Raw genomic sequence first — 56468 nt, 5'->3', positions numbered from 1 at the left:
TCGCCGGCGGCCGCCTCGACGAATGCGCGCGCCTCGCCGACCGGCACACGCCGGTGCTGCATCAGCGCGACAAGTTCGGCCGCGACATGCAGTCGATCGAATATCATCCCGCCTATCGCGAGCTGGAGAATGCCGCGTTCGGCGAGTTCGGCATCCACGCGCAGTCGATTCGCAAGGGCATCATGGGCTGGCCGGACAAATATCCCGTAGCCGCCAAGCACGCTTTCACCTTCCTGTTCAACCAGACCGAATTCGGCATGGGCTGCCCGATCAACGTCACCGACGGCTGCGCCAAGCTGCTGGCAAATTTCGGCAGCGAGGCGCTGAAGGCCAGATATCTCGACGGCCTGACCTCGACCGACATGAGCAAGCTGACGCAAGGCGGCCAGTTCATGACCGAGAAGGAAGGCGGCTCCGATGTCGGCACGCTCACCACGCGCGCCGTGCAGGAGGGCGACCATTGGCGCCTCTATGGCGAAAAATGGTTCTGCTCGAACGCCGACGCCAAGGTGGTGATGCTGCTGGCGCGCCCCGAAGGCGCCGGCCCCGGCACGCGCGGCGTCGGCTTGTTCCTGATGCCGCGCTTCCTCGACGACGGTTCGCAGAACCACTACCGGATCGTGCGCTTGAAGGACAAGCTCGGCACCCGCTCGATGGCCTCGGGCGAAATCAAGCTGGAAGGCGCCATCGCCTATGCCGTCGGCAAGCTCGACCGCGGCTTCGTGCAGATGGCCGAGATGGTGAACTCGTCGCGGCTCTCCAACGGCGTCAAATCCACCGCGTTGATGCGCCGCGCCTATCATGACGCCATGACGGTTGCGAAGAACCGCGTGGTGTTCGGCAGTCGCATCATCGACCTACCGCTCGGCCGCCGCCAGATGCTGAAGATCATGCTGCCGGTCGAGCAAGCGCTGTCGATGAGCTTCCTCACTGCGGATGCACTCGACCGCGCCGAAGCCGGCAGCCAGGATGCCGCGGCGTTGTTGCGCATCCTCACGCCGACCCTGAAATTCCGCGCCACGCGCGATGCGCGCAAGGTCTGCGGCGATGCGCTCGAGATGCGTGGCGGCATCGGCTATATCGAGGAATTCGCCACGCCGCGCCTGCTGCGCGATGCGCATCTCGGCTCGGTCTGGGAGGGCACCGGCAACATCGTCGCCATCGATGCGCTGCGGCGCGCGGTCGGGCGCCATGGCGCGGAATCCGCGCTGGCCGCGGATCTTCACGCGCGGCTCGACGACAGTGCCTCGGTACCGCAGGCCTGGCGCGACCATTTGCGCGGCCTCGTCGATCGCGCCGTCGGCTTTGCGCGCGAGGTCGCGGGCAAGTCCGAGAACGAAGCCGATGCGCGCCGCGCCACCAGCCTGCTCTATCATGTCGCCAGCGCGGTCGCGCTGGCCTGGGAGGCGCAGCGCATCCACGACAGGCGCGGCGATGCCCGCCGGCTGCTGTTGTCGCGGCTCGTGATCGATCATCGGGTGTTGCCGAGCGATCCGTTCCGGCTGACGGAAAATGCGACGCAGGCCAGGATCGCCGCGCTGCTGCTGGGGGATCGCGACGCCGGCATGAGCGAGGTTGGCGAACTGGTTCTGGCAGCGTAGGCTGCGCGCCACGCTGAACCAAGAAACGCGATAGGGAGTGCTCGATGAAGGCCGCCGTCCTCTATGAAGTCAACAAGCCCCTGGTCATCGAGGATGTCAGCCTGCCGAAGCCCGGCCCGCGCGAGGTGCTGATCCGCACCTCGGTCGCCGGCCTCTGCCACTCGGACCTGCACTTCATGGAAGGCCTCTACCCGCATCCGTTGCCTGCGGTGCTTGGGCATGAATCCGCTGGTGTCGTCGAGCAGGTCGGCTCCGACGTCACCTATGTGAAGCCGGGCGATCACGTCGTCACCTGCCTGTCCGTGTTTTGCGGCACTTGCGACAATTGCACCACCGGCCGCACGGTGCTCTGCACCGACACCACGGTGAAGCTGCTGCCGGGCGCGTCGAACCGGATGCAGTGGAACAGGCAGGAGAAGCTGCACCAGTTCCTCAACCTGTCCTCCTTCGCCGAGCAGATGCTGGTGCACGAGAACGCCATCGTCAAAATCCGGAAAGAGATGCCGCTCGACCTCGCCGCGCTGATCGGCTGCGGCGTCATCACCGGTTATGGCGCGGTGGTGAACACGGCAAAGGTGACAGCGGGCGAAACCGTCGCCGTGATCGGCTGCGGCGGCGTCGGCATGGCCGCGATCAACGGCGCGCAGATTGCCGGCGCCGGGCGCATCATCGCCATCGACACCAATCCGGCAAAGCTCCAGCTCGCCACCAAGCTAGGCGCCACCGACATCATCAATCCCGCCGATGGCGACGTCGTGAAGCAGGTGCGCGATCTCACCAATGGCGGCGTGCATCATTCCTTCGAGGTGCTCGGCCGCAAGGAGACCGCCGAGCAGGCCTTCGGCATGCTCGCCTCCGGCGGCACCGCCACCATCGTCGGCATGATCCCGTTCGGCCAGAAGATCGAGCTGCACGGCTTCGACTTCCTCCGCGAGCGCCGGATCCAAGGCTCCTCGATGGGCTCGAACCATTTTCGCGTCGACATGCCGCGCCTCGTCGATTTCTACCTGCGGGGCCGGCTGCATCTTGAGGACTGGATCTCGGCCAAGCTGAAGCTCTCGGAGATCAACGAGGGCTTTGCCAACATGAAAGCCGGCAAGACGCTGCGCAGCGTGATCGTGTTCGACAGCTGAGCGCTGGCGTCGGTGCTTGCGGACGTCATTGCCGCTCCAAAACAGGTGTCATCGCCTGGCTTGGCCGGGGCATGACAGCGGAGGGTGGATAGCAACGTGCGCGCCTCACTGCCTCACGATCGCGCGGCCGCCATGACTCACCTCACCGCGACACGTGCGCGGACACCGCCAACCACGTCCCGTTCTTCTTCGCCCAGCAATCGGTATATCGCCCGGTCGCCTGCTGTCCGTCCGCAGTGGTGTAGCTCGTCGCGGCATGGATGATGGCGAAATCGCCCATGATGCGGATGATGACGTCATACGCATGCAGCTTGCGGATCGCGATCGGCCGCGCCGTCTGCTCCAGGAAGGCGGCGCGGTCGACCAGTGTCTTGTCGGGATTGGAGCAATAGAACTCCGGCGCGAGGATCTCGTCGAAGCGCTTGACGTCGCAGTTCTGCACCGAGGCGACGTAGTCGCGGTTGAGCGCGGTGAGCTGCTCGAGGTCCTGGCTCATGGTGTTTCCTCCAAGTCACTCCGGGCGCAAAGACGGAAGCGCTAGTCGTTGAACAATGGCGGCGGCACGAACCCGCCGAACTCGCGTTCGATCAGCTCGCCGAGCTTGAGCGGCGTGCGATCCTCGAGGAACGGCCCGATGATCTGGATGCCGACCGGCAGGCCGTCCTTCGACAGGCCGAGCGGGATCGCCGTGGCCGGCAGGCCGGTCAGCGTGGCGATGCCGGGCCAGGCAAGCTGGTCCGGATAGACATGATCCTTGCCGTCGATATTGATGCGGCGCTTCTCCTGCTCGGGCGAATGATCGTGCGGGTAGGCCGGGGTCGGCATGATCGGGCAGATCACCGCATCGAACGTCCTGAACAGGTGCCGCCATTGCGCGCGCAGGCCGGCGCGCGCGCCCTCGTCGAACACCCAGGCCTGATGGCTGGAGGTCATGCCGCGCAGCCGCTCGGCAGCAAGGCTCTTGTCCTCGGGCGAGAGCTGCGCCGCCCCGGCACGTGCGCCGGCGAGGATATCCGGCGGAAAGAAGGCACCGAGAAAGCCCATCAGCATGCGCATGTAGAGCCGCGAGGCCTCCCGGAAGTCCGGAAACAGCGGGCTTTCGCGCGCGACGTTCGCACCGGCGCGCGTCAGCTGCCCGGCCAGCTTCTCGATCGCGCCGCGGATCTCGGCATTCGCGGGCAGCAGGGGATGGCTGTCGATCACCAGTAGGCGGAAATCCTTCAGCCCGGCATGGCGCGCCTCCGGCAGTGCAAGCTTGTACCCGACGCCGAGGTCGAGCGGATCGGGGCCGGCCATCACGTCGAGCAGCAGCGTCAGATCGGCGGCACTCCGCGCCATGGGGCCGATCACCGCCATGTCGCGCTCCATCGGGATCGCGGGGAATGGCGGCGGCGTATGGCCGCGCGTCGGGCAGAGATTGTAGGTCGGCTTGTGCGCATAGACCCCGCAATGGAAGGCCGGCACGCGCAGCGAGCCGCCAATGTCGGAGCCGAGCGACAGCGGCCCATAGCCGGCCGCAAGCGCGGCCGACGAGCCGCCTGAAGAGCCGCCGGGCGTGCGGCCGAGATCGAATGGATTGTTCGTCGTGCCGTAGATGTCGTTGTAGCTTTGCCAATCACCTAAGCCGACGGGAACGTTGGTCTTGCCGAGAATGACGCCGCCGGCATTCTTGACCCGGCTGATCGAGAGCGCATCCTCCGCCGGCCTGAAATCCTTCTGCGGCGGCCAGCCCCAGGTCGTCGGCAGGCCGGCTACGTTGTAGGATTCCTTCACCGTGACGGGCAGGCCGAGCAGCGGCTTGCGCTCGCCGCGCGCCAGGGCGGCGTCCGCTTCGTGCGCGGCGCCGAGGGCGCGGTCGAAATCCCGCACGCAGATCGCGTTGATCTTGCCGTCGTGCCGCTCGATGCGGTCGATCGCGTCCCTGGTGAGCTCGACCGACGAGACCTTCTTCGTGCTCAGCGCGGCCGACAGCTCGACGGCGCTCTTGAAACTCCATTGCGATTTGGCCACGGCGCTTCTCCTGTTCTTTTTGTCAGGCGATGATGCGCAGTTTGGCCGAAGGCCGCAACGGTTGTTTGATCGTGGTTGATCTGTCGGAATGCTAACGAGGCAGCATCCGCTGCATCACACGGTCGCGGTAGATGAAGATGTGAGCGAGTGCGGCGGCGATATGCAGCATGACAGCGATCAGCAGTGCCCATTCCATCGCCTGGTGCAGGCCGTCCATTGCGCGGCCGGCGGCCGCATTGTCGCCCGCCAGCATCGGCAACGGGACGAGGTAGAAGAACGAGACGGACCATCCCCGGAACGAGGCGAAAAACCAGCCCGAAACCGTCGTTGCAAGCACCAAAACATAAAGCAGCCAATGCACGGCTTCCGAGCTCAACCGCTGCCAGGTCGGGAGCGAGCTCTCGGGCGCGACGGGATGGGTGAGGCGCCAGACGAAGCGAAGAGCGGTCAGAGCGAGGATGACGATCCCGATCGAGATGTGGAAGATCATCCCGGCGCCTGGCGTCATGCCGCGATGAATATCAGGCATCAACCAGCCGATCGGATATTGCACGGCAAGCAGTGCCACAATCAGCCAATGGAAGATCTTGGCGGGTCTGCCGTATTGCAATTGGGCCGTCATGGGTACCTCTCGCGCGGCCTACGCGGCCCCGATCAATATCCCCACGGCGAGCACGATCGCGCCGCCGAGCACGATCTGGAACACCGCCTGGAGGAACGGCGTGTCCATGTAGCGCGAGCGGATGAAGGCGATCGCCCACAATTCGAAGAACACGACGACGCAGGCGATCGCCGTTGCGATCCAGAACGCGTTGGCCCAGCTGTCCGGCACGAGATAGGGCGCGGTGTGGCCGAGCCCGCCGAGCGTCGTCATCGCGCCGCAGGTGACGCCGCGCAGCCAGGGCGAGCCGCGCCCGGTCAGCGAGCCGTCGTCGGACAGCGCTTCCGCAAAGCCCATGCTGATGCCGGCGCCGATCGAGGCGGCGAGACCGACCAGGAACGTCTGCCAGTTCTGGTGGGTGGCGAAGGCGGCCGCGAACAGCGGCGCCAGCGTCGAGACCGAGCCGTCCATCAGGCCGGCGAGGCCGGGCTGCACATATTGCAGCACGAACATGCGGCGGTTGGTGCGATCCTCCTCGGCGCGGACGTCGGAACTCAGGATCTCGCCCGTCAGCTTTGCAGCGGTCTCCTCGTGACCTTTCTCGGCTTCGGCGAGATCGCCGAGCAGGCGGCGCACGCCGACGTCCTGGGCCTGTTCGGCGGCCTTCACGTAGAAGCGCTCCGCCTGCATCTCCATGGTCTCGACTTCCCTGCGGATGGCATCGAGCGACAGGTTCTTGGTGAGCCAGACCGGACGGCGCCGCAGGAATCCCTTGACGTCCTCGCGCCGGATCGGCGGCAGATGCGGGCCGAAGCGCTGCTCGTATAATTCCAGTAACATGTGCCGGTGGCCGCGCTCCTCCTCGGCCATCTGCTCGAACAGCTTGGCCGAGTCCGGATAGCGCTCCTTCAAGTCCTCGGCGAAGGTCATGTAGATGCGGCTGTCCTCCTCCTCCGAGGAAATCGCAACTGCAAGCACCTCGCGCTCGGTCAGATCGGCAAAATTCTTCACGACGGCCCTGAATTAAGTTTAGAACTATTCTAAATCATATAAGGCGCCGTGGTTCCCGGGTCAAATCAGGCGGCGCGGGCCGCGGCGAGGAAGTCCAGCACCAATCGGCTGACCTCGGCCGGTTGCTCCTGCTGCACCCAATGGCCGGCGCCGTCGACCAGATGGCAGCCGAGCATCTTCGTGCAGCCGCGTCCCTGCATCGCTTCGAACACGCCGGGACGCTGATGGGTGCCCCAATCATGCTGGCCCGAGATGAAGCAGGAGGGCACGTCGATGCTGCGGCCGGAAAACAGCTGCATCTCGCTGTTGAGAGCGCCCGACGTGCCGTAGCGGTACCATTGCAGCCCGCCCTGAAATCCGGTGCGGCCATATTCGGCGGCGTAATAGGCAAGCTCGCCGTCAGGCAACCATTGATTGGCGGCAATCGCGGTAGACGATGGCATCTCCTTGGCGACGGTCTCCGCCATGGTCTCGCCGGCGTCCATCACGTAGTAGGTCGGCAGCTTTGCCAACTCGCCCGCGGACCATGATTTGAGTGGATACGGCTTGTTGTCGGCCCAGTCCGCGCTCTTGTGATGATAATAGGCGCGCAGGAAATCGTGAACGCCCTGCGGCGCGTGCTGCATGTCGGCGTTGGCCGGACGTGTCGAATAGTACCATTGATAGTGCTTGCGCGGACGCGGCAGCGCGGCGAGCTCGCGATGAACGGGGTCTTCGATCGGAGGCCTTGCGGGAGCATCAACCGTGTTGAACGGCAGTTGAGGCGCTCCGCCGAACGGCGCGCTCATCATCGTCACCGAGCGAAACACGTCGGGCCGGATCAGCGCACACCAGGCCGCGACCGGACTGCCGAAATCATGTCCGACGACATCGACTTGCCTGTAGCCGAAAGCCGACACCAGGGCGAGCGCATCACGCACCAGATTGAGGAGCGAGAACGGGGCGAGGTCGCCGTCATAATCCGCGGTCCATCCCGTGGTGCGGCCATAGCCGCGCTGGTCCGGCGCAATCACGTGATAGCCGGCGTCGGCGAATGTCGGCATCACCTTGCGCCAGGAGAAGGCGAGCTCCGGAAAGCCGTGCAGCAGCAGGATGCAGGGGCGGCCCTTGGTCTCGAAGCCGGCCTCGAGCACATGCATGCGCAAGCCGTTGACGCCGTCGACGTAACGCGAGCGGATGCCGGCGGGGAGAGGGATGTCGGGGAGGGTCGTCATCGTGCTCTCCACTTGAGCTTCTCTTACCCTCCCCTGGAGGGGGAGGGTCGATCGCGCGAAGCGCGAGCGGGGTGGGGTGATCCCTCAGCACGGGCAGTTTACGAAGCGGAGAGACCGTCACCCCGCTGCATGCGAACCGATCCTCCCCTTCCAGGGGAGGATGGGAGTTTGCCGTGCGAGCTCGGCCATTTTACACAGCCGCGCACACGAACGCATTGCCCTTGCGCTTGATCTTGCCGACCGACGGTGACGGGAAATGCGCCGTGCAGCACAGCGTGTCGGTGTCGCAATAGCGTTCCAGAAAGCTGCGGCGCGTCGTCGCCGCCTTGGCCGGATCGACGTCGAACTTGATCGACAGCTCCGGATAGAGCGTCTGCAGCGGGGAGTGCATGAGATCGCCGGAGAACACGGCATCATCCTTGCCGCGGCCCATGGTGATGGCGATATGGCCGGGCGTGTGACCGGGCGTCGGCAGGATGCGGACGTGATCGCCGATCTGATGGTCGTTGCCGACCAGCTCGTGACGTTTCGCCTCGACCACCGGCAGCACGCTGTCGGCGAAAGGCGGGATCTCCGTCTTCGCGTTCTGTTCGAACCAGTGGTCGTATTCCTGCTTGGCGAAGACGTAGCGCGCCCTCGGGAAGGTCGGCACCCAGCGGCCGTTGTCCAGCCGGGTATTCCAGCCGACGTGGTCGACATGCAGATGCGTGCACATCACGAAGTCGATATCGCCAGGCGAAAAACCGGCGGCACCCAGAGCACGCAAATAGGTGTCGTCGGTCTTCATGTTCCATTTCGGCCGATTGGGGCGCGGCTTGTCGTTGCCGATGCAGCTATCGACCAGGATGGTGTGGTGCGGCGTCTTCACCACATAGGACTGGAAGCAGAGCAGCAGCACATCCTGCTCGTCCAGCGCACGTGCCTGCCGCATCCACGCCCGGTTCTCGGCCAGCACCTCGCCCGTCAATCCCGGCAGCATCTCCAGTGCCGGGACGAACGAGGTCTCCTGCTCGATGATGCGGTGGATGGTGAGGTCGCCGACCGAGAATTTCAGGCTCATGAGAACTCCGCTTTGTTATGCGGCCGGCGGCACCGAGATCTTCACGGAGGGCCGCTCCAGCATCTTCTGGTGGAAGGCGTCGAGCTTGGGATAGGCCTTGCGCCAGCCGCAATCGGCGAAGCGGAAATCGGCATAGCCGAGCACGCAAACGAGGCCGATCTGCGAGATGTCGAACGGGCCGTTCAGCACCTCGGGCATGTTCTCGAAGCGCGCCATGCCGGTCCAGGCCCTGTTCCAGTGGTCGTCGGACCAAGCCTGCCATTGCAGGCCCTGCGGCCGCACCATCTTTTCGTAGCGGCACAGCAGCATGGAATCGAGCATGCCGTTGATCAGGGAGTGATTGGTCTTGGCCTTCCAGCGCCGCGGGCCGTAATCCGGGATCAGGCTGCCGCCGGCCATCTCGTTGAGATATTCGACGATGACGTAGGAATCGAGAATGACGTCACCGTCATTGGTGATGAGCACCGGCAGCTTCTTCAGTGGCGTGATCTTCGAATAGTCCTCGTTGACCGTTCCCGGTGCGACGGTCGCGGGCGTGAACTCGATCTTGTCGATCAGCCCAAGCTCGATCGCGGCGATGCGCACCTTGCGGGCGAAGGGCGAGGCTTGGGAGAAGGAGAGTTTCATGGAGGGCATCCCTGCAATCGAACTTGTGCGAACGGTGTCTCCTCCGTCATGGCCGGGCCTGACCCGGCCATCCACGCGCCGCTGCGCGGCAAGAGTGTGAGACGTGGATGCCCGGGTCATCTTGAGCGAAGACGCGCTCCGCGCTTTTGCCCGGGCATGACGTGGTGTGCGGATCGCGGCTTACGCCGCGACGATCTCCTGGCGCTGCTCGCCGAGGCCCTCGATGCCGAGCGTCACGACGTCGCCGACATTGAGGAAGGTCGGCGGCTTCATGCCGAGGCCGACGCCGGGCGGGGTGCCCGTCGTGATGACGTCGCCGGGCAGCAGCGTCATGAACTGCGAGACATAGGAAATGCACTTGGCCATCGAGAAGATCATGGTCTTGGTCGAGCCGTTCTGGCGACGCTGTCCGTTGACGTCCAGCCACATCGACAGGTTCTGCACGTCCTTGATCTCGTCCTTGGTCGCGAGCCACGGTCCGAGCGGGCCGAACGTGTCGTGCGACTTGCCCTTGGTCCACTGGCCCAGGCGCTCGATCTGGAAGGCGCGCTCGGAGACGTCGTTGCAGACGCAATAGCCGGCGACGTAGTTCAGCGCGTCGGCTTCCGACACGTACTTCGCACGGGTGCCGATGATGCAGGCGATCTCGACCTCCCAGTCGAGCTTGGTCGAGCCGCGCGGCTTCTCGACGGCGTCATTCGGCCCGGACAGCGAGGTGTTGGCCTTCATGAAGATGATCGGCTCACTCGGGATGTCGGCGCCGGTCTCCTTGGCATGGTCGGAATAGTTGAGGCCGATCGCGACGAATTTCGAGATGCCGGTGACGGGGGCGCCGAACCGCGGCTTGCCGGAGACCGCGGGCAGCGACGCCGGATCGAGGCCTGCCAGCTTCTTCAGGCTCTCGGGCGAATAGGCCTCACCCGTGAGGTCCTTCACATGCGCCGACAGGTCGCGCAACTGGCCGGATTTGTCGATCAGGCCGGGCTTTTCCGCACCCTTCTCGCCGTAACGAACAAGCTTCATTCTCGTTTCTCCCTTGGGATTGGACCGATCGGTTAACAGCTTCATGGAACAGGGCGGCGGGAAATTCAACCGCCGAAAAGGCATGCATTGCTGCCCTCTCGATTCGGTGGGCGGGCGAGGTCGCGTGCCCCGGACGCTGCGCAGCGCGAAGCGGTGCGCTGCTGAGCCGGGGCCCATGCCGCGGCATTCTGGGTCCCGGCTCTGCGGAGCAGCGTTGCACGCTGCACCGCGTCCGGGACACGAGATCATCCCAACGCCACAAACCTGAACGCATCCCCGTCCCGCTGGATATGCCCGGCCGAAAAGTGCCCGCCGATCACCAGTGTCGGCGTGTCGGCAAAGCGGCCGAACAATTCGCGTCGTGTTTCGGCCGATCGGGCCTGGTCGAAATCCGCGGTCGAGGACCAGTCGAGATGCGCCATCTGGCAGGGGTGATGGGCGACGTCGCCGGTGAGCAGGCCCTGCTCACCGTCCGACCGGATCAGGATGCTCACATGGCCGGGGCTGTGGCCCGGCGTCGGGATCATGCTGATCTCGTCCGACAGCCGGTGATCGCTCGCGATCAGATCGGCTCTGCCGGCATCGACGATCGGCTGCACGGAATCGTTGAACACCGCCGCCTTGTCCGGTTCGGTGGAATGATCGCGCCAGTACTCGTATTCGGTTCTGCCGAACACATAGCGCGCGTTCGCAAAGGTCGGCACCCATCGGCCATCGACCAGCTTCGTATTCCAGCCGACATGGTCGACGTGAAGATGCGTGCACAGCACGGTGTCGATGCTGTCGGGCGCGAAGCCTGCCGCGGCCATCGTCTCCAGGAAAGGCGTCGTGCGGTTATTCCAGGTCGGGACGTTGCGGCCCTGCTTGTCGTTGCCGAGCCCGGTGTCGACCACGATCCGTCGCGTCGGCGTCTCCACCACCAGCGAGTGGATCGACATCTTCAGCCGGCCTTCTTCAGTGGCGAAATGCGGGATCAGCCAGGGCAGCTTCTGGATCTCTTCGTGGCCCGCGAGCGGCAGGATGAAGCGGGTCGAGCCGACCGTCTCCAATTCCACGACCTCAGTGATTTTGACCCTGCCCACCTTCCACTGCATCCGGCGTCTTCCCATGTTCTTGTTTTGATGCCGAAACATGCGGTTTTCCGCCAGGATGCGCAATGGATCATCTGGCGCGATACGGCGTTATCGCGGGAACCGGAGGAGGAGCCATGCCAGAGCTTGCAATATCCGCTGAAAAGGTCGCCTTCATCATCGAGAAGGCGCGCGAATTCGACGTCAAGGAGGGGGATTCCGATCCGGATTCCGGCTCGAACCCGAGCGATGACGATGCGCTCGACGTGCTCGAGGATGATGGCTCCGATCCTGTCGTCCAGGAGCTCGGCAGCTTCATGATCGCGTTGAACGAGGATGAGCAGCTCGATCTCGTCACACTGACCTGGCTCGGCCGCGGCGATGGCACGATCGACGATTGGGACGATCTGCGGTCCCGCGCCGTGGAAGCGCGCGCCGAGTATCGCAGCCCGCGCCGCGAAACCGTGCACTATCTGCTCGGTGACCCCATGCTGGGCGACCTGCTCGCGAACGGGCTCGATGAGTTCGGCATCGACTGGACCGGCGAGCGCACGACGGCCGATTCCTCCGCTCCCAGTCAGCAGGACGAAGACGAGCCGACGAAGCAGCGATGACCTTGCAAAATGCTCTCTCCCCGCATCAGGGGAGAGAGCGAAGGGGCATTACAGCGTGCCGGGGAATGCGCCGCCATCCAGCAGAATGTTCTGGCCCGTGATGAAGCCGGCCTTGGCGCCGCACAGGAAAGCGCAGGCGTAGCCGAACTCGTCGGGCTGGCCGAAACGGCCGGCAGGGTTGAGCTTGGCGCGCTCGGCCAGGATCTGCTGCGGCGTGACGCCACGCTTGTCGGCTTCGCCCTTCGCGGTGCTGGTCAGCCGGTCGGTCTCGAACGGGCCCGGCAACAGGCCGTTGATGGTGACGTTGTTGATCACGGTCTTGCGCGACAGGCCCGCGATGAAGCCGGTGAGGCCCGCGCGCGCGCCGTTGGAGAGGCCGAGAATGTCGATCGGCGCCTTCACTGCGGCCGAGGTGATGTTGACGATGCGGCCGAACTTGCGCGCCATCATGCCGTCCACCGTCGCCTTGATCAGCTCGATCGGGGTCAGCATGTTGGCGTCGATCGCCTTGATCCAGTCGTCGCGGGTCCAGTTGCGGAAATCGCCGGGCGGCGGGCCGCCGGCATTGTTGATCAGGATGTCGGGCTCGGGGCAGGCCTTCAGCACCGCCTCGCGGCCCGCCGGCGTCGTGATGTCGCCGACGATCTCGGTGACCTTCACATCGGGATAGGCTTTCCGGATCTCGTCCGCCGTCTTCTTCAGGGCTTCCGCGCCGCGCGCGGTCAGCGTGACGTCGACGCCGGCCTCCGCCAGCGAAATGGCGCAGGCGCGCCCGAGGCCCTTGCTGGATGCGCAGACGATGGCGCGGCGACCTTTGATCCCAAGATCCACTGTTTCACTCCCGAAAATGGCAGGCAGGTTTTGAACGGGCCGCACTCTAGCCAAATGTGGCGCCGCTGATAAGGGACGGGCTCGCACCAAAATGCATGCGCGTCCGCGCGGCGATGCAAATGCGGCTGAGCTCTAGATCCGCCGCTCCTGCTTGAGGCGGTCGATCGCGGAGGCCGCCTCCGGCGGCAGCGATTTGAAGCCCATCTGGCCGACGGTCGAGAACAGCGGCCGCAGATGCGAACCGGCGAGGAACGGCGGCTGGCGGTTGGCCGGCACGATCTGGTCGAACACCAGCACCAGCGTGGTCGCGACGAGGCCGACCCTGATGGCGCCGAGCGCGGCGCCGCCGAGGCGGTCGCCGATGCCGGCCTCGCCGATGGTGTCGTTCAGTGCCAGGCGGCCGATATAGCCGAACAGCATGCCGACCACCACGAAGATGCCGAACAGCCAGATCCAGTTCTGCAGCAATGGCGCATTCGGATTGCCGGCGATCTGCGGCACGATCAGCGGCATCAGCGCCACCGCGATCGGCGCGGCGAGCAGATAAGCGAGAATGGTCATCGCGCTGCGCAAGAGGCCGGTCCTGAAGCCGAACCCGATTGCGACGGCGAGCGCGGCATAGACGGCGAGATCGAAACTGTTCATGAGTGCAACCCTGCCTCGATGGAACGAATGAACGCCGAACCGATCATTCCGGTTTCAGATCGCTAAAATCGTCTGTATTGGTGGCTCCAAAGCTCGAAAAAACGCGCAAGGAATGCGTCATGTCAGACCTATTCGACGTCAGTAAAGAAACCATCCTCGTCACCGGCGCGAGCCAGGGGCTGGGCCGGCAATTTGCCCGGGTGCTGGCGGCCCATGGCGCAGCCGTCGCGCTGGCGGCGCGGCAGACCGACAAGCTGAAGAGCCTGGAGGAGGAGATCCGCGGCAAGGGCGGCCGCGCTGCCGCGATCGCGCTCGACGTCACCGACACCGCCGCGATCGCGCGCGCGGTCGATGCTGCGGAAGCCGCGCTCGGTCCGGTCACGGTGCTGATCAACAATGCCGGCATCGCCATCGAGAAACTTGCGACCGAGCAGACCGAGGCGGATTGGGACGCGGTGATCGGCGCCAATCTGAAGGGTGCCTATTTCCTCGCGACCGAGGTCGCGCGGCGCATGATCGCGCGCAAGCAGTCGGGCAATATCGTCAACATCGCTTCCGTGCTCGGCACCGGCGTGTTGAAGGCGGTTTCGCCCTATGCGATCTCCAAGGCCGGCATCATCCAGGCGACCAAAGCGATGGCGCTGGAGCTCGCCGGGCAGAACATCCGCATCAACGCGCTCGCGCCCGGCTATATCGACACCGAGATGAACCACGCCTTCTGGTCGACCCCCGCAGGCGAGCGCCTCGCCAAGCGCATCCCGCAGCGCCGCGTCGGCGCCGAGTCCGATCTCGACGGCGCGATCCTGCTGCTGGCGTCACAGGCGTCGCGGTATATGACGGGGAGCGTGGTGACGGTCGATGGCGGGTTCTTGCTGAACTGATCTTCTCCGCGTCCCGGACAAGCGATTTTCGCTCAGGTGTCGTCCCGGACAAGCGCGCCCCAAGCGCGCGCAGATCCGGGACCCATAATCCCAGGAAGTAGTTTGGCGAAGACTCGGAGTTTCCGGTCTCGCGCCATAACTTGTCCCTGTGGCTATGGGTCCCGGATCGGCGCTTACGCTTGTCCGGGACGACAGCGGAGGATGAGGTGACGCCGTCGCCTAACTCGCCCGCATCTCGTCCCTGATCATATCCGCCGCCTTCTCCCCGATCATGATGGTCGGCGCATTGGTATTGCCGCCGATCAACGTCGGCATGATCGAGGCGTCGACGACGCGCAATCCCGCGACGCCGCGCACCTTCAGGACCGGATCGACCACGGCCATCGCATCCGTTCCCATCTTGCAGGTGCCGACCGGGTGATAGACGGTGTCGACGCGCTCGCGCAGGATGCTGCGGATGTCGTCGTCGGTTCGGACGTTGGACGTGAACATGTCCTTCTTCTGCAGCGCGCGCAGCGCGGGCGTCTCCATCAAGCGGCGCGTCGTCTTGAAGCCTGCGACCATCCTCTCGACATCCTCTTCCTCGCCGAGGAAATTCGGATCGATCATGGGAGCTGCGAGCGGATCGGCGCTTTTGAGCCAGACGCTGCCGCGGCTCTTCGGCCTGAGCAGGCAGACATGGCACGAGAAGCCCGCCTCCTTGTGCTTCTTGCGGCCGTGGTCGTCGAGCATCGCGATGACGAAGTGGAGCTGGATGTCGGGCACGTCGAGATGTGCCTGCGTCTTCAGGAAGCCGCCGCATTCGGCGAAATTCGTCGTCATCAGGCCGCGCCGTTCGCGGCGATATTGCTGGATGGCACGGAGCAGGGATGGCAGCCGGCCGAGCGAGGCGTGAACGAAGTGCGGATAGTCGGAGGCGTAGACGAACACGAAATCCGGGTGGTCCTGCAGATTGCGCCCGACGCCCGGCAGATGATGCACGACGCCGATTCCGTGTGCGCGAAGCGCCTCGCCGTCGCCGATGCCCGACAGCATCAGCAATTGCGGGGATTGGAAGGCGCCGCCGGCGAGGATCATCTCGCGGCGCGCGCGCAGCTGCCTCTTCTGCTTGCCCTGCACATATTCGATGCCGACCGCGCGCCCTCCTTCGAACAGGATCTTCGTGGCGTGCGCGCCCGTCTCGACCCGCAGATTCGCGCGCTTGTCCATGTGGGGCTCTATGTAAGCGCGCGCCGCGCTCCAGCGCTCGCCATTGTGCTGCGTCGCCTGGTAGCTGCCGAGCCCTTCATGGTCCTCTTCGTTGAAGTCCTCGCGGATTCGGAACTGCGCCTCGCGTGCGGCCTGATGGAAGATGTCGTGGATCGGATTGTCCGAGCGCAGGCGGTTGACATGCAGCGGACCATCCTTGCCGTGATATTCGCCGTCGAAATCGGAATTGTTCTCCGAGCGCTTGAAATAGGGCAGCACGTCCGCATACGACCAGCCGGCATTGCCGAGCGAAGCCCAATGGTCGTAGTCCGATTTGTGGCCGCGGATGTAGACCATGGCGTTGATCGCCGAGGAGCCGCCGAGCCCCTTGCCGCGCGGCTGATAGCCGATACGGCCGTTCAATCCCTTCTGCGGCATCGTGTCGAAGGCCCAGTTGGCCGCCTGGTAGGGCAGGGCCAGTCCGAACGGCGTGGTGATCCGCCAGCTGTCGTTTCGTCCACCTGCGTCGAGCAGCGCGACGGATGTCCCCGCATCCTCCGACAGTCGCCCCGCCACCGCGCAGCCGCCCGAGCCCGCGCCCACGACGACGAAATCGAATGTGTCAGTCACTGCTAGTTTCCCCCTATTGCATTGTCTTTTCGTCATTGCGAGCGCAGCGAAGCAATCCAGAATCCATCCGCAGTGACAGTCTGGATTGCTTCGCTGCGCTCGCAATGACGGTGTTCGACGACCTACGACATGAACCGCATCAGCTTCTCCAGCCGCGCGATCTTGCCGCCATAGGGCGGATAGAGGTCGGCGAGGCGGTTGAACTTGGAGCGGTAGAACACCGGTTTCAGCTTGCTGAACGTGCGAAAGCCCCATTCGCCGTGATAGGCACCGGTGCCGGATGCGCCGACGCCGCCCATCGGCTGGTTGATTTGCGTGAAGTGAAACAGGCAGTCATTGATGGTGACGCCGCCGGAGATGGTCCGTGCCAGCACTTCATCGCGTGCGGCGTCGTCCTTGCCGAACCAATAGAGGGCAAGCGGCCGGTCGCGATGGTTGATGAAGGCGATGGCCTCCGCCCGATCGCGATAACCGAGCACGGGAAGCACCGGACCGAAGATCTCCTCCTGCATCGCCGCCATCGCCTCGGTCGCACCGACGATCAGCGTCGGCGGGAATTTGCGGTGCGCTTTCCAGTTCGGATCGTCCGCCTTCGCCGGCTGCAGGATTTTTGCGCCGCGCTGGGCAGCGTCCGCGACGAGGCCCTCAAGCCGGGCATAATGCCGGTCCGAGATGATCGAGGTGTAGTCCTTGTTCGAAGGATCGGTGCCGAACATCCGCCGCATGTGGGCGCGCACCTTCTCGGCAAAGGCCTGCAACGCCGGTTCGGGCACCAGCACATAATCCGGCGCGATGCAGGTCTGCCCGGCATTGAGCAGCTTGCCGTAGGCGATGCGCTCGGCCGCTTCCTCGAGATCGGCCGAGGCGTCGATGATCGCAGGCGACTTGCCGCCGAGCTCGAGGGTAACAGGCGTCAGGTTGCGCCCCGCGGCCTCCGCGACCAGCCGCCCGACCCGGGTCGAGCCGGTGAACACGAGATGATCGAGCGGCAGGCGCGCAAAGCCTTGCGCGATCTCGCTCTCGATGCCGGTGACGAGCAGCTCCGTCGCATCGAACTTGGCGGCGATCGTCTCCTTCAGCAGCGCTGAAAAATGCGGCGTCAGCTCGCTCGGCTTGACGAGGACGCGGTTGCCGGCGGCGAGCGCGCCGATGGCAGGCGCCAGCGTCAGCTGCAGCGGATAATTCCACGGCGCGATGATGCCGACGACGCCGAGCGGCTGCGGCATCAGCCGGTTGCGGGCGGGGAGGAATTGCAGCGCGGTGGCGATCCGCTGCGGCGCCATCCAGGCCTTCAGGTGCTTCGTCGCGTGCCGCATCTCGGAGAACAGCAGCATGGTCTCGGCGATGGTGGTCTCGACCGCCGAGCGGTGACCGAAATCGGCGGAGATCGCCTGCCGGAAACGCTCTTCATTGTCGGCGACGACGCTGCGCAGCCGCGCCAGCCGGTCGAGCCGCTCGGCAAGGCCGGGCGCCGGCTCGTCCCGCGACCGCGCGACCATGGCGTGGAAGGCTTCCTCCAGCGCTCCGACCGGGGCGCTCGTCAGGGATTTATCCACGGCGTTCCTCCTCAAGGGCGCGTTTCGGCCCTCATCTTGTTGCCGCAAGCTGGCCCTTTGTGGAACTTCTGGCAAGAGCATAGGGAACGCGGCGGAAATCGGTCGATTCCCCTGTCATAAAGTCGAAAAAAACGTTCCCGCAGCCCTTTCCAAAGGCAGCTTGGGTTGGTACATACGCCCCGCACCCGAGGGCTTTGCCCGGGGTTGCCTTCCAAGGAAGCCTTTGGGACGGAAGAGGAAAGCCACGCGAACAGCGCAGGCCTCAACCGATCGTCCCCGGGACTGAACTGAAGGCGCGCAGGCGTTTAACGCGGGGTGGAGCAGCCCGGTAGCTCGTCAGGCTCATAACCTGAAGGTCATAGGTTCAAATCCTATCCCCGCAACCAAATTCGGATTTGACCGGATCCGAGACGAAAATGGCCCGCATGATGCGGGCCATTCTTTTTTTGGGGACGGTCTCCGAGCGGGCCCGCGCCAGAGCAGGGCCCGACGCCGCCGTGGCGAAAGCTTACTTGGCGGAGTGCTCCTGCCGAACCTCTGCCGAGGTCTCCGCCTTCCGCGACTTGGTCGCGTAAGGGCAGACCATGGTCAGGTTGAGCAGCGTGGGTGCCTGGTCCTCGCCATTGCCGTATTCCCAGACCAGACGAATCTCGTGCTGGTCGGAATTGACGTCGTTCTGCTGATGCTGCCGGATGTCGGCCTTCATCGGGATCGGCGGCTCCGAGTTGAAGCATTTGCGGATGGAGGCATCCAGCAGCGCGCATTTGGTTGGCGGCACCACGACGCGCTCGTCGTTCGACAGCGGCGTGGTGTTGGGCTGGGCGGTGAGCTGAAGACGGGCATGGCCGAGCGCCCTGAACCACACCTTGCCGCTGCCGTTCGGCCACGTGTCGAGCGGCGAGAGGATCGGCTGATACTGGCCGTATTCCATCGTCTCGATGTCGATCTGCTTGGAGGCTTTGAGTCTCGCCACGCTCTTCTTCATGTTTTCGAGCGGGTAGTAATTGGCATTCATCAGGTTCTTGTAGTTTTGGTCGTCGTAAATTCCGCCCATCGATCGCTCCCGATCTTCGCCCGAGCACTGGCACGCGTGCCGGCGAGACATTCCAAAGCAGCGTGACCCATGATGAACCACGCTTGTGCCGCAAAGCCTACGCTGCGAACGCTATCATTCGTGAAGATGCGACGTCAACGAAAGCAACCTGAGAGCGTCGTGGTGCGACCTTGCGCTGCTACTTGTCCGCCGCATTCGCCAAGCTCAGCGGGCCCTGTGCACCGGTCATGCGCGGCCCCCAGCGGGTAAACGCAACTGCTGCACAAGAGAGAAGGCCGAGCAATATCATCGACGCGGCCGTCAGCATGAAGAAGCTCTCGGCTGTTGCCGCCTGCGATGTCAGATACCAGCCGCCAAGGATGATGAAGAGCAGGCGCGCCGTCTGCGCCAGCACGGGACCGAGCACGTTGCCCGCGCCTTGCGACGAGAAATACATCGCCGAGGCAAGGCCGATAAAGGCGTAGAACGGGGCGACGGTCCGGAGAAATTGCCGGCTGGCGGCATGCGCTTCGGCATTGTCGGTGAAGAGGCTGACCCAAGGATCCGGGAAGAGCGCCACCGCGCTTGCGAGCCCGCCGACCACGACGAGCGCGACAAGACCGGTCGTCCAGGCAATACGGCGGGCCCGCGGGATGCGCCCCGCGCCGATCGCTACGCCGATCATCGGTACCGACCCGATGCCGACGGAGAAGGCAATGGTCGCGAGCACGTATTCGAGGCGTGCGCCAATGCCGGAGGCGGCGAGCACGGCGGTCCCGAACCCGGCCAGCATATGGGTGAAGATCAGGCCGGTGAGTGCATTTTGCAGCGGGGAAAAGCAGGCGACCACGCCAACCTTGAGAATGTCGACAAACAAGGGCCATTGCGGGCGAAACCCGCGCAGCCGGGGAGCGATGCGGCTCCGGCCCGAGAACAGATACCAGGCCATGATCGCGATGTTGATCGAGAAAGCAACCAGAGTCCCTGCCGCGACTCCCGGCATCCCAAATCGTGGGATCGGACCGAGGCCGAGACCGAGCGTGCCGCCGAGGATGGTCTGGCAAACCGCGGAGTTCACGATCATCAGCGACGGCAATTTCATGTTGCCGGTGCCGCGCAGGATGCTGGCTAGAATATTGACCAGCCAGGTCAGCACGGCTCCGCCGAAATAGATCTCGCTGTAAGCGATTGCCTGCGCCAAAACGTCGCCCCTGCCACCGAGCAGCTCCAGCAATTGCCTGCCGCCGATCTGCATGCCCAGCATGAAGACGAGACCGAAGAAGACTGCGATCAGAAGCGCGTGTGTGGCGAGGCTCTCGGCGCGATCGCCGTCACCCGCACCGAGCGCGCGTGCAATAGCTGAGGATACGCCCCCACCCATGGCAGCCCCCGAAATGCTCATGGTGAGCATCACACAGGGAAACACCAGCGCCATCGCCGCCAGCGATTCGACTCCCAGTTGTCCGATGTAGGACGTCTCCGCGATCGCGACCAGCGTCCCGGCCGAGAATGCGATGGCATTCGGCAAGGCCAGTGAGAGCAGCGTGCGCAGGACAGGTCCGTCGAGCAGCTTCTTCGCGGCTGCTTGCGCGGTCGGCGGCAACGGACCGTCTCCTTTCGCTTTGCGGGCGGGCGTCTACATCGGAGCATCCGTCCCCGGGGGCTAGGATGGTGCTCAGGATCTATGCGGACAGACCATCGTCAGATTCAGCAACGTCGGCGTGTCTGATCCTTTCTTGTACTCCCACTCCAGCCGGATCTCGTGCCGGTGAGCGTAAGCGTCGCTGGCCGCGTGGGTGATGATCTTCGTCTTCATCGGGATCGGCGGCTCGGAGTTGAAGCACTTCCGGACGCAGGCATCGAGCAGGTCACATCGCGTCAGCGGGATGACGCCGGGCTCGTCCCTGGAGAGCGGGACCGTGTTCGGCTGGGTGCTGAGGTCGACCCGGGCGCGGCCCTTCTCCTTGTGCCAGTACTTGGCGCTGCCCTGCGGCCACTTCGACGGCGGGTTCAGGATCAAATGGTACTGGCCGTATTCGAGGGTCGGAAGGTCGATGTCGTCCGATGCCTTGAGCTTGGCCACGCTCCTTTTCATGTTCGCCAAGGGATAGTAGTTGGCATTCATCAAGTCTCGAAATGCCCTGCCGCTATATACCAGTCCAGCCATCGCCCCGTTCCCCGATATGTCTGTTTGTCAAAGACTGTCGTGTCTGGCCGCAATACGCGATATGGCGGCCGATCGCACAATTTGTTGTGTGCAGGCACGCTACCACCCACGACTGTACTACGTCCAGAAGGGCACCATCCGGTAACATCGCGTATCCCGCAAGCCCAATTGCCATGCGATCCCCTATTGGTAATGTAAGCAAACGTCTCGCGGGCGTTGGTGCAGAGACTGCTGAGGCAGTCGTTTGAAGGCGCTGGAATGCATTGCTTCGCGTGTCAGTCGGCGATCGGTCCGGGCGACAGATGGTGCTCCAAGTGCGGAGCGGCCGTCCGTCAGCGCGTCGATCCCGACAGCGAACGAAGGTTCGTGACAATTCTGCGGGCTGACGTCGTCGATTCAACGGGTCTTGTCGCCGAGTTGGAGCCGGAGGCGGCGGTGTCGCGCCTCGAGCCGGCCCTCGCGGCCATGAGGGGCGCCGTGCGCCAGTTCGGTGGCATCGTCAGCAAGGAGCTGGGTGACGGGTTGGCAGCGGTGTTCGGCGCCCCGATCGCCGACGACAACCATGCGCCGCTGGCCTGCCACGCGGCCATCGAACTGGTCCGGCGTGTCGGCAGCCTGGGCGACCCCGGACTTCAGGTCCGGGTCGGCCTGCACTCCGGCCATGTGGTGGCCTACATGGTCGCCAACGAGTTTTCCAAAGTTTACGAGATTGGGGGAGCTGCTCAGCATCTGGCCGCCCGGCTGGAAGCGGCCGCCGAGGCAAACCAGATCTACGTCTCCGAGGCTTGTCAGAAGCTCGCGGATGGCCATGTCCGCTTTGAATTCCTGGGCCGCAAGGCGCTCCGCGGTTTCGCCGAGCCGATGCCCGTCTACCGGGTCACGGGGGCGAGCGACCTTTCCAGCTGGCGGGTACGGCGTGCCCGCAGCGTCTCCCGGTTCGTCGACCGGACGACAGAGCGGGCCTTGTTGTGGCGCGCTGTGGAAAGGGTCAGCGCCAGCCGGCAGACGATTCTGCTGACGGGGGACGCCGGTATAGGCAAATCGCGGCTTGCGCACGAATTCGCGCAGGATCTTCGGGCCGGCGGCTGGCGGCTGGTCGATGCCGAGTGCAGCCCGAATCTCCAGGGCGCTCCATACAGCGCTCTCAAGCGCCTGTTGCTGTCGATCCTCGATGGAGCTGCGAGAGATCAGGCCTGGACCGACGATCCCAGAGACGCCTTGCCTGCGGTGCAGCAGCGGGCGGTCGACGCGGTCCTGGACCTGCCAATTTCCGATCCGCAATGGGACGAATTGGAGCCTCACGCGCGTGGGCGCGCGATTTCAGATGCTAGCTGCGCGATCGTCGAAAGCATCGCCCGTCGCCAGCGCACGATCCTTCTGATCGAGGATCTGCATTGGATCGACCGGGCCAGCGATACAGTTGTGGCCTCTCTTTCCGCGTTGCAAAGCCCCGATTTGCTTGTGCTGTTGACGACGCGACCCAATGGCATGCCGGTGTGGATCGGGCGCTGCCACGCAGAGATCGTGGCGATGCAGCCGCTCGACGACGATTCGGGCCTGGCCATGCTGGCGGAGATGCTCGGCCCCGCCACGACGCACGCAGATCTGAAGAATAGGATCATTTCTCATACCGCCAACGTGCCATTGTTCATCGAAGAAGTCTGCCGAAGCCTGAAGGACAACGGCATGCTTCTCGGGCAGTGGGGTGACCTTTCCCTTGCACGTCCGGTGGACGAGCTCGGCATTCCCAGCAGTATTCAGGGTGTGATCGCTGCTCGGCTGGATCGTGTGTCACGACAGGAACGGTCGTTGCTCCAGATCGCCGCGGCACTTGGACCTCGAACAAGTCAAGCCATATTGCGGAGAGTCGCGGCCTTGCCGGAGGCGATCTTGCAGGATTGCCTCACGGCGCTTGATCGGGCCGAACTGCTCGTCAGGATCGACAGTGAACTTGAGGACTCGCTCGAATTCCGACACGAAATGGTGAGGCAGGTCACCTACGATTCAATGGTCGAAAAAGTGCGCGAAGGCATTCATGCCAGCATACTCGCAGCTTTCGAGACTGATGAGGCGTGGGCCGACGGTCCCGACACGCTGTGTTATCACGCGACGAGGGCCAGGGATTGGCAGAAAGCGTTTCACCACGGCAGGAACGCCGCTCGAAAATGTCTGGCGCGCTCGGCCTATGCCGACGCGGCCGATTATTTCGAGACCGCAATGGCATCTCTGGACAAGACCCCGGTGACGGACGCGCGCGAGGCGGACGCCATCGACCTCCGGATGGAGGCGCGCCTGGCTTTTGCCGGATCGGGGCGTGTCGCCGAGGTCCTCGATCTCGGACTGGAAGCGGAACGGCGTGCCGATGCGATCAACGACATTGGACGCAAGGTCGCCGCTCTGACGATGCGGGCGGGCGCACAGAATTTCTATGGCACGCCGGTCGAAGCTGTTGTGATTGCCGAAGCCGTCGTGCATCTGGCCGAAAGCTCGGGCAATCCCGGCTGGCTTAGTCTCGCACAATATAGCCTCGGACAGGCTTATTTTCTGTCTGGCCGCTACCGAAGCGCCGGGAAGATGCTGGCTACGGCCTGCGTTCATCTTGAGGGTTCAGCCGCGAGCGCTCCGATCGGTACCACTCCGCGATCTCTCCTCCTCCTCTGCTGCATGATGAGCAGCATCACCCACACCGTCATGGGCGAGCTCGAGGCCGCCGAGCGGCTCCAGCACCAGGCTGCCGCGATCGCCGAGGAGACCGGCCGTCCCTACGACCGCGTCGCCGCCGCCTATAGCGGCGGCTGGTTGAAGCTCGGTCAGAACGATCCCGCTGCGGCCGCTTCCACTCTCGAGGACGGCTTCGTGCTGGCGCAGAAGCACGGCATCCGGCTGTTCGTACCGGTGCTCGCCTGCCACCTCGGAATGGCCTATCTGGAGCAGGGGCTGTTCGACCGGGCGCGCGGCATGTTGACCGAGGCGCGCGAGGAGGCGAGGGCGGTCGGCTATACCTCGGCGGTGCTGCGCAGCTCGATCTACCTCGCGCTCGCGGCCTGGCGCCTCGGCGATGCGACGGCCGCGCAGAACATGCTGCGCGAGGCCCGCAACACCGCCCGACAGCAGGGGTTTTCGGGCCTCGAGGCCGAGGCCCTGTTTGGCGAAGCCGTCGTGACGCCTGCCACCTCCGAGGACAGCAAGGCAGCCATCCTCGCGTCCCTGCGCGCGGCGATCGCGATCGCCTCCGAAAGCGGCGCGCTGCCGCTCAAGAGCAAGGCCGAGGGGATGTTGACCGGAATGCTCGCCCGGCGCGACCAGCTCACCTGATCCTGTCCCGCCAAGGCGTGCGATCATACCGTCGAGGCAACAATTTTGCCCGACGGGCCATTTGAGTTTCACAGCAGTCGCAAGCACTTAAGGCCCCGTTTCTACTGTGCATGGGGTTGTTTTCGACTTTTTTGAAGGCCACCGAGGGAGGTCGACCGCAGAAATCGCCCCCCGCGCTTGCGTGTCCGCACCAATGACAAGTCCCTTGCATGAAGGCCTAGCTCGGCTACCGTTGGCACCGGCCGCAGGGACCTGATGACTTTTTGATTGACATGTTTGCCATGGCGCGGCGCCCGGCTGGAGAGGCGGGGCCATGATCACACGGGACCAGCAAGCTCTGTTGTCGCCGATCGAGCGCGATCTTCGGCTCGATCTGTTTCGCGGCATCGGCCTGTGGATGATCTTCCTCGATCACATCCCGCACGAGGTGGTGGCCTGGCTCACGCTGCGCGACTACGGCTTCAGCGACGCCGCAGAGGTTTTCGTCTTCATCTCCGGCTATCTGGTCGGCTGGATCTACGGGCCCGTCGTCGCCGGCGGCTGGTTCCTCGCCGCACTCAAGCGGCTCTGGCGGCGCGCTCTGTCGCTGTATGTCGCGCACATCATGCTGTTCCTGCTGTTCACGGCGCAGGTTGCGCGGACGGCGCGCCGCTTCGACAATCCGATGTATGCGCACGAGTTCAACGTCTTCAACTTCCTGGCGCATCCGGACGAGCTGATCGAGCAGGCCATCCTGCTGAAGTACAAGCCCGTCAATCTGGACGTGCTGCCGCTCTACATCACGCTGGTGTTCGCATCGCCCTTCATCGTCTGGTGCCTCGTGCGCCGGCCGAACCTGACGCTCGCCGGGTCCGTCGTGCTGTTTGGGCTGGCGCGCTGGTTCGACTGGAACATCGCCTCCTATCCGCCGGGCACGACCTGGTACTTCAACCCGTTCTGCTGGCAGCTGATCTTCGTCATCGCCGCCTGGTGCGGCATCGGACAGATCGACAAGATCGCGAAATGGGTCTGGTCGAAGACGGCGATGGCATTGGCGGCGGCGTGGGTCGTCTTTGCCTTTCTCATCGTGATGACCTGGCGCATCCATGCGCTCGAAGCCTTCATCCCGAAATGGATGATCAAGGCGATCTATCCGATCGACAAGTCCAATCTGGACTTGCTGCGCCTCAGCCACTTCCTGGCGCTGGCGATCCTGGTGACATGTTGCGTTTCGTGCAAATGGAGGACGCTCCACGCGGTCTGGCTGCGCCCCGTCATCCTCTGCGGCCAGCATTCGCTGCCGATCTTCTGCCTGGGCGTCTTCCTGTCGTTCTCCGCGCACTGGATCCTGACGCAATATTCGGAAGGCGCGTGGGAGCAGCTCGCCGTCTCCCTCGCCGGCATCGCCATCATGACGGGGGCCGCCTGGCTGCTCGATCGCGCCAAGCGCGTGCCCGACCTGTTCGTGAACGTGACCGACGACGAGGACGCCGGGACCGCATCGGAAGATGCTGCGGCAGCGGCCGGTGCCTGTTGTCCTAGGCCAGAAACGCGCGAAACCGGCGCAGCGCGATGACGAAGAAGACGCTGCCGATCACCGCAAGCGCGGCCAGTTGCGGCCACACCGCCTCGAGGCCCGCGCCGCGGAACAGGATCGCCTGCGCCAGCATCACGAAATGCGTGTTGGGCGCCGCGAGCATGATGTCCTGAACGAATAGCGGCATGCTCTCCCGCGGCGTCATGCTGCCCGACAGGGTCTGCAGCGGCAGCAGGGTCATCATCAGGAGCAACCCGAACTGCGGCATGGAGCCGGTGACGGTGGCGAGGAAGATGCCCATGCTGGTGGTGGCGAACAGATGCAGCGCCGCGCCGAGCAGGAACAGCGCGACCGAGCCCTCGATCGTGACGGCCAGCCATCCCTTGATCACGAAGGCGATCGACAGTGCGGACGCCGCAAGCACCACGGCGCCCATCGACCACACCTTGCTGACCATGATTTCCAGCGGCGTGACCGGCATCACCAGCAAATGCTCGATCGTGCCGTGCTCGCGCTCCCGGATCAGCGCCGCACCCGTCAGGATGATCGAGAGCATGGTGATCGACATGATGAGGTGGTCGACCGCGCCAAACCAGGATCTCTTCAGTTCGGGATTGAAGCGCGCGCGCAGCGCGAGGTCGATCTGCGGTGCCTGAGCTTGGCGGCTTCGTGCCAGAAATTCCGCGATTTCGGCGCCGACGATCTGTTCGACATAACCGCCGCCGTTGAAGGCCTGCGAGATGCGCGTCGCGTCGACGTTGAGCTGGATTGACGGTCCCTTCCGCGCCAGGAGGTCGCGCTGGAAGTCTGGCGGGATGTCGAGGGCAAACGTGTCGAGGCCGGCATCCATCCGTCGGTCCATCTCATATTGCGAGATCATCCGGGGCGTAGAAAAGTACGGAGCGGTGAATGCCGTCGTGATGCGCGTCGAGATCGGCGACTGGTCCTCGTCGACGATGGCGATCGCGGCGCGGTTCAGCGTCTCCGGCAGCGTGTTGGCACCTTCATACACCGCGAACGTAAATGAATACGCGATGAGCACGAGCAACACCGGGTCGCGTGCCAGTCCGCGCAATTCCTTGATGCCAAGCTGGAGCAGGTTGCCAAGGCGCATGGTCAGCGGGCCTGTTTCTTCAGGAGCAGCGCAGCTGCAGTGACCAGCACCGGGATCATGACGGCGAGCGCCACGAGCTCGCTGTGAAGCGTGCCGAATCCCAGGGCCTTCGAAAATGCGCCGCGCGAGATGGTCACGAAATAGCTGGTCGGATAGACAAGGCCGATCATCTTGCCGACCCCTTGCAGCGAGGAAACCGGATCGATCAGGCCGGAATACTGGATCGCGGGAATCAGCGTGATCAGCACGGTTCCGAACAGCGCGGCGATCTGGCTCTTCATGAAGGCCGAGATGACCAGCCCGATGCCGGTGGTGGCCGTGACGTACAGCAGCGCTGCGGCGGCATAGGTCGGGAAGCTGCCTGTGAAAGGAACGCGGAAGACGATGAGCGCAAAGCCGACCAGCAGCAGGAAATTGGCAAAGGCCAGCACCACGTAAGGCAGCTGGGTGCCGAGCAGGAACTCGAGCCGCGTCACTGGTGTGACGTAGAAATTGACAATGGAGCCGAGCTCCTTCTCGCGTACGACGGCAAGCGCGGCGAGCACCGCAGGGATCATGATCAGGAGCAACGGGATAATGCCGGGCGCCATGGCGACGACGCTCCGGACGTCCGGATTGTAGCGGTAGCGCAGCTGGAGCTGGTAGGAGCCGGCGACCGCCGCTTCGCCATAGAGCTCGCGGCCCTTCTGCGCGAGCCAGGTGGCGTGGATCGCCTGGGCGTAGGAGCGCAGCGTCTCGGCCCGCGTCGGATTGGCGCCGTCAACCCAGGCACCGATCTCGACATGGCGGCCGCGGCTGACGTCGCGGCCAAAGCCGGGCGGCAGCTCGATGGCGAGGCCGATCTCGCCGGCACGCATGCGGCGGTCGAGATCGGCATAGTCGATGATCGGGGATTTCTCGGTGAAATAGCGCGATCCCGCGATCTGGAGGCTGTAGTCGCGGCTGATCGCGCTGTCGTCGCGGTCGAGCACGGCAAAGGTCAGGTTCTCGACGTCCATGCTGATGCCGTAGCCGAGCACGAACAACAGCAGCACGCTGCCGAGGATCGCGAGCGTGGCGCGGATCGGATCGCGCCGCAGCTCGAGCGCCTCGCGCCGGGAATAGGCGAGCATGCGGGTCGGGTTGAACGTCATGCCGCGCTTGCGCGGCGCGGCTGTCGTCTCGGTTGCTACGGCCGGTGCGGTTGCCGGCGGGATGGCTGCATCCGCAGTGTCGGCAATCGCCTCTTCCAGGCAGGCGATGAAGGCCTGCTCCAGCGTCGCGGTGCCGCGCGCGGCCACGATCGCCGCAGGCGTGTCCGACGTCAGCACCCTGCCGGCATGCATCAGCGAGACCCGGTCGCAGCGCTCGGCCTCGTTCATGAAATGGGTCGAGACGAAGATGGTGACATTGTCCTTGCGCGAGAGCTCGGCCAGGATCTGCCAGAACTGGTCGCGCGCGACCGGATCGACGCCGGACGTGGGCTCGTCGAGGATGAGGATGTCCGGCGCGTGGATCATCGCGACCGCGAGCGACAGGCGCTGCCGCAGCCCGAGCGGCAGCGCATCGGGCAGGGCATCGGCGACGTCGGCAAGATCGAACCGGCCGATCATCTCGGCGATGCGCGGGGCGATGGTCTCCGCCGGCAGTTTGAAAAGGCGCGCGTGCAGATCGAGATTTTGCGCGACCGTGAGCTCCGAATAGAGCGAGAAGCCCTGCGACATATAGCCGATGCGCCGCCGCACCGACATGTCGCCGGCATCGATGGTGTTGCCGAACAGCCGCGCGGTGCCTTCGCTCACCGGCAGGAGGCCGGTAAGCATCTTCATGGTCGTTGTCTTGCCGCAGCCGTTCGAGCCGAGGAAGCCGAAGATCTCGCCCTTCCGGATGCGGAAACTGACGTCGTCGACGGCCACGAAGCCGTTGAAGTGCCGGGTCAGGTGATCGGCCTCGATCGCGATCTCCTCATGGTCTTCGCTCCGCAGCGGGATGACGACATCGGCATGGTTGCCGCGATCGGCTTCGGGCAAGAGGCGGATGAAGGCCTCATCGAGCGTATCGGCCCCGGTCTGCCGCTTGAGCTCGGCGGGCGTTCCGGTCGCCAGCACCTGGCCGGCGTTCATCGCGATCAGGACGTCGAACTGCGCGGCTTCTTCCATATAGGCGGTCGAGACGATCACGCTCATGCCCGGTCGGCCGGCGCGGATCGAGGCGATCAGCTCCCAGAACTGGCGCCGCGACAGCGGATCGACGCCGGTGGTCGGCTCGTCCAGGATCAACAGCTCGGGATCGTGGATCAGCGCGCAGCACAGGCCGACCTTCTGCTTCATGCCGCCGGAAAGCTTCGCCGCGGGCCGGTCGGCGAAGGGCGTGAGGCCGGTGTCGCGCAGCAGACCGGTGATCCGCCTGCTTCGCTCCGTCTTGCCGTGCCCGAACAGGCGGCCGAAGAAGTCGATGTTCTCGAACACCGACAGCGTCGGATAGAGGTTCTTGCCGAGCCCCTGCGGCATGTAGGCGATGTCGGGGCAGACATTGCGGCGATGGCGCGAGTTCGCCATGTCGCCGCCGAGCACGTGGATGCGTCCGTCCTGGATCGCGCGGGCTCCGGCGATCAGCGACAGCAGACTGGATTTGCCGACACCGTCGGGGCCGATCAATCCCACCATGCACCCGGCCGGCAGGTCGAGGGTGATGGCATCGAGCGCCCGGGCCTTGCCGTAGCTCAGACCCACGCCTTCCAGGTGCACCACGCTGCCGGCGGCAGCCGGTGCTTCGGCTGCGGCAGTCGTGCTCATCTCGTCAGCTTGATCTTGAGGTTGTCGGGCCATTGCGCGGCCGGATCGAGCTGCACATAGGCCATGCCCGGCAGGCCGGTCTTCACATGCTCGATGTGCTGGCGCAGCAGATCGGGTGCGATATGCGCCTTGATGCGGAACATCAGCTTCTGGCGCTCCTCCTCGGTTTCGACGGTCTTGGGCGTGAATTGCGCGACGTCGGCGACGAAGGTGGCCTTGGCGGGGATCACATATTGGGGGATGGCGTCGAGCACGAGGCGGACTTCCGCGCCGATCGCGACGCGGCCGGCGTCGGCCGTCGGCAGGAAGAACGTCATGTAGACGTCGCCGAGATCGACCATGTTGAGGACGCGGCCGCCGGCGGCCAGCACCTCGCCGGGCTGCGACACGCGATATTGCACGCGACCGTCGCGCGGCGCCTTCAGCACGCTGTCGTTGAGATCGGCATTGATGCTTTCGATCGCGGCCTTTGCGGCATCGACGGAAGCGCCAGCGTCGATCACCATGGCGCGCGCGGAGCTGATCGCGGCCTCGGATGCGGCGACCTGCGCGTGGGAGGCGGCGAGCGCCGCCTTCGCCGTGGCGTTGGCGGAGCGGTCGTCGTCCAGGACCTGCTGCGACACGGCACTGGTCTTGATCAATTGCTCGGAGCGATCGAGCTTGCGGCTCGTGCTGTCGAGCTGGGCGACGCGCTGGTCGACCACGGCCTCGGCAGCCTTGCGCTCGGCCTCGCGCTGATTCACCAGGCTCTTCGCGGTCTCGACGTTGATGGACGCGCGCTGCAGCTGCGCCTCGGCCTGGCGGCGCTGGGCCTGCAATTGCTCTGTGTCCATCCGCGCCAGAACCTGGCCCGCGCGCACGAGGTCGCCCTCATTGACCAGGATCTCGCGAATCCGGCCCGGCGTCTTGGTCGCGATGTCGATCTCGACCGCTTCGATGCGGCCATTGCCGCGGGCGAAGCCTGCCGGCAGCGTGTTGGTATCGCGGTGCTGCCAATAGTAATAGCCGCCGCCCGCAACGAGGACGGCGATCGCGGCGATGACGCGACCGGATGTAAAGTTCATCTGCTCATCACGCCGTGCGGCGGCGCCCACTGTTGAGACGAATTCCCCGCCGCTGATCGCGCGGAAGAGACGGTCCCAACATTGCAGCGAATTTTGCACCGCAACTTGATGCAGATCAGATGCCGGCGCGGGGCGTCATTGCCTCTATTTTGGGCGCGTTCTCCTTGCCGCTCTCGTCCGCGCAGTTGATCGAGCGGACGAGCGAAGCTTCCTGAGCGGATGGCTATTGGCGCGATCCGGGGCGTCTCACTTCACCAGCGGGCAGCCGCCATCCTTGAGCGGGCGGAATGCCTGGTCGGCGGGCACCTCGGCGAGCAGCTTGTAGTAATCCCACGGCGCCTTCGATTCTTCCGGCTTCTTCACCTGGAACAGATACATGCTGTGCACCATGCGGCCGTCCTCGCGCAGCACGCCGTTGTCGGTGAAGGCATCCTTCACCGGCAGCTCGCGCATCTTCGCCATCACCGTCTTGGTGTCGCGGGTGCCGGCGGCCTGCACCGCCTTGAGGTAATGCAGCGTTGCGCTGTAGGTCGCGGCCTGGTTCATCGTCGGCATCCGCTTGACGCGCTCCAGGAAGCGTTTGCCGAAAGCGCGGGTCTTGTCGTTGAGATCCCAGTAATAGGCCTCGGTGATGATCAGGCCTTGCGCGAGCTTCAGGCCCAGGCTGTGCACGTCGGAGATGAACATCACGATCGCCGCCAGATTCTGTCCACCGGCGACGATGCCGAACTCGCCGGCCTGCTTGATCGCGTTGATGGTGTCGCCGCCGCCGTTGGCGAGGCCGATGATCTTGGCCTTGGAGGCCTGGGCCTGCAGCAGGAACGAGGAGAAGTCCGCGGTGTTGAGCGGATGCTTGACGCTGCCGAGCACCTTGCCACCGGCGGCCTTCACGACGTCGCCGGTGTCGCGCTCGACCGAATGGCCGAATACGTAGTCGGCGGTGAGGAAGAACCAGGTGTCGCCGCCGTTCTTGACGATGGCGCTGCCGACCGTGTGGGCGTTGGCATAGGTGTCGTACGTCCAGTGCGCCGTATAGGGCGAGCACGATTTGCCGGTGATGTCGGAGCTGGCCGCATCCGTCACGATCATGATCTTCTCGTACTGCTTCGACAGCTCCATCACCGCGAGCGCGGTGGCCGAGGTCGGCAGGTCGATGATCATGTCGACGCCTTCGGTCTCCCACCATTTGCGCGCGATGGTGGAGGCGACGTCGGGCTTGTTGAGCACGTCCGCAGCGACCATCTCGATCGGCTTGCCGAACATCTGTCCGCCGAAATCCTCGATCGCCATCTTGGTGGCCTCGACATTCCCCATGCCGCCGATGTCGGAATAGACCGAGGAGAAATCGGAGAGCACCCCGATCTTGAGCGGTGCCTGCTGGGCCGCGGCGGGGATGATCAGGGCAGCCGACAGCAGGCCGGCCGCAGACACGAGGGCTGCGATAGGTCTCATGGATACGTTTCCTCTTGCATGGGACTATTCTGTCCCTTTGTCCGACAAAGTTAGAGGTGGGTTCCGGCGGAGTCAATTTGTTGTATCCACCGCTTCTCTGGAGCAGTTTGACGCATTCGGCGGTCGGCAATATAGTTTGTCCGACAAACGCCATTGAGGTCCGGCTTGCCCATTGCACCGCTGTTTCGTCCGATCGATGTCGCGCCGGCCTATCAGAAGGTCGCCGACGCCATCGAACGCGAGATCGTCAACGGCCGCATCAAGCCGGGCGATCCCATCGGCACCGAGCACGATCTGGTCCGCCAGTTCGGTGTGAACCGCTCGACCATTCGCGAGGGCATCCGCGTGCTGGAGGAGGGCGGGCTGATCCGCCGCGATTCCTCGCGCCGCCTCCACGCCTGCCTACCGCGCTACAGCAAGCTCGCAAGCCGTCTCAGCCGGGCGCTGGTGCTGCACGAGGTCACCTTCCGCGAGCTCTACGAGGCCTCGATGACGCTGGAAGTCGCCAGCATCGAGGGCGCCGTGGAGCGCGCAACCGAGGCGAACGTCGCCGAACTCGACGACAACCTCGTGCGCAGCGAGGCCGTGGTCGGCGATCCCGCGGCGCTCGCCGAATGCGATGCCGAATTCCACGTACTGGTCGCCAAGGCTTCGCAGAACCGCGTGCTCCAGCTCGCGCGTGAGCCGGCGGCGCAGCTGTTCTATCCCACCACCGAGATGACCGTGACCGGCGTCGCCGAGGGCGGCCCGCGTCTCGTCGCGGCGCATCGCCACCTGATCGACGCGATCCGCCGGCGCGACCGCGAGGCCGGCGTGCTCTGGACGCGTCGGCATTTGCAGGACTGGCGCCGCGGCTTCGAGAAGATCGCCTCGCTCGATCGCTCGGTCGAGCACATGTACATGGAGCACGCGCAGGCGACCCGGCGCCGGTAGCGCTGCACGACAAAACGCAAGATTTCGAACAAGAAATCCGACAAACAAAGACATCACCCGGAGGGACACATGACCGAGATCGCAGCCACCATCGCCAAAGCCCGCGAGCATTCCATCGGCGATCTCCTGCGCCGCTCGGCGGGCCGCGAGCCGAACAAGCTTGCGGTGAGCTGCGGTGATGTCAGCTGGAGCTTTGCCGAGATGGACGCGATCTGTAACCGGCTCGGTCGCGGCCTGCTCGACCTCGGCGTCAAGAAGGGCGATCGCGTCGCGGTGCTCTCGCGCAATTCACATGCGTTTGCAGCGCTGCGTTTCGCGCTGGCGCGGATCGGCGCGGTGCTGGTGCCGATCAACTTCATGCTCAATCCCGACGAGATCAATTTCATCCTGAAGAGTTCGGGGGCAAAATTGCTGGCGGCGGGGCCCGATTTCGTCGAGCCGGCCAAAGCCGCAAGCGCCAAGGATTGCGCGGTCGAGAAGATGATCTGGCTGCCGGGCGAGGATCCCGCGACGGCGCCGGCGGGGCTCACCACCTTCGACGATCTGCTCCACGCCGACGGCTCGTTCCTGGACGCCTCGGTCGACAGCCGCGATCTCGCGCAGATCGTCTACACCTCGGGCACGGAATCCCTCCCCAAGGGCGCGATGCTGACCCATGAAGCGGTGATGTGGCAGTATGTCAGCTGCATCATCGACGGCGGCATGAGCGTGGACGACAAGTTCCTGCACGCGCTGCCGCTCTACCACTGCGCCCAGCTCGACGTGTTCCTGGGGCCTCAGGTCTATCTCGGCGCCTCCGGCGTCATCACGGGCAAGCCGACGGCCGACAACATCCTGGCGCTGATCCAGGCGCACAGGATCACATCGTTCTTCGCGCCGCCGACGATCTGGATCGCGATGCTGCGCTCGCCGTCTTTCGACAAGACCGATCTGTCGACGCTTGAAAAAGGGTACTACGGCGCCTCGATCATGCCGGTGGAAGTGTTGCTCGAACTTCAGCGCCGGCTGCCGAATGTCAAATTCTGGAATTTCTACGGCCAGACCGAGATCGCGCCGCTCGCCACCGTGCTGCGCCCGGCGGACCAGCTCCGCAAGGCCGGCTCGGCCGGCAAGCCCGTGCTCAATGTCGAGACGCGCGTGGTCAATACGGCGATGGAGGACGTCAAGGTCGGCGAAGTCGGCGAGATCGTGCATCGCTCGCCGCATCTGCTCTCCGGCTATTACAACGATCCTGTGAAGACCGCCGCCGCCTTCGCCGGCGGCTGGTTTCATTCCGGCGATCTCGCAACTGTCGATGACGAAGGCCACATCACCGTGGTCGACCGCGTCAAGGACATGATCAAGACCGGCGGCGAGAATGTCGCCAGCCGCGAGGTCGAGGAGATGGTCTATCGCATTGCCGGGGTTTCCGAGGTTGCCGTCGTCGGCCTGCCCGACCCGCGCTGGATCGAGGCGGTCACAGCCATCGTCGTGGTCAAGAGCGGCGAAAAGCTCGACGAGGAAACCGTCATCAAGCACTGCGCCGGCCAGATGGCGCATTTCAAGGTGCCCAAGCGGGTCATCTTCGTGGACGCGTTGCCGAAGAATCCGAGCGGCAAGCTGCTCAAGCGCGAACTGCGCCAGCGCTTTGTCGGCGGAGAGACGCTGGACAAGGCGGTGCAGAAGAGCTTTGGCACCTGAGAGGGAGCGCTTTCCATGAAAGCCTGGCAGGTCGCGCGCGACTGGTCGATCGAGGGGATGGAGCTGGTCGATCTGCCCGAGCCCGTGCCCGGGCCGGGTCAGGTAGCGGTGCGCATGAAGGCAGCGTCGCTCAACTATCGCGATCTGCTGACGGTCCAGGGCAAGGGCGGCGTCACCCGATTGCCGCTGATCCCGTTCTCGGACGGCGCGGGCGAGGTCACAGCCGTCGGCGAGGGCGTCACGCGCATCGCGGCCGGCGACCGCGTCTGCCCGATGTTCTTCCAGTCCTGGATCGACGGACAGGTTTCGGCGGCCAGCCGTCGATACGCACTCGGCGGCACGCGGCCCGGGGTGCTGCAGGAGGTGATGGTGCTCGACGCCGAGGGCGTCAGCCGCATGCCCTCGCATCTGTCGTTCAGGGAGGCCGCGGCGCTGCCCTGCGCCGGGCTCACCGCCTGGCGCGCGCTGTTCGAGGAAGCACGGGTGAAGCCCGGCGATACCGTGCTGGTGCAGGGCACCGGCGGTGTCTCGATCTTCGCGCTGCAATTCGCAAAGCTCGCCGGTGCCAGCGTGATCGTGACGTCGTCGAGTGACGAGAAGCTCGAACGCGCCAGGGCACTCGGCGCCGACCACACCATCAACTATCGCTCAGTGCCCGAATGGGGCAAGGCCGCCGCGGAGTGGAGCGGCGGAGGTGTCGATCACATCGTCGAGGTCGGCGGCAAGGATACTCTTGCGCAATCGCTCGAGGCTGCGCGCGTCGGTGGCACGATCCTGGTGATCGGCGTGCTCACGGGCTTCTCGCAGCAGATCGCGATCCCGAGCCTGTTCGCCAAGAACCTCCACGTCATCGGCCTCTCCGTCGGGAGCCGCCGCATGTTCGAGGACATGACGGCCGCGGTCGAACGCAACGGCATGAAGCCGGTGATCGACCGCGTGTTCAGCTTCGATGCCGTGACGGACGCGCTGCGCCTGATGCAGCAGGGCGGGCATTTCGGCAAGATCGTGGTCGAGTTCGCCTAACTGCTCCCGCCGGAAAGCTTCCTGACATCGTCCGGCGTTTGCCCGAAACGGCGGCGAAACGCGCGATGGAAGTAGGAGACGTCGTGGAAGCCCGCGAGATGCGCGATCTCGATGATCTTGCGGGTGCGCATGGCAGGATTTCGCAGCAACCGCTCGGCGCGCAGCAAGCGCTGCTCCAGCACGAAGCCGCTATAGGTGATGCCGGCCTGCTCGAACAGCAGCTGGATCGTGCGTGGGCTGACCCGATGCGCGGCGGACAGGACGGCGAGCGACAGCGCGGGGCTGTCCAGTTGCGCCAGGATGTCGGATTTGAGAGTCTCCAGTCGGGCTGCGGCAAGGCCGCGCGTCCGCGCTTCCTCGGCAACATCGCCGTGGGCCCCGATCATCAGCACGGCGAGATCGAACAAATGCTGCGAGACCGCATCGAGCTCGGCGGGGGCGAGCTTGTCGGCATGAGCATGCGCGAGGTCGTAATAGCGCAGATACATCGACGTGATCGGATTGGCACCGGGGATCGACCCCGCAATCAAGTCCTCGGCATTCGGGCAAACGCGTAGCAACGCCTTGCGTGGCAGCAGCGCGGTCCGGAAATTTCCGTTCCCGATCTGAGTGATGTAGGCCCCCTTGATCGAGGGATCTCCGATTGTGACGTCACCCGCCGAGATCTCCAGCGGGCGTTTTCCCATGGTCCCGCTCAACGCCGAATTGGGTGACGTCGTAATCACCAATTCGTCGTTCGTCCCCAACGAAACGAAAGATATCGGCGAGCCGAACGAGGCCGAGAGTCTGATGCGCGGAAGAATGGCCGGCGCAATGGTCCGGTGCACACGCCCGTCTCCCACCGGCACGAAATCGACATTCGCCACCTGACGGCAAAACTGCTCGCGCCATCTTTCATAGGCCAGGCCATTCGGGTCGCCATCGAATGAGAGCTGAGGCTGGATCATTGACAGTGGGGTACGCTGGTTGGCGATTTCCGTCAGGTTGTATCGTCGGCTCCATGCGCCGCAACGGCAAAAGCGCGGGATTGCGTGATAAGCCACTCGCGATGGCGTGCTGTGCCCGCGACCTGGTGCCGCAGCCACGTGTGCCCTGATCGCAACAGGCTCCGTCTTTGCCGCCGTCTTTCACGTGAGTCCATTCGGGGCTTCGCTCCCCGCCACGAACGCGGATCGCTTCGTGCCTATCGTCGCCGGCGAATGATCGACCGATTGGAAGGGAATGACCCGATGACATCTCGTGCGCGCGATCTGCTGGCGGTTCTGCTGGGGCTTGGCATCGTTGCCTATGGCGCCGTCGGCGCAACGGCCGCCGACATGGCGCTGAAGGCGCCGCCTGCGCCGCTGCCGGCCGGCTTCAGCTGGACGGGCTTCTATGCGGGTGTTCACGCGGGCTACGGCACCGGTGACGGCAACGCGGCGCGGGTCGATCCCTCTGCGCTGCTCGCGATGTTTCCCGGTGTGAACAACCTTACCTCGACGGCATCTGCTCCGTTCGCGCTCGGTGTCGATCAATCGGGTTGGCTGGGCGGTCTACAGGCCGGTTACAACTGGCAGAGCGGCCATCTGGTCGCCGGTGTTGAAGCCGATGTCAGCGCGGCCGGGATTGGCGGGCGCGCATCAGGCTCGTATGCGTTCCGCCCGGTTTTCCTCGTCGGCGATTTCGACAATTACACCGGCACCGTGACGGTGACGCAGGACATCGATTATCTCGGCACACTGCGCGGCCGCCTCGGTTACGCCAGCCGCAACTGGCTGTTCTATGCGACGGGCGGTCTCGCCTGGGCGCATGTCAAGGCACGTCTCGACAGCAGCCATGTCAGGCTGACCAACAACTTCCCGATCCCCGGGTTTCCCGGCGCGCTGGACGGTCATGCCTCGGCAAGTGGTTACAATGTCGGGTACGCGGTCGGCGGCGGCGGAGAGTGGGCGTTCGCGCCGCATTGGTCGTTCAAGGCGGAATATCTTTATCTCAACCTTGGTCGTCAGCTCACCTTGTCCATTCCCGCGACCAGCCTTGCGGCCAGCGACATCGCGCTTCACACCTTCAGGATCGGTCTGAACCGCCAATTTGCGCCGTGATGCCGGTGAGGCTCAGTATTTCCTGACCGCGGTGCCGAACGCCATCCAGAGCCCGATCGATGCAAGGCCGAAGCCGCCCAGCAGCAAGAAGGTCGGGCCGTAGCCGATCCATTGTGCGATCCAGCCGCCGAGTGCCGGACTGAGGCTGGCGCCGACGCCCTGCACCGTGATCACGGCGCCCTGGCCGAGATTGATGCGGCCGGTGCCGTTGAGCGCGCGCGCGACCATGCCGGGCACGGCGACCGTCTGCAGTCCGGTGCCGATGCCGTCGAGCACCTGCATCGGTACCACGCCCCACCATCCCGTGACGAAGAAGGCCAGCACGCCGCGGATAGGCAGGAACATGAAGGAGATCAGGATGATCGGCCAGTAATTGCGCTTGCTCGCGGCCTTCATCGCGACCAGCGAGGTCACGATCATCACGCCCTGCGCGATCACCACGGTGGTTGCGACGAAGCTCGGGCCGTTGGCCTGTCCCTCGGCGACCGCCGCTAGACCATAGAGCGGAACGATCGCGGCATTGCCGAGATGGAACAGCGCGAGTGAAAGCGCCAGCACCAGCAGCGCCCGGTGCTTGAGCAGCATCGTAAACGCATCCGGCGCACTGTCGGGATCGTCCTCCTTGCAGCCACGCGAAGCGCGATCGTCGATCGCCTTGGCGGGGATCATCATCACGCAGGCGATCGCGATGGCGCCGAACACGGCCGCCAGAACGAAGACGGCGAAATAGCCGAACTTGTAGCCGAGATAGCCCGACAATGCCGCGCCGACCATGTTGCCGGCGTGGTTGAACGCCTGGTTGCGGCCGTTGAGCGCGTTGAAGCCTTTCTGCCTGGCGATGCCGAGCGTGATACCGGTGACCGCCGGCACGATGGCGGCGCTCGCCAGCGATTGCGCGACCTGGGAGAACGTCACCGCCCAGAAGTTCTGCGAGATCAGGATGATCGCTGAGGCGAGAACGACGCAGATTCCGGGAATGACGACCCATAGTCGCTTGTTGCGGCTGGAATCGATGAAGCCGCCGATCGGCGTCGTCACAAGCATGCCCGCGACATTGCCGATCGTCATCGCGGTGCCGATCAGTCCGGTCGCCCAGCCACGTTCCTGGAGGAAGACGCCGACGAATGGCCCGATGCCCGACTGCATGTCGGCCATGAAGAAGTTGAGTGCGAACAGAGGCCAGATACGGGACGGGGAGGGAGGCCGCGAAGTCATCGATACCTAGGCATGCTGTTCGTGTGTCGTGATCCTCTTGGCCAATCGTCCTGGCGTTGATCTGAAACGTAACGGGTGCTCCCTGCGTTGGTTCCAGCTACCCCGGTCATCGACCTTGCTGAAAGCGCGTCCGCAATGTCATGTTGCGATCCTGCCATGGAGCTCTGCTCATGCCTCTCTGGATCTGCGAAACCTGCGGCGCGCAATTCCCGAACGGCGGAATTCCGCCGGCCTCCTGCCTGATCTGCGAGGACGAGCGGCAGTTCGTGAACTGGAAGGGGCAGAGCTTTCTCACGCGCGAGCAGCTCATGCAGGGGCATCGGCTGGTCGGGCGCGGCGATCTCGGCCTCACCGGCATCGGCATGGAGCCGAGCTTCGCCATCGGGCAGCGCGCGCTGCTGGTGCCGCAAGGCGACGGCTGCGTGATGTGGGACTGCATTCCGCTTGCAACCGATGATGCGATCCAATATGTCGCCGCACTCGGTGGGCTGAAGGCGATCGCGATCTCGCATCCGCACTACTACGGCGCAGTCGCCGACTGGAGTGACACCTTCGGCGGCATACCGGTCTATCTGCATGCCGACGATCGCGCCTTCGTCACGCGGCCGCATCCCGCGATCGTGCACTGGACCGGTGATAGCCTCCGCATCTCCAAGGACGTGCTGCTGCTGCGCACCGGCGGTCATTTCGCCGGCGCCACCATGCTGCACTCGGCGCGCAGTGCGGACGGCCGGGGCGCACTGCTCACCGGCGACATCGCGCAGGTGACGATGGACCGCCGCTTCGTCAGCTTCATGTACTCCTATCCCAACTACATGCCGCTCAACGCAGCCGCGGTGCGGCGGATCGCTGATGCCGTCGAGCCGCTCGCCTTCGATCGCATCTATGGCGCGTGGTGGGGCCGCAACATCGCCAGCGGTGCCAAGGCTGCCTTCGCGGCATCGGTGGAGCGCTACATAGCGGCCATCGCCTGAGCTGGCGGGAGAAGCGGATTTATCTTGCCGGTCGTTAATAAATGTACTATGCGTACAGTTATTAAATCTGCTGCATGGCGCAGCTGCGGGTCCGGCATGATCGATGCATCGTGGAAGCTGCGGCACTCTGCGGCCGCGTGAGCGGGAGTTGGACGCATGACGGCGCCAAGCGATGGCGAGATCTTCGAGGCTGGCGACGTCACGCTCCAGTCCGGAGCCGTATTTCCTGCGCTGAAGCTCGTCTACAGGACCTACGGCACCCTGAGTTCGGCGAGAGATAACGTCATCCTCTATCCGACCTCGTTCAGCGCACAGCACGCTGATACCGAATGGCTGATCGGGCCCGACGGCGTGCTCGACCCCACGCGCTTCTTCATCATCATTCCGAACCTGCTGGGCAACGGCCTGTCGTCCTCGCCGTCGAACACCGCCGCGCCGTTCCCCGAGGTGACCTATCACGATGCCGTCGCGGTCCAGCGCCGGCTCCTCACCGAGCGGTTCGGCATCGCGAAGCTGGCGCTGGTCTATGGCTGGTCGATGGGCGGCATGCAGGCCTATCACTGGGCGGCGCTGCATCCTGATATGGTCGAGCGAGCCGCCGTGGTCTGCGGCAGTGCGCGTTGCGCGCCCTACAATTACGTCTTCCTGGAGAGCGTGAAGGCCGCGCTCACTGCGGATCCCGCCTTCCGCGAAGGCCGCTTCGTGGAGAAGCCCGTGGCCGGCTATCGCGCGATGGGGCGGGTCTATGCCGGCTGGGCGATGTCGCACGGTTTCTATCGTGATGAGCTCTGGCGCGAGGCGGGCTTCACCTCGCTGGAGGATTATCTCGTCCGCACCTGGGATGCGACGTTCGCGCGGCGCGACGCCAATGATCTGCTGACGCAGGTCGGCATCTGGCAGCGGGGCGACATCAGCCGCTGTGATGCATTCGCTGGCGATCTCGATCGCGCGCTGGCGGCGATCAAGGCGCACATGCTGCTGATGCCTGGCGCCACCGATCGCTATTTCGACGTGCGCGACAATCAGGACGAGCTCGGCCGGCTGGTGAACGCGAAATCCGCCGTGCTGCATCCGATCCCGTCGCTGCACGGCCATCGCGCCGGCAATCCCGTCGGCAATCCGCGCGACCAGGCCTTTCTCAAGGCCGAGGTCGCGGCGCTCCTTTCGAGGTAGACAGGTCTCCGCTCATGACTGATGCAACTGTTTCCGAGCCTGATCATCGCTTGAAGCCGCTGTCACCGGCCATGCTGCGCGAATTATCGGTCCGCTCCGATCTCCGGGGCGCCGTGCAGGGCCTCGGCCATTTCGGAATGATCGTGCTGGTGGGCACGCTGATCTCTAAGGTTTCCTCGACCTGGGGCGTGCTTTGGGCGCTGCCATTGATGATGATGCAGGGCTATGTCGTCGCCTTCCTGTTCATGGCGGTGCACGAGACCGCGCACAAGACGGCGTTCAGAAGCCGCCGCCTCAACCTCGGCGTCGGCTATCTCGCGGCCTTCATGATCGGATTGCCTTACGAATACTATTGCCTGTTTCACTGGGATCATCATCGCTACACCCAGGATCCCGACAGGGACCCCGAGCTGATCGTCGGCGTGAAGCCGACATCCGACACGCAGCTCGCGATCGCCTATAGCGGCTTGCTCCAGGTCGCCGGCCGTCTCCGCCTGATGCTCGGCCACGCGATCACCGGCAAGGTCGTCGTGCCCTGGATCCCCGAGGGCAAGCGTGCCGTCATCGTCAGGGAGGCGCGTGTCTATGTCGCGCTCTATGTCCTGCTGCTTGCGCTGTCGCTGTGGTTCTCCTCTGCGCTGTTGCTCTGGGTGTGGATCGTCCCGCTCGTGAGCGGGCAATTCTTCCTGCGGCCTTATCTCTATGCCGAACACACCGGCTGCGAGCGCACCCGCAGCGCTTTCCAGAACACGCGCACCACCTACACCGCTGCGATCGTCAAATGGTTCGCGTGGAACATGCCCTATCACGTCGAGCACCACGCCTATCCTTCGATCCCGTTTCACGCGCTGCCGAAGCTGAACGCGATCGTCGACGGCGAGATCGTTCATCGTGGCCGCGGCTACATCAGAACGACGCGCGAGACCTGGGCCTGGTTTCGTCGGCAGCGGCAGGCCGGGTAGCTCGACCAGTGCCAGTGAGGGCGTCTCCGTAATTTGTCGTGCATTTGCCGGCTTCCGATAGAGAGCTTTACGACGCGTTCATTGCGCTTGCGCATGGGGAAGAACATCGGGGTACCGTTCCGCCGCGCGTCGCATAAATGCCAGCAGGATCAAATGCTTGTTGGCGTCAAAAACGTGCCTAACGAATTCTTCCGGATCGGAAAAGTTTTAGCCGTCTTGTATTCACAACCAAGCGAGGGCGCTGCTCTAAGGTCGCTTGCATCAACACCGCCGACGTCTGGAGAGATTGGTGATGAGTGCAACGAGAGGCCGTCTTCTGGTGGTCGACGACGACCTGGTGCAGCGAGTTCTGATCGGCAAGATCGGGGCAAAGCTCGGTTACGAGACGGTGGTTGCGTCCTCCTACGAGGCCGCGACCGAGCTTCTGGGCCGCGAGGGCTTCGAGATCATGGCGCTCGACCTGTCGCTCGGCGAGCGGGACGGGGTGGAGCTGCTGCGCTTCGTCGCGGACGCCGGCCTCCATGCGATGTCGATCGTGATCATCAGCGGCTGCGACGATCGCATCATGAAGGCCACGCGGCGGGTCGCGAGCGGGTTGAAACTGTCGCTCGGCGCATGCCTGACCAAGCCGCTCGATCTGAACCGCCTGCGCAACGCATTGGAATTGCCGTGCCGCGCACCGCTGGCTACGCCATTTGCTTCGCCGCAGCTTCGGATCACGCCGGAGAGGATCCTGCGCGGCCTCGCCGCCGACGAATTCTTCGTCGAGTTTCAGCCGAAGATCGCGCTCGAGACCGGACGAGTCATCGGCGCCGAGGCGCTCGCGCGCTGGCGCACCGCTGAATTCGGCATGGTGTCGCCGCTGGTGTTCATTCCGATCGCCGAACAAGCCGGCCTCATGCGCGAGGTGACCGATTGCATCCTGTCGTCGGCGATGTCGCAGGGCCGCAAGCTGATCGAGCGCAATCCCGGCTTCACCATTGCGGTCAACATCTCGGGCACGCTGATGTCGGATCTGACCCTGCCCGACCGGATCGAGGAGATCCTGCGCCGCGAAAACATCCCGCCGACCTCGCTGACGGTGGAGATCACCGAGACCTCGGCGATGGCCGACGTCGACCGCGCCAACGACATTCTGGTGCGGCTGCGGATCAAGAAAATCGGGACGGCCATCGACGATTTCGGCACCGGCTATTCGTCGCTTGCGGCCCTGGTGCGGCTGCCGTTCAGCGAGCTGAAGATCGACCAGTCCTTCATCAAGGGCTGCGAATCCGACGACGACATGATGAAGATCGTCGATGCTTCTGTCGCGCTTGCCAAGGCGTTCAACATGAAAGTGGTGGCCGAGGGCGTCGAAAGCCCGGAGGCGCTCGAGATCATCCGCCGGATCGGCTGCGACGTCGCCCAGGGCTTCCTGTTTGCGCCCTCGCTGCGGCGCGCGCGCGCCGAACGATGGATCTCCGAGCGCAATTCCCTGGCAGACGAACAGGCCGCTTCCGCGACACAGACGGCGCTCGCGAGCTGAGACGACGAACCCCGGTCGCGGAGCGACCGGGGTTGCGCCAGTCAGATGCAGGCGGGCTCAGTAGATCCCGTAGGCGCAGACATTCACGACGCGGACGCGCAGGCCGTGACGGGTCTGGACGACGCGCTCCTGGTAGCAGTTGCTGATGCCGGTGTTGAGGTAGATGCCGCCGCCATAGCCCCAACCGTGATTCCAGTGATGGTGAGGATAGAAGCCGCCGCCGCCGGCCGACGCCGCGGTGGGCGCGAGAGCGGCGACGCCGAGCGAACCGGCAGCGATCAGACCAAGAGCAAGCTTACGAAACATTTTCATTCTCCAGTGTGGCGCTAAGGCCGTTGTTGTGTCCCTGCATCTTCGGTCGAGCCGAGATGCGATCGCGTTCACGCGCGATCGGGAGAATCGTGTTTCAAGATTGTTTCGTGGTCTCCGGCGAAACGTGCCGGAATCATGCTTTCCGCGCCGCGCGATAGCGCGCGGCCATCGCCTGCGTCATCTCCATCATCTTGTCGCGGAGATCGGCGGGTTCCAGCACTTCGGCCTCCGGGCCGAGCCGCAACAATTCGGCGGCGGCGTGCCATGAGGTCTTGCCGGTCGGCACCCGCGCGATGCGCCAGCCGTCTGCATCGGTGGTCTCTTCGATCTCGGTACGCGCCCTGACATAGGGCTGGCTCAGCGCGTCGAGCAGCTTGACGCCGAAGGGCGACAGCCGCACCACCGCGATATTCGGATGCATCTCGGCCTCGAGGCGAAGTGTCGCGGCCTGCCAATAGGCGGCGAGATCGAAATCGGCGGGACGATCGAACCGGTCGTCGAGCGCCGTGCAGTCGAGCACGCGCGCGACGCGATAGGTGCGCACGCTGGCATCGACCTGGCCTGCGAGATACCAGTTGCCGCCCTTCAGCACGAGGCCGAGCGGGGCGAGGCGGCGCTGCTTCTCCGCGCGCCAGCTCTGGTAGCGGATCTTGATCAATGTCCCGCGCAGCAGCGCACCGGCGATGGTGCGCAGATGTTGCGGTTCTTCCGCCTCGCCGAACCAGCCCGGCGCATCCAAATGAAAACGCTCCTGCATCCGTCCGGCGTCTTCGCGCAGATGGACGGGCAGCGCCGCCATCAGCTTGTTCTGCGCGGCGATCATCGCTGCGTCGAGCCCGAGTGCCGCGGCGGGGCCCGGCAAGCCTGCGAGGAACAGCGCGCCGGCCTCGCTTTGCGACAGGCCGTTCAGGCGCACGCGGTAGCCGTCGAGCAGGCGATAGCCGCCCTCGGCGCCGCGGTCGGCGTAGACAGGGACGCCGGAGGCCGCGAGCGCATCGATGTCGCGATAGATCGTGCGCACCGAGACCTCGCAGGCCTCTGCAAGCTCGGGCGCGGTGACCTGCCCCTTGGCCTGGAGGGTGGTGAGGATCGACAGCATCCGGCTCGCACGCATAAGTCCTTAAATCATACCTGACACAGGATGTCAGGTATGGGTACGTAAGAAGGGCATCGCCAGCCAATGCCCAGGAGACCTGCCATGACCGATCCGAACCGCCTCACGCTGTATTACTCGCCGCAAAGCCGCGCCACCGGCACGCGGGTGCTGCTGGAGGAGCTCGGCGCGCCCTACGATCTCCACATCCTCAACATGAAGGCCGGCGAGCAGCGCCAGCCGGCCTACCTCGCCATCAATCCGCTCGGCAAGGTTCCGGCGATCCGCCATGGCGAGGCGCTGGTGACCGAGCAGGTCGCGATCACCATCTATCTTGCCGATCTGTTCCCGCAGGCCGGCCTGACGCCCGCGCTGAATGATCCGCTGCGCGGCCCCTATCTGCGCTGGATCGCCTATTACGGCTCGTCCTTCGAGCCCGCGCTGATCGACAAGTTCATGCAGCGCGAGCCGGCGCCGATCACGCAATCGCCCTATGCCGATTACGACACCATGCTGGGTGCGCTGGAGGCGCAATTGTCGAAGGGCCCGTACCTGCTCGGCGAACGCATGACGGCCGCGGACGTGCTGTGGGGCGTCGCGTTCAGCTGGACCATGATGTTCGGCATCGTGCCGAAGAAGGACGTGTTTGTCCGCTATGCCGACCGCATGACCGCGCGCCCGGCGTTTCAGCGCATCACCGCGGCGGATGAGGAGATGGCCGCGCAGCATGCGAAGGCGATTGGGACGTAAGGGTGTTCGTGTTGTGCCATGAGGCGGCGCCTCAATCTCCGCCGTCGTCCCGGGCAAGCGCCAGCGTAGACCCGGGACCCATAACCACAGGGAGATGTGTTGCGAAGACTCGGAGTGATCAGCTCGCCACATAACCACTGCCTGTGGTTATGGGTACCGGATCTGCGCGCGCTTTGGCGCGCTTGTCCAGGACGACGGCGGAGTGCGAGGCGCCTCCTCGTACTCCTTGAGCGCCATTTCAAAACCGCGGCGCTCGCTTCTCCGCGAACGCCTTGATGCCTTCCTTGATCTCGTCGCCGCGCATGCTGTCGCGGTGGCGCTGATCGGCGGCGCGGTCGTCGAGCTCGCCGCGGGCGAATTCGTTGATCGCGCGCTTCATGCCGCGCATCGCCTGCGGCGCGTTGCCGGCGAGAACCTTGGCGAGCTTGTCGACCTCCTCGTCGAGCGTCTCTTCCGGCACCATCGCCGTGAGGTAGCCGATGCGCAGCATTTCCGGCGCGCTGATCTTCTGCGCCGTCAAGAACAGCTTTTTCGCATTGTCGAGGCCGAGCCGCGTCACGTAGCGTTTGATGCCGCTCCGGTAGTAATGCAGCCCGAGCCGCGCCGCCGGCATGAACATCTCGGCGGTGTCGATGCCGATGCGGAAATCGCAGGCGAGTGCGAGATCGGTCGAGCCGCCATAGACGCCGCCATTGAGCCGGCAGATCGTCGGCACGCCCAAGTCCTCCAGCCGGTTGACGACCACCTCGAAGGCGGAGCCCGCGCTCTGCTGCTCGTGTGCGCTGACGGCGCGCTCGGCGACCGAGTTGAGATCGTAACCCGCGGAAAAGGCGCGCCCGGTGCCGGTCAGCACCAGCACGCGGATGGCGGGATCAGCCTCGACCAGGTCGAACAGCCTGACGAGCTCGCCGAGATCCTCGGCCTGCAGCCGGTTGAGATGCTTCGGCCGGTTGAGGCGGATGGTTGCGCATGCGCCGTCGCGTTCGAGCAGGGGGCCGGTTGCGGCGTCGGTGATGTCCGACATTCTTGTCTCCTTCTTACTTGTTTTCGAGCGCGCGCCGTTGCGCCTCGGCGTCGATGGTCTCGGCGAGATCCGGGTGTCGTGCCATCAGCACGCGGAAGTCGACGAGATCGAGCACCAGTAGCCGCGACACTTTCGTGGTCGAGACGTTGGCGCCGCGCTTGTTGTTGCCGAGCAGCGCCATCTCGCCGAAGAAGGCGCCTTCGCCGAGCTGCACCTTCTTGCCGGGCAGCTCGACCTCGACCTCCCCTGCGGCGATGAAATACATGCAATCGCCTTGTGCGCCCTTGCGGATGATCATGGTGCGCGCCGGCAGCTCCATGGTGCGCAGCATGTGGGTGACGTCGGCAATGGCGGCGGGTCCAAGCGCCGCGAAGAACGGCACCTTGCTGACGGATTCCCAGGTCTTGAGGAAATTGTCGCGCCGCGTCTCGGCCGCAAATCCGGTCGCCAGGATACCGGTCCAGAGGCCGAACACGCCGAGGCCGGAGATCATCACCGCGGCCGCCACCATGCGCCCGAGCGGCGTGACCGGCACGGCATCGCCGTAGCCGGTGGTCGTGAGCGTGACGACAGCCCACCACAGTGCGGCCGGCACGCTGCCGAACGTCTGCGGCTGCACGTCCCGCTCCAGGAAATATTCGGCGACGGAGGCGAGGAAGACCACCATCAGGAAGATCACGAGCACGCTGACCAGCGGTCCCGATTCCAGCACCAGCACGCGGCGAAGCTGCCGCAGGCCCGGAATGCCCGGGACCACCTTCAACACCCAGAGCACGCTGAGCAGCCAAGCCGTTCTGGGCTCGACGCCGAGGAGAAGCGCGGCCGGCACGGCCAGCGCTCCGATCGCATCGACGATGCCGGCGGAGGAGGAGACATAAAGCGAAAGTCGTCCCTGTTGCCTCATGTGGCGCAGCCGGACCAGCCATTCGAACACGAAATAGGCGAGGCAGGCCCAGAGCAGGCCATCGACCCAGCCGTGCGCCTCCCTGGCCCGGTTGTCGGTCAGCAACACCATGCTGAGCACGCCGACCGTCACCGCGACATAGGCCGCCTTGGTCATGTTGCGGCCGGCCGTGGCGGCCGCGAACTGGGCCAGAGCGGAGATCAGCGGCTTGGACATGCGGGAAGGCTATTCGGTCTCGGGGCAGGTCTCGAGGCCCCGGTTGGGACGTCGACGCCAAAGTGCCTGTCCGGGCGAAGGCCGTCAACGACAGCAGGCGGCTCTGCCGGCGCCGCTGCGCCGGGCTGGCCGGTCTGTGCCGCCGTCGTTGGCGGTGCCTACCTGAAATGGGGCGGCTCGTCGTAGCCGCGGCGGCTGCTGAAGAACAGCAGCACCATCAGCCCGATGCCGACCACAACGGAAAACCCCGCGCCCAGCGCCAGCGCCACGTAGCCTTCCGTCGGGATCGGCTCACCTTCGATCGCCATTGCGGAATAGGCGAAATAGCCGGCTGCCGCCAGCATTCCCAGAAGGAGGATGATGAGGAGTGCACGCATGCTGCGGTCTCCGGTTGTCGTTGCGAACCAACGGTTGCAGATCGCGGCAGTTCCAGGCGGAGCAATCATGCGAACCGCCAGTCTCGTGCCCCGGACGCAGCGCATCATCCGGCGATGCGAAGCACCGTCCGGATGATGCGTTGCAGAGCCGGGGCCCATTTAGCAGCGCAGGCTCCAGCACCTGGGTCCCGGCTCGGCGCCGCAACGCCTTTGGCGTTGCAGCTTGTCCAAGACATTGGGCAGCCCAACAGGCCTCAGGCGCTCTGGGCGGTCTTCACCACCACGACGTTGCTGTCGTCGTGCTGGGCAGGACCGCCGCCTTGCACTGTCTTGTCGCTCTCTCCGGCGTGACGTTTCAGATAGTCGCGGCGCATGCCGATCTCGTCGCGCACGAATTCGTAGCCCAGCTTGAAGGTGTCGAGCCCGTCGGTGCTGATCGTGCCGTCCCTGAGGCCGATGACGGCGCCGCGCAGGATGCCCTCCAGCTCGTCCTGGAGGCATTCCAGTTGATCCAGCGAGTGGGCGTGCTCGATCCGCTCGCCGATGTCGAGGATGGCGGTCGAGAGCTCGCTGGCCTTCTCGGGCGCGATGCGGGTGATCTTTGCGTAGATCGCGGCGAAGATCGAGCCGATGACGCTGAGCGCGGCGGCGCCCAGATACATCAGGTCGCTGTACTTCTCCATGAACGACTTGGTGTCGTCGTTGATGTAGTCGGCCGCGCCCTGGTGCGCCATCACGAAGGCGTCCTTCTCGACGGAGGCCGGCTCGATCCTGCTGGCAAAGCCGTTGTCGAGCCCAAGCGCTGGCTTGTTCTCGTAGACGATGCGCGCGAGCTCGCCTGCCGTGGTCGGGGACATCCTAGATTGCGCGACCAGCAGCCATTCGAGCCCGATCGTGTCGAGGTCGTCGTCGGGAATCTGCGGCGAGGTCGCCAGAGTGCCTGCCGTCAGCGTCTCGCTGGATATGCCGGGAAGCCTGCGCGCCAGCGCCTTGGCCTCGTCGATTGCATTGAGGGTGAAGCCGCCGCGCTTGGCGAGCTGCTCATAGCCCTTGTCCCTGACGGCCCTGGAGGCGTGGACGATGGCGATCACCGCGCCAAAGCCGTTCGACGGTGCGAACAGCTTGTCGAGCGTTGCGCCCTGCGGCGCCATCTGGATCTTGGCAGCGTCCGGCCCGTCGGGAATGTCTAGAATGCTGCGGACGAAGGCGAGGGAGGCTTCGCTCTCGGCGACGACCGCGACCTTCTTCTTCTTCAGCTCCGCGATCGACTTGATCTTCTTGTTGCCGGGACCGAGCAGAAGCACGAGATCGTGCTCGAGGATCGCGAGCGTGCGCGCCCGCAGCGGGACCTTGGCGTCGGTGCGCAGCACGGCGAGATCGGCCTGCTTTCGGTCGAACTGCGCGAGCGCCTTGGCGCTGTCTGCGTTGTTGACGATCTTGATCCGGAAGCGCGAGGCGTTGGCGTTGAGCACGGCGGCGAGCTTGGCCGCGAACAGCGCCTCGTCGCCATTGGGAGCGCCGACGGCAAAGGTCAGCGTTTCCGAATTGTGCAGCAACGCGCGTCCGCCCCAGACGGTGGCGAGCGACAACAGCAGGGTCAGCACGACGTAGAGGAAGACCTGCTGTTGATTGGTCTTGATCACCTTGGGACGCCGGGGCGGCGGCTCGGTCAGTGACGAAATGGGGCCTTCAGCACTCATGGCAGCACTCTGGCCTTATTCTTTCGGTGGCGGGTGGCTCGCGAATGTGATCGCGGTAAGCGCCCTCTAATTCGTAAGCGTCTGAAAAAAGAACGATATTCTCTGTCTTCAATGATAGCGCGAAGGTCGCGGAAAGCAAATTTCGAGCCGACGGTAACCTTACGCGACGCGTCCGCGGCGATTGGTCATCCTATCACTAGTTAGCCACACTTGGCGATTTTCCGGTTCCCCCCGGCTGCATTCCGCCGCGGGAGATGTCATAAATCGTACGTCCCGGCGATTTGACCGGTCCAGAACTGGTCCAAGAAGAAGTTGCGCTGAACGGCTCCCATTTTTCTTGTCACGTCAATGAGGGCGTCAGCCTTGTCGTTTCCACCCATGTCATCGGCGGTTCCGGTCGAAGCGCTTATTGGCTGGATGTTGCTGCTCACCTTCAAGCACATCATCGCCGATTTCGTCCTCCAGACCGCCTGGATGGCGCACGGCAAGGACCAGAAGCACGGCTGGGCCCTGCCGCTTCTGGTGCACTGCCTGGTTCACCTTGCAGTTGCACTGCCGTTGATCCTGATCGTGGCGCCGAAATTCTGGTTCGTGGCTCTGATCGACTTCGTGATCCACATCACGATCGACCGCGCCAAGGGGCTCGTCTCGGCGAATTTCGGGGTCGACCTGGCGCATCCCTGGTTCTGGACCTTGATCGGCGTCGACCAGGCCCTGCACCACCTCACCGGCTTTGGGCTCTCGATTTTCATGGCGGCGAACTGAGACCGCCGCTCGCCCTTTGAGTCGGGCCATTCTTCATCGGCCACCAGAACTCGTCATGCCCGGGGGCTCGTCCCGCCTGCGCGGCCGAAGCCGCTTTGGCGCGGCGAAGGCCCGGGCATCCACGTTCTTCGTGCCATCCGGCCAGACGTGGATGGCCGGGACAAGCCCGGCCATGACGTTGTGGAGGCCTTTACACCCCGATCCCGCTTCCGATTCGCGGCCGACGCACAAGGACCCCGGGTGACTACCGCCCAGGGTGGTTAACCTTTCGTTAGACAATTGCGCTGCATCTTCCGCGAGACGAGGGAGAACTGCAATGTTTTCAAGCCGCGATACCTTTGAAAGCGATTTCTGCCCGGTCCGCGACGAGCTCCTTGGCGAGATGTATCGCGCCAGCGAGAGTGGCCTGCCGAGGTTGGTTGAGAGTGTTTCCCCTGACGCGCGCGCCAGGCTGGCGCTGTTTTGCTACCGCCGCAGCCATTTGCACTCGCTAGCGGTCGCGATCGCAGGCAGCTGCAGCGAGCGCGACCTGATCGAGAACGGCGGCCGCGTCGGCTCGACGCTTTACGCGTTGTCGCGCGAGGGCACCGCGAAATCCTCGCCGTCGCTGTCGGGCGGGCGCAAGCCGATCACGCTGTCGACCAAGCCGCTATCGGTGCTCGCACCGCTGGACGACGAGATCGACGACGAGATCAGCGAAGCGGTTCCGGCTTAAGCGGCTTCTCGTTGACGCGTCATCTTGCCGGAAAGCCGCTGCGCACTTTGCGCTAACGCGGCCCTTCGGGTCCGGATCATGCGCTAACGATCACGGGCAACCCGAACTTCCGCCGCGCCATCGCGCATTCGGCATCGCCCGGCATGCAGGTGCGGCACACCTCCGGCCGCACGGCATAGATGCCGCAGGCGGTCGCTTTCCCGATTTCCCCCTGCAAGGCCGAGCAGCGATCACCCTCGCACCGCATGCCCGACTGACGCGCGTTGACGAGCGCCTCCGGGATGGCTGCAAGCTCTTCGTCGCTCTCGATCGAGAAGCGCGGCCAGTTGGCCGAATAGCCACAGCACGCGCCGCAGCTCTGGCAATAGCTCGACGGATCGGTGGGGTTGTCCTGCATCCTCGTCACGTGTCCTTTGGCGGGCCCCAGACCAGGCTCTGCCGCCATCTGGCGCGCAGCACGTCGCGACGCTCCGGATATTTCTCGTCGAGATAGTTCGCGTCCACCACGCGGTCGGTGCGGAAGCTGCGGAAGTCGCCGCGCAGTTCGCACCAGGCCGCGAGCAATCGCACGGCTTCGAGATAGCCGACCGAAATCGGCCAGATCATGCGCTCGCTGGCACGGCCCTGCTCGTCGCGATAGCGCAGCATGATCTTCTTGCCTTCGTGGATCTGCGTGCGGGTTCGCACCATGTCGAGACGATCCGGCTCCCTGTTCCAGCTTGGCCGGGCGCGGCTCGCCGGCTCCAGCACGAAGGGGCGCAGGCGCTCAGGCACGGTGTCGGCGATCTTGGCCATCAGATCTTCGGCCGCGCGCGCCAGCGCGGAATCGGCGTGGCCCGCGACCCATTGTGCGCCCAGCACTGCGGCCTCGATCTCGTCGGGTGTCAGCATCAAAGGCGGCAGGTCAAAACCCTTTTCCAGGATGTAACCCATACCGGCCTCACCGCGGATCGGCACGCGCTGGCCGATCAGCGTGGCGATGTCGCGATAGATCGTGCGCTTCGAGGTCTCGAGCTCGGCCGCGATGGCATCCGCCGTCAGCGGCTTACGCGTGCGTCTCAGCACCTGGATGATCTGAAACAGCCGGTCGGCGCGTCTCATGACAATTCTCTTATCGGTGATCTTTTCAGAAAGCGGCGCGCGGCTGCTGACAGGATGTTGGCAGCAGGGGAGTTCTATACCGGGACAACACAGCGACTGAAGAGGATTTGTCCATGATCATTCCAACCCATTTCGGCCCGGTCATTCCGATGCTGCGGGCCCAGGCATGGTCCGTGTCGGTGTTCGGCCGCCTCGTTTCGCTCGATCTCATGGCCGTCGACCTCCGGTTTGCCCTCGCCAGCGCAGTGACGGGCTCGCTGGTTCGAGCCGCCGACGCGCTGGTCCGACACGTGATGTGCCGCGCCTGGCGAGGGGCTCGGTTCGCAGAAGATATCACGGCTGCTGCCACCATGGTGGCAGCAGCCGGTCACTAGGTTCCCCAAAACTCGCAGGTCCAGGAGAGATCGCATGATCACGCTTTACGGCTTTGGCAACGGCTTCGGCCTGCCGGAAATCAGCCCCTTCGTCACCAAGACCGAGGTGCAGCTCAAGATGGCGGGACTGCCCTACCGGAAGGAGCGGGCGATGCCGCCGGCCTCGCCCAAGGGGCAGCTGCCGTTCATCGACGATGGCGGCGAGGCGGTGGCCGATTCCACCTTCATCCGCGCCCATATCGAGCGCCGCTACGGCTTTGATTTCGACGCCGGCCTGTCTCTGCAGGAGCGGGCGCAGGCCTGGGCGTTCGAGCGCATGATCGAGCATCACGTCTATTGGGGACTGGTCGGCGCCCGCTGGGTCGATCCCGTCAATTTCGCCAAGGGCCCCGCGCATTTCTTCGATGGCGCGCCGGAGCACAATCGCGAGAAGCTGCGCGAGGATGCGCAATTCCGCGTCGCCGAGAACTATCTGCTCTCGGGGCTCGGCCGCCATGGGCCCGACGACGATGTCGACCTTGCCGTGCGCTCGCTGTTCGCGCTGTCGGTGCAGCTCGGCGACAAGTCGTTCCTGATGGGCAACAAGCCCTGCGGTGTCGACGCGACGGCCTTCGGCATGCTCGCCGGCGTCCTCACGCCGTTCTTCGACTCAGCCCTCCGCGAGCGCGCCGAGGGGTTTCCGAATCTCACCGCCTATGTCGACCGCATGATGGATGCTTATTATCCGGAGTTCGCCTGGACCCCGCTGCGGCAGGCGGCGTAAGGCTCGATGTAGCCACATCGTCATGGCCGGGCTTGTCCCCCCCCATCCACGTCTTGCCATGCAGCGCGAAGAACGTGGATGCCCGGGACAAGCCCAGGCATGACGACCTGAGAGATTGAATCCAAAAACAAAAGAGCCGGCCCATCGGGCCGGCTCTTGTCGTATCCGAATTGTGGCTGGCCTTACTTCACCAGCGAGTACTTGCCGTCCTTCACCGTCAGCAGGATGCGGGCGCGTTCGTCGACGCCGTAGCGGTCCTTTTCCGTGAAGTTGTAGACGCCCTGGCTCGCCGCGAGGTCCTTCTCCGACAGCAATGCCTGGCGGATCGCTTCGCGGAATTCCGGGGTGCCGGGCTTGGCCGTCTTCAGCGCCGCGGGAATGATGCGCTTGAGGATCTCGAACGCATCGTAGGAATGGCCGGCGAACTGGCTGCGGCTGTTCGGGCCGTACTTGGCCTCATAGGCCGCGTTGAGCGCGAGGCCGGGCTTCTTGGTGAGTGCGCTATCCGGCTGATCCTCGGGGTCCATCACGGGGCCCGAGGCCATCAGCACGCCTTCCGCCGCCTTGCCGGCGATGCGGATGAAATCCATGCTGGCGGCGCCGTGGGTCTGGTAGATCAGCCCCTTGTAGCCGCGCTCGCGCAGCTCGGTCTGCGGCAGCGCGGCCGCGGTGCCGGAAGCGCCGACCAGGATCGCGTCGGGATTGGCGGCAACGAGCTTCAGCACCTGTCCGGTCACCGAGGTGTCGGGACGGGCAAAGCGCTCCTCGTCGACGATGGTCATGCCCATCGGCACGGCCTGCGCCTTCAGGTCATTGAACCAGAGGTCGCCATAGGAGTCGGAATAGCCGATATAGCCGAGCGTCTTCACGCCCTTGGCCTTCATGTGGTCGTACAGCACCTTGCCGACGATCGGAATCGGCTGCGGCATCGCCACCGACCACTTCATGCGCTCGGGCGTGATCGGGAACGGCGCGAGGCCGAAATGCGGAATGCCGGCTTCGTTGGCGACGTTGGAGACCGCGATGGTCGGCGGCGTCAGCGCCGAGCCCATGATGATATCGGCCTTGGATTCGGTCACAAAGCGGCGGGCGTTGGTCGTCGCGGTGGTGGGATCGCCGCCGTCGTCGAGCACGATCACCTTCAGTGGCACGCCGCCGATTTCCTTCGGCACGAATTCGAGCGCGTTGCGCTCGGGAATGCCGAGGGCTGCACCCGGGCCGGTCGTGGTGGTGGTGATGCCGATGGTGACTTCGGCGGTCTGGGCCAGCGCGGGCAGCGCCGGCAAGGCAATCGTTGCCGCCGCGATGGCGGCGGTCAGGTAAAAGCGCTTCATTTATTCCTCCCTTGACGTGTTGCTTTGAAAGCAGAAATCGGGGGGTAATTCAGCCCCCTCTTTTGGTGATGCGGCGATTTAGCTTCCCGTGAATTTGGCTACCATTTCCGCCGGGAATGGTGCCGATTTCAGCTTGTCGGGGTTAACGGGGTCGCGGCCGACGAGGACGCGGGTCTCGAACCCCTCGATCGCCAGCGCCTCGCCCTTGTAGACGTTGTGCTTCACCTCGAAGCTCGAGCGCTTGATGCTCTCGATTCTGGTCTCGATGGTGATCCAGTCGCCATAGGTCGAGGGGATGTAGAACCTGGACCGCGTGTCGACCATGGGGATGCCCACCAGGCCGTATTTGCGGACCAGGTCCTGCTTGGAGAAGCCGGCGACCTCGAACAGGGTCGAGGTCGAATCGTCGAACATCGCGAAATAGCGCGGATAGTAGACGATGTTGGCGGGGTCGCAGTCACCCCACTGAATCTGGACCTCGCGCCGGTTCACGAACATGCGATTGTTGCCTTACTTCGGCGCCATGCGCAGGGAGCCGTCGAGGCGGACCACTTCGCCGTTCAGGTAGGAATTCTCGACCATGTGCAGGGCGAGCGCGGCGAACTCGTCGGCGTTGCCGAGCCGGCGCGGGAAGGGGATCGCGGCGGCAAGCGAGTTCTGGGCTTCCTGCGGAAGGTTTGCCAGCAGCGGCGTCAGGAACAGGCCGGGCGCGATGGTCAGCACACGGACGCCGAACTGCGCGAGCTCGCGCGCGATCGGCAGCGTCATGCCGACGATGCCGCCCTTGGAGGCCGAATAGGCGGATTGTCCGATCTGGCCGTCATAGGCGGCGACGGACGCCGTGTTGATGATGACGCCACGCTCGCCGGTCGCCTGCGGCTCCAGCTTGGACATCTCGGTCGCGGCAAGGCGCAGCATGTTGAAGGTGCCGATCAGGTTGACCTTGATCACCTTGTCGAAATCGGCGAGCGCCATCGGACCGTCGCGGCCGACCACGCGCTTGGCAACGCCGATGCCGGCGCAATTGACCAGCACGCGCGGTGCGCCAACGGCCTTGGTCGCCTGCGCGATCGCGGCTTCAGCGGAAGCAGCATCGGAGACGTCGCAGGTGACCGCGACGCCCTTGATTTCTACGGCAACGGTTTCGGCAAGCTTGGCATTGAGGTCGAACACCGCGACCTTGGCGCCCTGCGCCGCCAGCTTCCGCGCGGTGGCCGCGCCCAGTCCCGATGCGCCGCCGGTGACGATGGCTGCCTGATCCTTCAACAACATGGCGTTCTCCTGGTGCGGAATTCTAGACGAGATGAACTCCCTCTCCCCGCTTGCGGGGAGAGGGTTGGGGTG

At 64.7% G+C, this 56468-nt stretch carries 52 protein-coding genes and 1 tRNA gene (1 of these 53 running past the window's edge); 20 read left to right on the top strand and 33 right to left on the bottom strand.

Translation table 11 applies throughout. The features are described from left to right. Positions 1-1601 carry the 3' portion of an acyl-CoA dehydrogenase family protein gene (locus tag Q0743_RS18985; protein ID WP_298243032.1) on the top strand. The gene continues 184 nt to the left of window position 1, outside the view, so the window shows 1601 of its 1785 coding nt (coding positions 185-1785); its start codon lies beyond the left edge, outside the window; the stop codon is at positions 1599-1601. A 44-nt stretch (positions 1602-1645) separates the two neighbouring features. Further along, entirely contained in the window at positions 1646-2734 is a 1089-nt protein-coding gene (locus tag Q0743_RS18980; RefSeq protein ID WP_097662194.1) for a Zn-dependent alcohol dehydrogenase, read from the top strand. A 142-nt stretch (positions 2735-2876) separates the two neighbouring features. On the opposite strand, the gene Q0743_RS18975 is transcribed toward Q0743_RS18980, so the two are convergent. The 9 genes from Q0743_RS18975 to Q0743_RS18935 all read right to left on the bottom strand — a co-directional run bounded on the left by Q0743_RS18975 (position 2877) and on the right by Q0743_RS18935 (position 11374). Continuing rightward, positions 2877-3230: a nuclear transport factor 2 family protein gene (locus Q0743_RS18975; protein ID WP_298243031.1), complete on the bottom strand. Its 354-nt coding sequence runs from the start codon at positions 3228-3230 to the stop codon at positions 2877-2879. A 41-nt stretch (positions 3231-3271) separates the two neighbouring features. Next, a complete protein-coding gene (locus Q0743_RS18970) occupies positions 3272-4744 on the bottom strand; it encodes an amidase (RefSeq protein ID WP_298243030.1) in 1473 nt (490 codons plus the stop codon). A 91-nt stretch (positions 4745-4835) separates the two neighbouring features. Further along, positions 4836-5366, bottom strand: a complete 531-nt coding sequence (locus tag Q0743_RS18965) for a cytochrome b (RefSeq protein ID WP_298243029.1) — start codon at positions 5364-5366, stop codon at positions 4836-4838. Between the two features lie 18 nt (positions 5367-5384). Further along, complete coding sequence (gene mbfA / locus Q0743_RS18960) at positions 5385-6356, bottom strand: iron exporter MbfA (RefSeq protein ID WP_142250156.1); 972 nt, start codon at positions 6354-6356, stop codon at positions 5385-5387. 65 nt (positions 6357-6421) lie between these two features. Further along, entirely contained in the window at positions 6422-7570 is a 1149-nt protein-coding gene (locus Q0743_RS18955; RefSeq protein ID WP_298243028.1) for an alpha/beta hydrolase, read from the bottom strand. A gap of 190 nt (positions 7571-7760) precedes the next feature. Then, positions 7761-8630 carry an MBL fold metallo-hydrolase gene (locus Q0743_RS18950; protein ID WP_298243027.1) on the bottom strand — a complete coding sequence of 290 codons (870 nt, stop codon included), beginning with the start codon at positions 8628-8630 and terminating at the stop codon, positions 7761-7763. A 15-nt stretch (positions 8631-8645) separates the two neighbouring features. Continuing rightward, complete coding sequence (locus tag Q0743_RS18945) at positions 8646-9257, bottom strand: glutathione S-transferase family protein (RefSeq protein ID WP_298243026.1); 612 nt, start codon at positions 9255-9257, stop codon at positions 8646-8648. Positions 9258-9437: 180 nt separating this feature from the next. Continuing rightward, complete coding sequence (locus Q0743_RS18940; protein WP_298243025.1) at positions 9438-10280, bottom strand: fumarylacetoacetate hydrolase family protein; 843 nt, start codon at positions 10278-10280, stop codon at positions 9438-9440. A gap of 245 nt (positions 10281-10525) precedes the next feature. Continuing rightward, positions 10526-11374, bottom strand: a complete 849-nt coding sequence (locus Q0743_RS18935; protein WP_298243024.1) for an MBL fold metallo-hydrolase — start codon at positions 11372-11374, stop codon at positions 10526-10528. 113 nt (positions 11375-11487) lie between these two features. Between Q0743_RS18935 and Q0743_RS18930 the strand changes: the two genes are divergently transcribed. Further along, positions 11488-11964 carry a DUF3775 domain-containing protein gene (locus tag Q0743_RS18930; protein ID WP_298243023.1) on the top strand — a complete coding sequence of 159 codons (477 nt, stop codon included), beginning with the start codon at positions 11488-11490 and terminating at the stop codon, positions 11962-11964. Between the two features lie 48 nt (positions 11965-12012). On the opposite strand, the gene Q0743_RS18925 is transcribed toward Q0743_RS18930, so the two are convergent. Together Q0743_RS18925 and Q0743_RS18920 are read right to left on the bottom strand one after the other, a co-directional pair. Further along, on the bottom strand, positions 12013-12795 hold the full coding sequence (locus tag Q0743_RS18925) for an SDR family oxidoreductase (RefSeq protein ID WP_097660072.1): 783 nt from the start codon (positions 12793-12795) through the stop codon (positions 12013-12015). A gap of 132 nt (positions 12796-12927) precedes the next feature. Further along, a complete protein-coding gene (locus Q0743_RS18920; protein WP_298243022.1) occupies positions 12928-13440 on the bottom strand; it encodes a CvpA family protein in 513 nt (170 codons plus the stop codon). 119 nt (positions 13441-13559) lie between these two features. Between Q0743_RS18920 and Q0743_RS18915 the strand changes: the two genes are divergently transcribed. Further along, positions 13560-14321: an SDR family NAD(P)-dependent oxidoreductase gene (locus Q0743_RS18915; RefSeq protein WP_298243021.1), complete on the top strand. Its 762-nt coding sequence runs from the start codon at positions 13560-13562 to the stop codon at positions 14319-14321. Between the two features lie 219 nt (positions 14322-14540). Here Q0743_RS18915 and Q0743_RS18910 read toward each other — a convergent pair whose 3' ends face one another. Both Q0743_RS18910 and Q0743_RS18905 read right to left on the bottom strand, forming a co-directional pair. After that, a complete protein-coding gene (locus Q0743_RS18910) occupies positions 14541-16139 on the bottom strand; it encodes a choline dehydrogenase (protein WP_298243020.1) in 1599 nt (532 codons plus the stop codon). A gap of 122 nt (positions 16140-16261) precedes the next feature. Continuing rightward, positions 16262-17695 carry a coniferyl aldehyde dehydrogenase gene (locus tag Q0743_RS18905; RefSeq protein WP_298243019.1) on the bottom strand — a complete coding sequence of 478 codons (1434 nt, stop codon included), beginning with the start codon at positions 17693-17695 and terminating at the stop codon, positions 16262-16264. Positions 17696-18004: 309 nt separating this feature from the next. Here Q0743_RS18905 and Q0743_RS18900 point away from each other — a divergent pair. Continuing rightward, positions 18005-18081 (top strand) — tRNA-Met (locus tag Q0743_RS18900). 122 nt (positions 18082-18203) lie between these two features. Here the strand turns inward: Q0743_RS18900 and Q0743_RS18895 are convergent. The 3 genes from Q0743_RS18895 to Q0743_RS18885 form a co-directional block, all read right to left on the bottom strand. Next, positions 18204-18749: a hypothetical protein gene (locus Q0743_RS18895; RefSeq protein ID WP_298243018.1), complete on the bottom strand. Its 546-nt coding sequence runs from the start codon at positions 18747-18749 to the stop codon at positions 18204-18206. A 178-nt stretch (positions 18750-18927) separates the two neighbouring features. Continuing rightward, a complete protein-coding gene (locus Q0743_RS18890; protein WP_298243017.1) occupies positions 18928-20331 on the bottom strand; it encodes an MATE family efflux transporter in 1404 nt (467 codons plus the stop codon). Between the two features lie 72 nt (positions 20332-20403). Beyond that, entirely contained in the window at positions 20404-20895 is a 492-nt protein-coding gene (locus Q0743_RS18885) for a hypothetical protein (protein WP_298243016.1), read from the bottom strand. Positions 20896-21153: 258 nt separating this feature from the next. On the opposite strand from Q0743_RS18885, the gene Q0743_RS18880 reads away from it, so the two are divergent. Next, positions 21154-24210, top strand: coding sequence for an adenylate/guanylate cyclase domain-containing protein (locus Q0743_RS18880; RefSeq protein WP_298243015.1), 3057 nt, complete (start codon positions 21154-21156; stop codon positions 24208-24210). 313 nt (positions 24211-24523) lie between these two features. Further along, on the top strand, positions 24524-25765 hold the full coding sequence (locus tag Q0743_RS18875) for an OpgC domain-containing protein (RefSeq protein ID WP_298243014.1): 1242 nt from the start codon (positions 24524-24526) through the stop codon (positions 25763-25765). On the opposite strand, the gene Q0743_RS18870 is transcribed toward Q0743_RS18875, so the two are convergent. The 4 genes from Q0743_RS18870 to Q0743_RS18855 all read right to left on the bottom strand — a co-directional run bounded on the left by Q0743_RS18870 (position 25728) and on the right by Q0743_RS18855 (position 32130). Then, on the bottom strand, positions 25728-26840 hold the full coding sequence (locus tag Q0743_RS18870) for an ABC transporter permease (RefSeq protein WP_298243013.1): 1113 nt from the start codon (positions 26838-26840) through the stop codon (positions 25728-25730). The two genes, Q0743_RS18875 and Q0743_RS18870, sit on opposite strands and share 38 nt — an antisense overlap. A 2-nt stretch (positions 26841-26842) precedes the next feature. After that, positions 26843-29614, bottom strand: a complete 2772-nt coding sequence (rbbA, locus tag Q0743_RS18865; RefSeq protein ID WP_298243012.1) for a ribosome-associated ATPase/putative transporter RbbA — start codon at positions 29612-29614, stop codon at positions 26843-26845. Next, a complete protein-coding gene (locus Q0743_RS18860; RefSeq protein WP_298243011.1) occupies positions 29611-30678 on the bottom strand; it encodes an HlyD family efflux transporter periplasmic adaptor subunit in 1068 nt (355 codons plus the stop codon). Before Q0743_RS18860 ends, rbbA begins: the two co-directional genes overlap by 4 nt. A 246-nt stretch (positions 30679-30924) precedes the next feature. After that, positions 30925-32130, bottom strand: coding sequence for an ABC transporter substrate-binding protein (locus Q0743_RS18855; RefSeq protein WP_298243010.1), 1206 nt, complete (start codon positions 32128-32130; stop codon positions 30925-30927). A 165-nt stretch (positions 32131-32295) separates the two neighbouring features. Here Q0743_RS18855 and Q0743_RS18850 point away from each other — a divergent pair, with 165 nt between their 5' ends. The 3 genes from Q0743_RS18850 (at position 32296) to Q0743_RS18840 (ending at position 35766) form a co-directional block, all read left to right on the top strand. Then, positions 32296-33063, top strand: coding sequence for a FadR/GntR family transcriptional regulator (locus tag Q0743_RS18850; RefSeq protein WP_298243009.1), 768 nt, complete (start codon positions 32296-32298; stop codon positions 33061-33063). 69 nt (positions 33064-33132) lie between these two features. Then, entirely contained in the window at positions 33133-34743 is a 1611-nt protein-coding gene (locus Q0743_RS18845) for an acyl-CoA synthetase (protein ID WP_298243008.1), read from the top strand. Between the two features lie 15 nt (positions 34744-34758). Then, positions 34759-35766, top strand: a complete 1008-nt coding sequence (locus Q0743_RS18840) for an NAD(P)-dependent alcohol dehydrogenase (protein ID WP_298243007.1) — start codon at positions 34759-34761, stop codon at positions 35764-35766. Here Q0743_RS18840 and Q0743_RS18835 read toward each other — a convergent pair. Then, on the bottom strand, positions 35763-36851 hold the full coding sequence (locus Q0743_RS18835) for an AraC family transcriptional regulator (RefSeq protein ID WP_298243006.1): 1089 nt from the start codon (positions 36849-36851) through the stop codon (positions 35763-35765). The two genes, Q0743_RS18840 and Q0743_RS18835, sit on opposite strands and share 4 nt — an antisense overlap. Positions 36852-36995: 144 nt before the next feature. Between Q0743_RS18835 and Q0743_RS18830 the strand changes: the two genes are divergently transcribed. Beyond that, positions 36996-37847 carry an outer membrane beta-barrel protein gene (locus tag Q0743_RS18830; RefSeq protein ID WP_298243005.1) on the top strand — a complete coding sequence of 284 codons (852 nt, stop codon included), beginning with the start codon at positions 36996-36998 and terminating at the stop codon, positions 37845-37847. A gap of 12 nt (positions 37848-37859) precedes the next feature. Here the strand turns inward: Q0743_RS18830 and Q0743_RS18825 are convergent, their stop codons facing one another. After that, positions 37860-39062: an MFS transporter gene (locus Q0743_RS18825; protein ID WP_298243004.1), complete on the bottom strand. Its 1203-nt coding sequence runs from the start codon at positions 39060-39062 to the stop codon at positions 37860-37862. Between the two features lie 170 nt (positions 39063-39232). Between Q0743_RS18825 and Q0743_RS18820 the strand changes: the two genes are divergently transcribed. The 4 genes from Q0743_RS18820 (at position 39233) to Q0743_RS18805 (ending at position 43696) form a co-directional block, all read left to right on the top strand. Then, positions 39233-40036 carry an MBL fold metallo-hydrolase gene (locus Q0743_RS18820; protein ID WP_298243003.1) on the top strand — a complete coding sequence of 268 codons (804 nt, stop codon included), beginning with the start codon at positions 39233-39235 and terminating at the stop codon, positions 40034-40036. 156 nt (positions 40037-40192) lie between these two features. Then, positions 40193-41209: an alpha/beta fold hydrolase gene (locus tag Q0743_RS18815; protein WP_298243002.1), complete on the top strand. Its 1017-nt coding sequence runs from the start codon at positions 40193-40195 to the stop codon at positions 41207-41209. Positions 41210-41223: 14 nt separating this feature from the next. After that, a complete protein-coding gene (locus Q0743_RS18810) occupies positions 41224-42171 on the top strand; it encodes a fatty acid desaturase (RefSeq protein ID WP_298243001.1) in 948 nt (315 codons plus the stop codon). A 292-nt stretch (positions 42172-42463) separates the two neighbouring features. Then, entirely contained in the window at positions 42464-43696 is a 1233-nt protein-coding gene (locus Q0743_RS18805; RefSeq protein WP_298243000.1) for an EAL domain-containing response regulator, read from the top strand. A 57-nt stretch (positions 43697-43753) separates the two neighbouring features. Here the strand turns inward: Q0743_RS18805 and Q0743_RS18800 are convergent, their stop codons facing one another. Together Q0743_RS18800 and Q0743_RS18795 are read right to left on the bottom strand one after the other, a co-directional pair. After that, complete coding sequence (locus tag Q0743_RS18800) at positions 43754-44002, bottom strand: hypothetical protein (RefSeq protein WP_298242999.1); 249 nt, start codon at positions 44000-44002, stop codon at positions 43754-43756. 139 nt (positions 44003-44141) lie between these two features. Continuing rightward, positions 44142-45122 (bottom strand): YafY family protein, encoded by a 981-nt coding sequence (locus tag Q0743_RS18795; RefSeq protein WP_298242998.1) that lies wholly within the window; start codon positions 45120-45122, stop codon positions 44142-44144. 84 nt (positions 45123-45206) lie between these two features. Here Q0743_RS18795 and Q0743_RS18790 point away from each other — a divergent pair, with 84 nt between their 5' ends. Then, on the top strand, positions 45207-45851 hold the full coding sequence (locus Q0743_RS18790; protein ID WP_298242997.1) for a glutathione S-transferase family protein: 645 nt from the start codon (positions 45207-45209) through the stop codon (positions 45849-45851). 238 nt (positions 45852-46089) lie between these two features. Here the strand turns inward: Q0743_RS18790 and Q0743_RS18785 are convergent, their stop codons facing one another. The 4 genes from Q0743_RS18785 to Q0743_RS18770 all read right to left on the bottom strand — a co-directional run bounded on the left by Q0743_RS18785 (position 46090) and on the right by Q0743_RS18770 (position 50072). After that, positions 46090-46875: an enoyl-CoA hydratase/isomerase family protein gene (locus Q0743_RS18785; protein ID WP_298242996.1), complete on the bottom strand. Its 786-nt coding sequence runs from the start codon at positions 46873-46875 to the stop codon at positions 46090-46092. A gap of 13 nt (positions 46876-46888) precedes the next feature. Next, positions 46889-47995: a cyclic nucleotide-gated ion channel gene (locus Q0743_RS18780; protein ID WP_298242995.1), complete on the bottom strand. Its 1107-nt coding sequence runs from the start codon at positions 47993-47995 to the stop codon at positions 46889-46891. A 158-nt stretch (positions 47996-48153) separates the two neighbouring features. Next, complete coding sequence (locus Q0743_RS18775) at positions 48154-48372, bottom strand: hypothetical protein (RefSeq protein WP_097660044.1); 219 nt, start codon at positions 48370-48372, stop codon at positions 48154-48156. A 254-nt stretch (positions 48373-48626) separates the two neighbouring features. Then, entirely contained in the window at positions 48627-50072 is a 1446-nt protein-coding gene (locus tag Q0743_RS18770; RefSeq protein WP_298242994.1) for a TAXI family TRAP transporter solute-binding subunit, read from the bottom strand. A gap of 417 nt (positions 50073-50489) precedes the next feature. Here Q0743_RS18770 and Q0743_RS18765 point away from each other — a divergent pair, with 417 nt between their 5' ends. After that, positions 50490-50837, top strand: coding sequence for a DUF3307 domain-containing protein (locus Q0743_RS18765; RefSeq protein WP_018458457.1), 348 nt, complete (start codon positions 50490-50492; stop codon positions 50835-50837). A gap of 316 nt (positions 50838-51153) precedes the next feature. Continuing rightward, positions 51154-51552: a hypothetical protein gene (locus tag Q0743_RS18760; protein ID WP_298242993.1), complete on the top strand. Its 399-nt coding sequence runs from the start codon at positions 51154-51156 to the stop codon at positions 51550-51552. 76 nt (positions 51553-51628) lie between these two features. Here the strand turns inward: Q0743_RS18760 and Q0743_RS18755 are convergent, their stop codons facing one another. Then, positions 51629-51949, bottom strand: a complete 321-nt coding sequence (locus Q0743_RS18755) for a YkgJ family cysteine cluster protein (protein WP_298242992.1) — start codon at positions 51947-51949, stop codon at positions 51629-51631. A gap of 5 nt (positions 51950-51954) precedes the next feature. Next, entirely contained in the window at positions 51955-52653 is a 699-nt protein-coding gene (locus Q0743_RS18750) for a YafY family protein (protein WP_097660039.1), read from the bottom strand. A 113-nt stretch (positions 52654-52766) separates the two neighbouring features. On the opposite strand from Q0743_RS18750, the gene Q0743_RS18745 reads away from it, so the two are divergent. Further along, positions 52767-53027, top strand: a complete 261-nt coding sequence (locus Q0743_RS18745; protein WP_298242991.1) for a hypothetical protein — start codon at positions 52767-52769, stop codon at positions 53025-53027. A 34-nt stretch (positions 53028-53061) separates the two neighbouring features. Continuing rightward, positions 53062-53790 carry a glutathione S-transferase family protein gene (locus Q0743_RS18740; RefSeq protein ID WP_298242990.1) on the top strand — a complete coding sequence of 243 codons (729 nt, stop codon included), beginning with the start codon at positions 53062-53064 and terminating at the stop codon, positions 53788-53790. A 182-nt stretch (positions 53791-53972) separates the two neighbouring features. Here the strand turns inward: Q0743_RS18740 and Q0743_RS18735 are convergent, their stop codons facing one another. The 3 genes from Q0743_RS18735 to Q0743_RS18725 form a co-directional block, all read right to left on the bottom strand. After that, positions 53973-55124, bottom strand: a complete 1152-nt coding sequence (locus tag Q0743_RS18735; protein ID WP_298242989.1) for an ABC transporter substrate-binding protein — start codon at positions 55122-55124, stop codon at positions 53973-53975. Between the two features lie 78 nt (positions 55125-55202). Further along, positions 55203-55622, bottom strand: coding sequence for a thioesterase family protein (locus Q0743_RS18730; protein WP_298242988.1), 420 nt, complete (start codon positions 55620-55622; stop codon positions 55203-55205). 12 nt (positions 55623-55634) lie between these two features. Then, positions 55635-56396, bottom strand: coding sequence for an SDR family NAD(P)-dependent oxidoreductase (locus tag Q0743_RS18725; protein WP_298242987.1), 762 nt, complete (start codon positions 56394-56396; stop codon positions 55635-55637). Between the last annotated feature and the right edge of the window lie 72 nt (positions 56397-56468).

This window comes from uncultured Bradyrhizobium sp. (assembly GCF_936943645.1).
Classification (GTDB): Bacteria; Pseudomonadota; Alphaproteobacteria; order Rhizobiales; family Xanthobacteraceae; genus Bradyrhizobium.
The sequence above is the reverse complement of the archived record's forward strand: the minus strand, read 5'-3'. Positions and strand labels throughout refer to the sequence as shown.

Excerpts from the sequence above, each read along its gene's own strand:
- Q0743_RS18915 (WP_298243021.1), top strand. The coding sequence starts at position 13,560 with ATGTCAGACCTATTCGACGTCAGTAAAGAAACCATCCTCGTCACCGGC.
- Q0743_RS18955 (WP_298243028.1), bottom strand. The coding sequence starts at position 7,570 with ATGACGACCCTCCCCGACATCCCTCTCCCCGCCGGCATCCGCTCGCGT.
- Q0743_RS18940 (WP_298243025.1), bottom strand. The coding sequence starts at position 10,280 with ATGAAGCTTGTTCGTTACGGCGAGAAGGGTGCGGAAAAGCCCGGCCTG.
- Q0743_RS18750 (WP_097660039.1), bottom strand. The coding sequence starts at position 52,653 with ATGAGACGCGCCGACCGGCTGTTTCAGATCATCCAGGTGCTGAGACGC.
- Q0743_RS18965 (WP_298243029.1), bottom strand. The coding sequence starts at position 5,366 with ATGACGGCCCAATTGCAATACGGCAGACCCGCCAAGATCTTCCATTGG.
- Q0743_RS18950 (WP_298243027.1), bottom strand. The coding sequence starts at position 8,630 with ATGAGCCTGAAATTCTCGGTCGGCGACCTCACCATCCACCGCATCATC.
- Q0743_RS18800 (WP_298242999.1), bottom strand. The coding sequence starts at position 44,002 with ATGTTTCGTAAGCTTGCTCTTGGTCTGATCGCTGCCGGTTCGCTCGGC.
- Q0743_RS18790 (WP_298242997.1), top strand. The coding sequence starts at position 45,207 with ATGACCGATCCGAACCGCCTCACGCTGTATTACTCGCCGCAAAGCCGC.
- Q0743_RS18740 (WP_298242990.1), top strand. The coding sequence starts at position 53,062 with ATGATCACGCTTTACGGCTTTGGCAACGGCTTCGGCCTGCCGGAAATC.
- Q0743_RS18880 (WP_298243015.1), top strand. The coding sequence starts at position 21,154 with ATGCATTGCTTCGCGTGTCAGTCGGCGATCGGTCCGGGCGACAGATGG.
- Q0743_RS18980 (WP_097662194.1), top strand. The coding sequence starts at position 1,646 with ATGAAGGCCGCCGTCCTCTATGAAGTCAACAAGCCCCTGGTCATCGAG.
- Q0743_RS18860 (WP_298243011.1), bottom strand. The coding sequence starts at position 30,678 with ATGAACTTTACATCCGGTCGCGTCATCGCCGCGATCGCCGTCCTCGTT.
- Q0743_RS18780 (WP_298242995.1), bottom strand. The coding sequence starts at position 47,995 with ATGTCCAAGCCGCTGATCTCCGCTCTGGCCCAGTTCGCGGCCGCCACG.
- Q0743_RS18845 (WP_298243008.1), top strand. The coding sequence starts at position 33,133 with ATGACCGAGATCGCAGCCACCATCGCCAAAGCCCGCGAGCATTCCATC.
- Q0743_RS18775 (WP_097660044.1), bottom strand. The coding sequence starts at position 48,372 with ATGCGTGCACTCCTCATCATCCTCCTTCTGGGAATGCTGGCGGCAGCC.
- rbbA (WP_298243012.1), bottom strand. The coding sequence starts at position 29,614 with ATGAGCACGACTGCCGCAGCCGAAGCACCGGCTGCCGCCGGCAGCGTG.
- Q0743_RS18765 (WP_018458457.1), top strand. The coding sequence starts at position 50,490 with ATGTTGCTGCTCACCTTCAAGCACATCATCGCCGATTTCGTCCTCCAG.
- Q0743_RS18785 (WP_298242996.1), bottom strand. The coding sequence starts at position 46,875 with ATGTCGGACATCACCGACGCCGCAACCGGCCCCCTGCTCGAACGCGAC.
- Q0743_RS18760 (WP_298242993.1), top strand. The coding sequence starts at position 51,154 with ATGTTTTCAAGCCGCGATACCTTTGAAAGCGATTTCTGCCCGGTCCGC.
- Q0743_RS18770 (WP_298242994.1), bottom strand. The coding sequence starts at position 50,072 with ATGAGTGCTGAAGGCCCCATTTCGTCACTGACCGAGCCGCCGCCCCGG.
- Q0743_RS18930 (WP_298243023.1), top strand. The coding sequence starts at position 11,488 with ATGCCAGAGCTTGCAATATCCGCTGAAAAGGTCGCCTTCATCATCGAG.
- Q0743_RS18885 (WP_298243016.1), bottom strand. The coding sequence starts at position 20,895 with ATGGCTGGACTGGTATATAGCGGCAGGGCATTTCGAGACTTGATGAAT.
- Q0743_RS18945 (WP_298243026.1), bottom strand. The coding sequence starts at position 9,257 with ATGAAACTCTCCTTCTCCCAAGCCTCGCCCTTCGCCCGCAAGGTGCGC.
- Q0743_RS18870 (WP_298243013.1), bottom strand. The coding sequence starts at position 26,840 with ATGCGCCTTGGCAACCTGCTCCAGCTTGGCATCAAGGAATTGCGCGGA.
- Q0743_RS18755 (WP_298242992.1), bottom strand. The coding sequence starts at position 51,949 with ATGCAGGACAACCCCACCGATCCGTCGAGCTATTGCCAGAGCTGCGGC.
- Q0743_RS18815 (WP_298243002.1), top strand. The coding sequence starts at position 40,193 with ATGACGGCGCCAAGCGATGGCGAGATCTTCGAGGCTGGCGACGTCACG.
- Q0743_RS18810 (WP_298243001.1), top strand. The coding sequence starts at position 41,224 with ATGACTGATGCAACTGTTTCCGAGCCTGATCATCGCTTGAAGCCGCTG.
- Q0743_RS18920 (WP_298243022.1), bottom strand. The coding sequence starts at position 13,440 with ATGAACAGTTTCGATCTCGCCGTCTATGCCGCGCTCGCCGTCGCAATC.
- Q0743_RS18805 (WP_298243000.1), top strand. The coding sequence starts at position 42,464 with ATGAGTGCAACGAGAGGCCGTCTTCTGGTGGTCGACGACGACCTGGTG.
- Q0743_RS18830 (WP_298243005.1), top strand. The coding sequence starts at position 36,996 with ATGACATCTCGTGCGCGCGATCTGCTGGCGGTTCTGCTGGGGCTTGGC.
- Q0743_RS18730 (WP_298242988.1), bottom strand. The coding sequence starts at position 55,622 with ATGTTCGTGAACCGGCGCGAGGTCCAGATTCAGTGGGGTGACTGCGAC.
- Q0743_RS18935 (WP_298243024.1), bottom strand. The coding sequence starts at position 11,374 with ATGCAGTGGAAGGTGGGCAGGGTCAAAATCACTGAGGTCGTGGAATTG.
- Q0743_RS18820 (WP_298243003.1), top strand. The coding sequence starts at position 39,233 with ATGCCTCTCTGGATCTGCGAAACCTGCGGCGCGCAATTCCCGAACGGC.
- Q0743_RS18855 (WP_298243010.1), bottom strand. The coding sequence starts at position 32,130 with ATGAGACCTATCGCAGCCCTCGTGTCTGCGGCCGGCCTGCTGTCGGCT.
- Q0743_RS18735 (WP_298242989.1), bottom strand. The coding sequence starts at position 55,124 with ATGAAGCGCTTTTACCTGACCGCCGCCATCGCGGCGGCAACGATTGCC.
- Q0743_RS18875 (WP_298243014.1), top strand. The coding sequence starts at position 24,524 with ATGATCACACGGGACCAGCAAGCTCTGTTGTCGCCGATCGAGCGCGAT.
- Q0743_RS18725 (WP_298242987.1), bottom strand. The coding sequence starts at position 56,396 with ATGTTGTTGAAGGATCAGGCAGCCATCGTCACCGGCGGCGCATCGGGA.
- Q0743_RS18840 (WP_298243007.1), top strand. The coding sequence starts at position 34,759 with ATGAAAGCCTGGCAGGTCGCGCGCGACTGGTCGATCGAGGGGATGGAG.
- Q0743_RS18745 (WP_298242991.1), top strand. The coding sequence starts at position 52,767 with ATGATCATTCCAACCCATTTCGGCCCGGTCATTCCGATGCTGCGGGCC.
- Q0743_RS18795 (WP_298242998.1), bottom strand. The coding sequence starts at position 45,122 with ATGCGTGCGAGCCGGATGCTGTCGATCCTCACCACCCTCCAGGCCAAG.
- Q0743_RS18825 (WP_298243004.1), bottom strand. The coding sequence starts at position 39,062 with ATGACTTCGCGGCCTCCCTCCCCGTCCCGTATCTGGCCTCTGTTCGCA.
- Q0743_RS18895 (WP_298243018.1), bottom strand. The coding sequence starts at position 18,749 with ATGGGCGGAATTTACGACGACCAAAACTACAAGAACCTGATGAATGCC.
- Q0743_RS18975 (WP_298243031.1), bottom strand. The coding sequence starts at position 3,230 with ATGAGCCAGGACCTCGAGCAGCTCACCGCGCTCAACCGCGACTACGTC.